At 66.0% G+C, this 56,196-nt stretch carries 56 protein-coding genes and 2 tRNA genes (2 of these 58 cut by a window edge); 20 read left to right on the top strand and 38 right to left on the bottom strand.

All coding sequences use genetic code 11. From position 1 onward, the window contains the following. The 18 genes from GQY20_RS13360 to GQY20_RS13275 form a co-directional block, all read right to left on the bottom strand. A protein-coding gene (locus tag GQY20_RS13360) for an NADH-quinone oxidoreductase subunit M (protein WP_157217589.1) crosses the window boundary here: on the bottom strand, positions 1-222 show its 5' portion. 1,308 nt of this gene lie to the left of the window's left edge; the window shows 222 of its 1,530 coding nt (coding positions 1-222); the start codon lies at positions 220-222; its stop codon lies beyond the left edge, outside the window. A gap of 2 nt (positions 223-224) precedes the next feature. Continuing rightward, the gene (gene nuoL / locus GQY20_RS13355; RefSeq protein ID WP_157217588.1) at positions 225-2,327 is read right to left on the bottom strand and encodes an NADH-quinone oxidoreductase subunit L; all 2,103 of its coding nucleotides are present in this window, start codon (positions 2,325-2,327) and stop codon (positions 225-227) included. 7 nt (positions 2,328-2,334) lie between these two features. Then, a complete protein-coding gene (gene nuoK / locus GQY20_RS13350; protein WP_157217587.1) occupies positions 2,335-2,640 on the bottom strand; it encodes an NADH-quinone oxidoreductase subunit NuoK in 306 nt (101 codons plus the stop codon). After that, positions 2,637-3,248, bottom strand: coding sequence for an NADH-quinone oxidoreductase subunit J (locus tag GQY20_RS13345; protein ID WP_157217586.1), 612 nt, complete (start codon positions 3,246-3,248; stop codon positions 2,637-2,639). The genes nuoK and GQY20_RS13345 overlap by 4 nt, the downstream gene beginning before the upstream one ends. Positions 3,249-3,283: 35 nt before the next feature. Next, positions 3,284-3,769, bottom strand: a complete 486-nt coding sequence (gene nuoI, locus GQY20_RS13340; RefSeq protein ID WP_157217585.1) for an NADH-quinone oxidoreductase subunit NuoI — start codon at positions 3,767-3,769, stop codon at positions 3,284-3,286. Then, complete coding sequence (gene nuoH / locus GQY20_RS13335) at positions 3,766-4,815, bottom strand: NADH-quinone oxidoreductase subunit NuoH (RefSeq protein WP_157217584.1); 1,050 nt, start codon at positions 4,813-4,815, stop codon at positions 3,766-3,768. The genes nuoI and nuoH overlap by 4 nt, the downstream gene beginning before the upstream one ends. Continuing rightward, positions 4,812-6,824 carry an NADH-quinone oxidoreductase subunit NuoG gene (nuoG, locus tag GQY20_RS13330; protein ID WP_157217583.1) on the bottom strand — a complete coding sequence of 671 codons (2,013 nt, stop codon included), beginning with the start codon at positions 6,822-6,824 and terminating at the stop codon, positions 4,812-4,814. Before nuoG ends, nuoH begins: the two co-directional genes overlap by 4 nt. Before the next feature lie 4 nt (positions 6,825-6,828). Continuing rightward, positions 6,829-8,127 carry an NADH-quinone oxidoreductase subunit NuoF gene (gene nuoF, locus GQY20_RS13325; RefSeq protein ID WP_157217582.1) on the bottom strand — a complete coding sequence of 433 codons (1,299 nt, stop codon included), beginning with the start codon at positions 8,125-8,127 and terminating at the stop codon, positions 6,829-6,831. A gap of 51 nt (positions 8,128-8,178) precedes the next feature. Beyond that, entirely contained in the window at positions 8,179-8,847 is a 669-nt protein-coding gene (gene nuoE / locus GQY20_RS13320) for an NADH-quinone oxidoreductase subunit NuoE (protein ID WP_157217581.1), read from the bottom strand. Continuing rightward, positions 8,840-9,103 (bottom strand): hypothetical protein, encoded by a 264-nt coding sequence (locus tag GQY20_RS13315; protein ID WP_157217580.1) that lies wholly within the window; start codon positions 9,101-9,103, stop codon positions 8,840-8,842. Before GQY20_RS13315 ends, nuoE begins: the two co-directional genes overlap by 8 nt. Continuing rightward, on the bottom strand, positions 9,100-10,365 hold the full coding sequence (locus GQY20_RS13310) for an NADH-quinone oxidoreductase subunit D (protein WP_232476036.1): 1,266 nt from the start codon (positions 10,363-10,365) through the stop codon (positions 9,100-9,102). Before GQY20_RS13310 ends, GQY20_RS13315 begins: the two co-directional genes overlap by 4 nt. Beyond that, positions 10,365-11,135 carry an NADH-quinone oxidoreductase subunit C gene (locus tag GQY20_RS13305; protein WP_157217579.1) on the bottom strand — a complete coding sequence of 257 codons (771 nt, stop codon included), beginning with the start codon at positions 11,133-11,135 and terminating at the stop codon, positions 10,365-10,367. The genes GQY20_RS13310 and GQY20_RS13305 overlap by 1 nt, the downstream gene beginning before the upstream one ends. Further along, complete coding sequence (locus GQY20_RS13300; protein WP_157217578.1) at positions 11,132-11,668, bottom strand: NuoB/complex I 20 kDa subunit family protein; 537 nt, start codon at positions 11,666-11,668, stop codon at positions 11,132-11,134. Before GQY20_RS13300 ends, GQY20_RS13305 begins: the two co-directional genes overlap by 4 nt. Then, positions 11,659-12,033: an NADH-quinone oxidoreductase subunit A gene (locus tag GQY20_RS13295; RefSeq protein WP_157217577.1), complete on the bottom strand. Its 375-nt coding sequence runs from the start codon at positions 12,031-12,033 to the stop codon at positions 11,659-11,661. Before GQY20_RS13295 ends, GQY20_RS13300 begins: the two co-directional genes overlap by 10 nt. Positions 12,034-12,308: 275 nt before the next feature. Beyond that, positions 12,309-13,121, bottom strand: coding sequence for an inositol monophosphatase family protein (locus GQY20_RS13290; RefSeq protein ID WP_157217576.1), 813 nt, complete (start codon positions 13,119-13,121; stop codon positions 12,309-12,311). 135 nt (positions 13,122-13,256) lie between these two features. Then, entirely contained in the window at positions 13,257-13,820 is a 564-nt protein-coding gene (gene efp / locus GQY20_RS13285; RefSeq protein WP_157217575.1) for an elongation factor P, read from the bottom strand. Positions 13,821-13,855: 35 nt separating this feature from the next. Continuing rightward, positions 13,856-14,491 carry a M23 family metallopeptidase gene (locus GQY20_RS13280; RefSeq protein ID WP_232476035.1) on the bottom strand — a complete coding sequence of 212 codons (636 nt, stop codon included), beginning with the start codon at positions 14,489-14,491 and terminating at the stop codon, positions 13,856-13,858. Then, on the bottom strand, positions 14,488-15,519 hold the full coding sequence (locus GQY20_RS13275; protein WP_157217847.1) for a L,D-transpeptidase family protein: 1,032 nt from the start codon (positions 15,517-15,519) through the stop codon (positions 14,488-14,490). The genes GQY20_RS13280 and GQY20_RS13275 overlap by 4 nt, the downstream gene beginning before the upstream one ends. A gap of 66 nt (positions 15,520-15,585) precedes the next feature. On the opposite strand from GQY20_RS13275, the gene GQY20_RS13270 reads away from it, so the two are divergent. The 5 genes from GQY20_RS13270 to GQY20_RS13250 all read left to right on the top strand — a co-directional run bounded on the left by GQY20_RS13270 (position 15,586) and on the right by GQY20_RS13250 (position 19,215). Continuing rightward, positions 15,586-16,143: a DUF882 domain-containing protein gene (locus GQY20_RS13270; RefSeq protein ID WP_157217574.1), complete on the top strand. Its 558-nt coding sequence runs from the start codon at positions 15,586-15,588 to the stop codon at positions 16,141-16,143. 100 nt (positions 16,144-16,243) lie between these two features. Next, complete coding sequence (locus GQY20_RS13265; protein ID WP_157217573.1) at positions 16,244-17,434, top strand: AI-2E family transporter; 1,191 nt, start codon at positions 16,244-16,246, stop codon at positions 17,432-17,434. 92 nt (positions 17,435-17,526) lie between these two features. Beyond that, positions 17,527-17,603, top strand: a tRNA-Asp gene (locus GQY20_RS13260). Between the two features lie 106 nt (positions 17,604-17,709). Next, the gene (locus tag GQY20_RS13255) at positions 17,710-18,234 is read left to right on the top strand and encodes a DUF2939 domain-containing protein (protein WP_157217572.1); all 525 of its coding nucleotides are present in this window, start codon (positions 17,710-17,712) and stop codon (positions 18,232-18,234) included. A 69-nt stretch (positions 18,235-18,303) separates the two neighbouring features. Further along, a complete protein-coding gene (locus GQY20_RS13250) occupies positions 18,304-19,215 on the top strand; it encodes an SDR family NAD(P)-dependent oxidoreductase (protein WP_157217571.1) in 912 nt (303 codons plus the stop codon). Between the two features lie 93 nt (positions 19,216-19,308). On the opposite strand, the gene GQY20_RS13245 is transcribed toward GQY20_RS13250, so the two are convergent. From GQY20_RS13245 to GQY20_RS13230, 4 genes are all read right to left on the bottom strand, one after another. Beyond that, the gene (locus GQY20_RS13245) at positions 19,309-19,518 is read right to left on the bottom strand and encodes a DUF2842 domain-containing protein (protein ID WP_157217570.1); all 210 of its coding nucleotides are present in this window, start codon (positions 19,516-19,518) and stop codon (positions 19,309-19,311) included. Continuing rightward, entirely contained in the window at positions 19,515-20,075 is a 561-nt protein-coding gene (locus GQY20_RS13240; protein ID WP_157217569.1) for a 5-formyltetrahydrofolate cyclo-ligase, read from the bottom strand. The genes GQY20_RS13245 and GQY20_RS13240 overlap by 4 nt, the downstream gene beginning before the upstream one ends. Before the next feature lie 177 nt (positions 20,076-20,252). Beyond that, complete coding sequence (gene zapA / locus GQY20_RS13235; protein WP_157217568.1) at positions 20,253-20,618, bottom strand: cell division protein ZapA; 366 nt, start codon at positions 20,616-20,618, stop codon at positions 20,253-20,255. Further along, a complete protein-coding gene (locus GQY20_RS13230) occupies positions 20,618-20,827 on the bottom strand; it encodes a hypothetical protein (RefSeq protein WP_157217567.1) in 210 nt (69 codons plus the stop codon). The genes zapA and GQY20_RS13230 overlap by 1 nt, the downstream gene beginning before the upstream one ends. A gap of 168 nt (positions 20,828-20,995) precedes the next feature. Here GQY20_RS13230 and tkt point away from each other — a divergent pair, with 168 nt between their 5' ends. From tkt to GQY20_RS13210, 4 genes are read left to right on the top strand one after another with little or no spacing between them, the layout of a single operon-like run. Beyond that, positions 20,996-22,960 carry a transketolase gene (gene tkt / locus GQY20_RS13225; RefSeq protein ID WP_157217566.1) on the top strand — a complete coding sequence of 655 codons (1,965 nt, stop codon included), beginning with the start codon at positions 20,996-20,998 and terminating at the stop codon, positions 22,958-22,960. A 14-nt stretch (positions 22,961-22,974) separates the two neighbouring features. After that, positions 22,975-23,985, top strand: a complete 1,011-nt coding sequence (gene gap, locus GQY20_RS13220; protein WP_157217565.1) for a type I glyceraldehyde-3-phosphate dehydrogenase — start codon at positions 22,975-22,977, stop codon at positions 23,983-23,985. Between the two features lie 3 nt (positions 23,986-23,988). Continuing rightward, a complete protein-coding gene (locus GQY20_RS13215) occupies positions 23,989-24,450 on the top strand; it encodes an MOSC domain-containing protein (protein ID WP_198350949.1) in 462 nt (153 codons plus the stop codon). Beyond that, complete coding sequence (locus GQY20_RS13210; protein WP_157217564.1) at positions 24,447-25,643, top strand: phosphoglycerate kinase; 1,197 nt, start codon at positions 24,447-24,449, stop codon at positions 25,641-25,643. Before GQY20_RS13215 ends, GQY20_RS13210 begins: the two co-directional genes overlap by 4 nt. A gap of 219 nt (positions 25,644-25,862) precedes the next feature. On the opposite strand, the gene GQY20_RS13205 is transcribed toward GQY20_RS13210, so the two are convergent. Beyond that, positions 25,863-26,369: a TlpA family protein disulfide reductase gene (locus tag GQY20_RS13205; protein ID WP_157217563.1), complete on the bottom strand. Its 507-nt coding sequence runs from the start codon at positions 26,367-26,369 to the stop codon at positions 25,863-25,865. 279 nt (positions 26,370-26,648) lie between these two features. On the opposite strand from GQY20_RS13205, the gene GQY20_RS13200 reads away from it, so the two are divergent. Both GQY20_RS13200 and GQY20_RS13195 read left to right on the top strand, forming a co-directional pair. Beyond that, positions 26,649-27,542, top strand: coding sequence for a fructose bisphosphate aldolase (locus GQY20_RS13200; RefSeq protein WP_157217562.1), 894 nt, complete (start codon positions 26,649-26,651; stop codon positions 27,540-27,542). Positions 27,543-27,640: 98 nt separating this feature from the next. After that, positions 27,641-28,306: an O-methyltransferase gene (locus GQY20_RS13195; RefSeq protein ID WP_157217561.1), complete on the top strand. Its 666-nt coding sequence runs from the start codon at positions 27,641-27,643 to the stop codon at positions 28,304-28,306. Between the two features lie 20 nt (positions 28,307-28,326). Here the strand turns inward: GQY20_RS13195 and GQY20_RS13190 are convergent, their stop codons facing one another. Next, on the bottom strand, positions 28,327-29,046 hold the full coding sequence (locus tag GQY20_RS13190) for a DUF72 domain-containing protein (protein WP_157217560.1): 720 nt from the start codon (positions 29,044-29,046) through the stop codon (positions 28,327-28,329). A gap of 4 nt (positions 29,047-29,050) precedes the next feature. Here GQY20_RS13190 and thiE point away from each other — a divergent pair, with 4 nt between their 5' ends. Next, a complete protein-coding gene (thiE, locus tag GQY20_RS13185) occupies positions 29,051-29,713 on the top strand; it encodes a thiamine phosphate synthase (RefSeq protein WP_232476034.1) in 663 nt (220 codons plus the stop codon). Positions 29,714-29,926: 213 nt separating this feature from the next. On the opposite strand, the gene GQY20_RS13180 is transcribed toward thiE, so the two are convergent. Both GQY20_RS13180 and GQY20_RS13175 read right to left on the bottom strand, forming a co-directional pair. Beyond that, entirely contained in the window at positions 29,927-31,108 is a 1,182-nt protein-coding gene (locus GQY20_RS13180) for an MFS transporter (protein ID WP_157217558.1), read from the bottom strand. Between the two features lie 147 nt (positions 31,109-31,255). Then, positions 31,256-32,479 (bottom strand): Rieske 2Fe-2S domain-containing protein, encoded by a 1,224-nt coding sequence (locus GQY20_RS13175; RefSeq protein ID WP_157217557.1) that lies wholly within the window; start codon positions 32,477-32,479, stop codon positions 31,256-31,258. A gap of 133 nt (positions 32,480-32,612) precedes the next feature. On the opposite strand from GQY20_RS13175, the gene GQY20_RS13170 reads away from it, so the two are divergent. Beyond that, positions 32,613-34,898, top strand: a complete 2,286-nt coding sequence (locus GQY20_RS13170) for an ATP-dependent helicase (RefSeq protein ID WP_157217556.1) — start codon at positions 32,613-32,615, stop codon at positions 34,896-34,898. A gap of 192 nt (positions 34,899-35,090) precedes the next feature. On the opposite strand, the gene GQY20_RS13165 is transcribed toward GQY20_RS13170, so the two are convergent. The 5 genes from GQY20_RS13165 to GQY20_RS13145 form a co-directional block, all read right to left on the bottom strand. Then, the gene (locus GQY20_RS13165; protein ID WP_157217555.1) at positions 35,091-35,543 is read right to left on the bottom strand and encodes a hypothetical protein; all 453 of its coding nucleotides are present in this window, start codon (positions 35,541-35,543) and stop codon (positions 35,091-35,093) included. Between the two features lie 10 nt (positions 35,544-35,553). Next, on the bottom strand, positions 35,554-35,877 hold the full coding sequence (locus GQY20_RS13160; protein WP_157217554.1) for a YbaB/EbfC family nucleoid-associated protein: 324 nt from the start codon (positions 35,875-35,877) through the stop codon (positions 35,554-35,556). Next, positions 35,874-37,487, bottom strand: coding sequence for a DNA polymerase III subunit gamma/tau (locus GQY20_RS13155; protein ID WP_157217553.1), 1,614 nt, complete (start codon positions 37,485-37,487; stop codon positions 35,874-35,876). Before GQY20_RS13155 ends, GQY20_RS13160 begins: the two co-directional genes overlap by 4 nt. A gap of 101 nt (positions 37,488-37,588) precedes the next feature. Further along, positions 37,589-37,771, bottom strand: coding sequence for a hypothetical protein (locus GQY20_RS13150; RefSeq protein WP_157217552.1), 183 nt, complete (start codon positions 37,769-37,771; stop codon positions 37,589-37,591). 380 nt (positions 37,772-38,151) lie between these two features. Then, positions 38,152-38,931: an SDR family NAD(P)-dependent oxidoreductase gene (locus GQY20_RS13145; protein ID WP_157217551.1), complete on the bottom strand. Its 780-nt coding sequence runs from the start codon at positions 38,929-38,931 to the stop codon at positions 38,152-38,154. Positions 38,932-39,086: 155 nt separating this feature from the next. On the opposite strand from GQY20_RS13145, the gene GQY20_RS13140 reads away from it, so the two are divergent. The 4 genes from GQY20_RS13140 (at position 39,087) to proC (ending at position 44,617) form a co-directional block, all read left to right on the top strand. Beyond that, positions 39,087-39,353, top strand: a complete 267-nt coding sequence (locus tag GQY20_RS13140) for a hypothetical protein (protein WP_157217550.1) — start codon at positions 39,087-39,089, stop codon at positions 39,351-39,353. Positions 39,354-39,399: 46 nt separating this feature from the next. Further along, a complete protein-coding gene (locus tag GQY20_RS13135; protein WP_198350948.1) occupies positions 39,400-41,436 on the top strand; it encodes a hydantoinase/oxoprolinase family protein in 2,037 nt (678 codons plus the stop codon). A 190-nt stretch (positions 41,437-41,626) separates the two neighbouring features. Beyond that, entirely contained in the window at positions 41,627-43,645 is a 2,019-nt protein-coding gene (locus GQY20_RS13130; RefSeq protein WP_157217549.1) for a hydantoinase B/oxoprolinase family protein, read from the top strand. A gap of 186 nt (positions 43,646-43,831) precedes the next feature. Beyond that, a complete protein-coding gene (proC, locus tag GQY20_RS13125; RefSeq protein WP_157217548.1) occupies positions 43,832-44,617 on the top strand; it encodes a pyrroline-5-carboxylate reductase in 786 nt (261 codons plus the stop codon). A gap of 117 nt (positions 44,618-44,734) precedes the next feature. On the opposite strand, the gene GQY20_RS13120 is transcribed toward proC, so the two are convergent. From GQY20_RS13120 to GQY20_RS13100, 5 genes are all read right to left on the bottom strand, one after another. After that, positions 44,735-46,204 (bottom strand): MATE family efflux transporter, encoded by a 1,470-nt coding sequence (locus tag GQY20_RS13120; protein WP_157217547.1) that lies wholly within the window; start codon positions 46,202-46,204, stop codon positions 44,735-44,737. Positions 46,205-46,309: 105 nt separating this feature from the next. Continuing rightward, positions 46,310-48,958, bottom strand: coding sequence for a valine--tRNA ligase (locus GQY20_RS13115; RefSeq protein ID WP_157217546.1), 2,649 nt, complete (start codon positions 48,956-48,958; stop codon positions 46,310-46,312). 40 nt (positions 48,959-48,998) lie between these two features. Then, positions 48,999-49,229 carry a hypothetical protein gene (locus GQY20_RS13110; RefSeq protein ID WP_157217545.1) on the bottom strand — a complete coding sequence of 77 codons (231 nt, stop codon included), beginning with the start codon at positions 49,227-49,229 and terminating at the stop codon, positions 48,999-49,001. Between the two features lie 211 nt (positions 49,230-49,440). After that, positions 49,441-51,483: a S9 family peptidase gene (locus GQY20_RS13105; protein WP_157217544.1), complete on the bottom strand. Its 2,043-nt coding sequence runs from the start codon at positions 51,481-51,483 to the stop codon at positions 49,441-49,443. A gap of 309 nt (positions 51,484-51,792) precedes the next feature. Continuing rightward, the gene (locus GQY20_RS13100) at positions 51,793-52,215 is read right to left on the bottom strand and encodes a DUF2497 domain-containing protein (RefSeq protein ID WP_157217844.1); all 423 of its coding nucleotides are present in this window, start codon (positions 52,213-52,215) and stop codon (positions 51,793-51,795) included. On the opposite strand from GQY20_RS13100, the gene GQY20_RS32140 reads away from it, so the two are divergent. Beyond that, the gene (locus tag GQY20_RS32140; protein WP_198350969.1) at positions 52,198-52,353 is read left to right on the top strand and encodes a hypothetical protein; all 156 of its coding nucleotides are present in this window, start codon (positions 52,198-52,200) and stop codon (positions 52,351-52,353) included. The genes GQY20_RS13100 and GQY20_RS32140 overlap by 18 nt on opposite strands. A 6-nt stretch (positions 52,354-52,359) precedes the next feature. Here the strand turns inward: GQY20_RS32140 and GQY20_RS13095 are convergent, their stop codons facing one another. Continuing rightward, positions 52,360-53,811: a TolC family outer membrane protein gene (locus GQY20_RS13095; RefSeq protein ID WP_157217543.1), complete on the bottom strand. Its 1,452-nt coding sequence runs from the start codon at positions 53,809-53,811 to the stop codon at positions 52,360-52,362. Beyond that, positions 53,811-54,464 (bottom strand): protein-L-isoaspartate O-methyltransferase family protein, encoded by a 654-nt coding sequence (locus GQY20_RS13090; RefSeq protein WP_157217542.1) that lies wholly within the window; start codon positions 54,462-54,464, stop codon positions 53,811-53,813. Before GQY20_RS13090 ends, GQY20_RS13095 begins: the two co-directional genes overlap by 1 nt. A gap of 162 nt (positions 54,465-54,626) precedes the next feature. On the opposite strand from GQY20_RS13090, the gene GQY20_RS13085 reads away from it, so the two are divergent. After that, positions 54,627-54,700 (top strand) — tRNA-Cys (locus GQY20_RS13085). Positions 54,701-54,886: 186 nt separating this feature from the next. Next, on the top strand, positions 54,887-56,196 hold the 5' portion of the coding sequence (locus GQY20_RS13080) for an ATP-binding protein (protein WP_157217541.1). 946 nt of this gene lie beyond the right edge of the window; only the first 1,310 of its 2,256 coding nucleotides appear in the window; its start codon is at positions 54,887-54,889; its stop codon lies beyond the right edge, outside the window.

Below are 56,196 nucleotides of genomic sequence, written 5' to 3'. Positions count from 1 at the left end.
CCAGGCAAAGCGACCGAACAGATCGACATGCTCGGTGAACTGCCACTGGGGACCCGCCAGATCGTAATTGATCCACAGCAGGATGCCGAGCAGCAGATCGACCAGCGTCGCCGCCAGGGCGAGCCAGCGCGCCGTCTGCGCCGAGGAGAAGAGACAGGCGATCGCAGCCGCGAACGGCACCGCGAGCATGAGCGAAAGAACAGGAAAGCCGAGCTGGTTCATGATTAGCTTGCCATCGCCCAGGTCGCGGCACCGGCGAGGCCGAGCAGCATCACCAATGCATAAGTGTAGACATAGCCGGACTGGAGCTTGCGGGTCAGCACGCCGCCGGCCGAGACCAGGGCGGCAGCGCCGTCCGGACCGAACCGGTCGATCGTACCCTGATCGCCGCGCTTCCAGAGGAAACGGCCTATCGCGAAAGCGGGAACGACGAACACCGCATGATAGAGCTCGTCGAAATACCACTTGTTGAGGAGGAACTTGTACAGGAGCTGGAAGGTGCTCGTGAAGCGAGCCGGCATGCCCGTGTCGGCGATATATCCCCACCAGGCGATCGCGAGACCGGTCAGCATCACGGCAGCCGGAGCCAACTTCACCCACAGCGGCACGCCATGCATCGCATGCATGAGATGCTCGTTGAACGCGATGCTGCCTTTCCAGAAGGCCCCGCCGGTTTCCGCGCCGACGAAGTAAGGCGAGAAGATATAGCCGGCGAAGATCGCGCCGAGGGTGAGCACGCCGAGCGGCACGAGCATCGTCCACGGGCTTTCGTGCGGATGATAGCCGGCGGTGCCATGCTTCACCTGCTCGACGCCCGGATCATGCGCATGCGGCTCGCTGCCCGCTCCTTCCGCGTCCGGATGCGCATCATGATGAGCATCGTGCGCATGGGCATGATCATGCCCATGATCGTGACCATGGCCGTGCGCATCGTGCACTGCATGCTGGATATGCTCGGATCCCGCCCACCGCGCCTTGCCGAAGAAAGTCAGGAACACGAGGCGCCAGGAATAGAAGCTGGTCAGCAGAGCGACGAAGATACCGACGATGAATGCGATGCGCCCGCCGCCGCCGGAGGCATAGGCCGCCTCGAGAATCGCGTCCTTCGAATAGAAGCCTGCGAAGCCGAACACGTCGATGATACCCACCCCGGTGATCGCCAGCGTGCCAGCGGTCATCGCCCAGAAGGTGATAGGGATGTGTTTCCTGAGCGCGCCATAATAGCGCATGTCCTGCTCATGGTGCATCGCGTGGATCACGCTGCCCGCGCCGAGGAACAGCAGCGCCTTGAAGAAGGCGTGGGTAAACAGGTGGAACATCGCCGCGCCATAAGCGCCGACGCCTGCCGCGAAGAACATGTAGCCGAGCTGCGAGCAGGTCGAATAGGCAATCACGCGCTTGATGTCGTTCTGCACGGTGCCAACGGTCGCGGCGAACAGGCAGGTCGCGGCGCCGATGAAGGTGACGACGCCGAGCGCGACGTGGCTGGTCTCGAACAGAGGCGACAGGCGGCAGACCATGAACACGCCCGCGGTGACCATGGTCGCGGCGTGGATCAGCGCGGACACCGGAGTCGGGCCTTCCATCGCGTCGGGAAGCCAGGTGTGCAGGCCGAGCTGGGCCGACTTGCCCATCGCGCCGATGAACAGCAGCAGGCAGAGCAAGGTCATCGTGTCGACGCGGTGGCCGAGGAAGCCGATCGTCGATCCGGCCATGCCCGGCGCCGCCGCCAGGATCGCCGGGATCGAGACGGTGCCGAACACCAGGAAGACGCCGAAGATGCCGAGCGAGAAGCCGAAATCGCCGACGCGGTTCACCACGAAGGCCTTGATCGCGGCGGCGTTGGCGCTCGGCTTATAATACCAGAAGCCGATGAGCAGATAGGAGGCGAGACCCACGCCTTCCCAGCCGAAGAACATCTGGACGAGATTGTCCGACGTCACCAGCATCAGCATCGCGAAGGTGAACAGCGACAGATAGGCGAAGAAGCGCGGCTGGCTGTCGTCCTCCGCCATATAGCCCCAGCTATACAGGTGGACGAGCGCCGATACCGTCGTCACCACGACGAGCATCACTGCCGTCAGCGCGTCGACGCGCAATGCCCAGTCCACATTGAGGTCGCCCGAACGGATGAAGGTGAGCACCGGCTCGACGAACGCCTCGCGCGAGCCCGTCAGGAAACCGACGAAGATCGGCCAGGAAAGGGCGCAGGCGACGAACAGCGCGCCTGTGGTGACGAGCTTCGCCGCGGTGTTGCCGATCGAGCGATTGCCGAGCCCGGCTACGATCGCCGCGAGCAGCGGCAGGAATACGATGAGTTTGATCACCGAATGATCACCCCTTCATCCGGTTGATGTCGTCGACGGCGATAGTGCCGCGGCCACGGAAGTAGATCACGAGGATCGCGAGACCGATCGCCGCCTCGCCGGCGGCCACGGTCAGCACGAACATTGCGAACACCTGCCCCACCAGATCGTGCAGGAAAGCCGAGAAGGCGACGAGGTTGATGTTCACGCTCAGCAGGATCAGCTCGATCGCCATCAGGATGATGATGACGTTCTTCCGGTTCAGGAAGATGCCGAGCACGCCCAGCACGAAGAGAATGGCGGAGACCGTGACGTAATGCTGCAGGCCGATCATAGCTCCACCCCCTGCCCGACGGGCTGGTTGACCTTGCGGATCGCATCTTCCGGACGGCGGCGGTTCTGCGCGGCGACATTCTGCGGCCGCACGCCGCTGCGGGCGCGGTGGGTGAGCACGATGGCGCCGATCATGGCGACCAGCAGGACGAGACCCGCACCTTCGAAGATGTAGAGATAGCGCGTGTAGAGAAGCGTACCGATCGCTTCGATATTGGGCACATCAGCCGGCGTCGCGCCGAGACGATGGCCGAGATCGACGCCGCCCGCCCGCCAGGCGCCGACGGCGAACACCATCTCGCACAGCAGCACCAGCGCCAGCACCATGCCGAACGGCAGGTAGCGGGCAAGCCCGGCGCGCAGCTCGGCGAAGTCGATGTCCAGCATCATGACGACGAACAGGAACAACACCGCGACGGCGCCTACATAGACGATGACCAGCAGCATCGCGATGAATTCGGCGCCGACCAAGACCATGAGCCCTGCGGCGTTGAAAAAGGCCAGGATCAGCCACAGGACGCTGTGCACGGGGTTGCGCGCCAGGATGGTCAGCGCGCCCGACGCGATCAACAGCGTGGCGAACAGATAGAAGGCGATCGTCTGGATCACGATGTCAACGTGCCCCTCGGGATTCGTGCGGCGGATTAACGGTAGGGCGCATCGGCGGCAAGGTTTGCGGCAATCGCGCGCTCCCACCGGTCGCCATTTTCGAGAAGCTTGGCCTTGTCATAGATAAGCTCCTCGCGCGTTTCCGTAGCGAATTCGAAATTCGGACCCTCGACGATGGCGTCCACCGGGCAGGCTTCCTGGCAGAAGCCGCAATAGATGCACTTCGTCATGTCGATGTCGTAGCGGGTGGTGCGACGCGACCCGTCGTCGCGCGGCTCCGCCTCGATCGTGATCGCCTGCGCCGGGCAGATCGCCTCGCACAGCTTGCAGGCGATGCAGCGCTCCTCGCCGCTGGGATAGCGGCGCAGCACATGCTCGCCGCGGAAGCGCGGGGAGATCGGGTTCTTCTCGAACGGATAGTTGATCGTCGCCTTCGGCTTGAAGAAATATTTCAAGGTCAGAAGATGCGCCTTCACGAACTCCCAGAGGGTGAAGGATTTGACGTAGTAGCCGAGGCTCATGCGCCCGCTCCATATCTCGTGAGCATCAGGAAGCCCGACACCAGGAACACCCAGAACAGCGACACCGGCAGGAATATCTTCCAACCGAGCCGCATGAGCTGGTCGTAGCGATACCTCGGCACCGTCGCCTTCACCCAGGAGAAGACGAAGAAGAAGGCGCTGATCTTGATGAACAGCCAGATGATGCCCGGCACATAATAAAGCGGCGCCCAATCGATCGGCGGCAGCCAGCCACCCCAGAAAAGCGTCGCGTTGAGCGCGCACATCAGCAGCACGTTGCCATATTCGCCAAGCCAAAAAAGGGCGAAGGCCATCGACGAATATTCGGTCTGATAACCGGCGACGAGCTCGCTCTCCGCCTCGGTCAGGTCGAACGGCGCACGGGCGGTTTCCGCCATCGCCGAGATCAGGAACATCACCGCCATCGGGAAGAGCAGCGGATTGAAGCCGAAGCCGTTGATGATCCCGAAGATCTCGCCCTTCTGCGCGAGCACGATCGTGCCGAGATTGAAGCTGCCCGCCCACAGCACGACGGAGATCAGGATGAAGCCGATCGAGACTTCATAGGAGACCATCTGCGCGGCGGCGCGGATCGCGGAGTAGAAGGGATATTTGGAGTTGGACGCCCAGCCCGCGAGGATCACGCCGTAGACGCCGAGCGACGAGGCCGCGAGCGTGTAGAGCAGGCCGACATTGATGTCGGCAAGCGCCATGTCCGGCCCGAAAGGGATCACCGCCCAGCCGATCAGCGCGATCGTGAAGGTGATGATCGGCGCGAGCAGGAAGAGGCCGCGATTGGCCGACGACGGAATGATGGTTTCCTGCAGGAAGACCTTGAGGCCATCGGCGAAGGACTGGAGCAGGCCAAAAGGACCGACCACGTTCGGGCCGCGGCGCAGCGCCATCGCAGCCCAGATCTTGCGATCGGCATAGATGGCCATAGCCACCGCCAACATCAGCGGCAGCGCGATGATCAGGATCAGGATCAGCGTGGCGAGGAACCAGCCGAAGCCGTAGCCCAGATGAGTCTGGAAGAAGGCGGTCATTCCGCTGCCTCCGCATAGCTTTGACCATGCAGCAGCTCGGCGGAGCAACGCACCATCGTCGGGCTCGCGCGACAGATCGCGTTGGTCAGGTAGAAGTCCTGGATCGGATAGCCGAATTCGCCAGACGGCGCGATCGAGGGAAGCGACGGCGCCGACCAGCCATAATCAGCCAGGCCCTCGACGCCGAGAGCCGGCACCTCCGCGATCATCGCGGCGCGCAGGGCCTCATAGCTATCGAACGGCAGCGTGCAGCCGAGCACCGCGGACAATGCCCGGAAGATCGACCAGTCCTCGCGGGCATCGCCCGGCGGGAAGACTGCGCGCCCGCCGCGCTGCACCCGGCCCTCGAGGTTCACATAGGTGCCGGGCTTCTCGGTATAGGCCGCGCCCGGCAGCACGACGTCCGCCGCGGCGGCGCCGGCATCGCCATGATGGCCGACATAGACTTTGAAGCTGCTTGCGAAGCGGCCATAATCCACCTCGTCCGCACCCAGGAAGAAAGCCAGCTTCGGCGCCTTCGCAGCGAGCGCGGCGATGCCGCCCTCCTGTGCATAGCCTAGCATCAGGCCGGCCATGCGTGCCGCCGAGAAGTGCAGGACGTTATAGCCGTTCCAACCATCCTTGATCAGGCCAAGCGTCTCGATCAGCGCGAGGCTCGCCGCCTGCACGCCGTCCAGCTTGAGCGCGCCGCCGCCGACGATCAGCACCGGCCGTTCGGCACCCTTGAAGGCATCCAGCACCGCCTGCGGCAAGCCGGCAAGCAGCGCCGCGTCGTTGCCGAGCCATTCCACCTTGTAGGTGAGATCGACCTCGGGCCCGATCGCAAAGACCTTCGCATTGCCCTTGCGCAGCGCCTTGCGGATGCGCGTGTTGACCAGCGGCGCTTCCCAGCGGAGGTTGGTCCCGACCAGGAGGACGACGTCCGCCCTCTCGACCGCTGCGATGGTGGTGTTGAAATTCAGCGCCGCGAGGCTCGACACGTCATAGGAGAGGCCGGTCTGGCGGCCTTCGAGCAGATCCGAGCCCATCGCGCGGACCAGCGACTTGGCGGCATACATGGTCTCCGCGTCGAGCAGGTCTCCGGCGATCGCCGCCACGCTGCTGCCTGCGTTCACCGCCTTGATCGCTTCGAATGCCCGTTCCCACGTCGCCTCGACGAGGCGGCCATCGACCCGCACGAACGGCCGGTCGAGACGGCGACGCACAAGGCCGTCTACGGCGTGGCGCGTCTTGTCCGACGCCCATTCCTCGTTCACATCCTCGTTGATGCGCGGCAGCGCGCGCAGCACCTGGCGGCCACGGCTGTCGAGCCGGATGTTGGTGCCGACCGCATCCATCACGTCGATCGCCGGCGTCTTCTTCAGCTCCCAGGGCCGTGCCTCGAAGGCATAAGGCTTGGAGGTGAGCGCACCGACCGGGCAGAGATCGACGACGTTGCCCGAAAGCTCGGACGTGATCGCATGCTCCAGATAGGAGGTGATCTGCATGTTCTCGCCGCGATAGAGCGCGCCGATCTCCTCGACGCCGGCCACTTCCTCGGCGAAGCGCACGCAGCGGGTGCATTGGATGCAGCGGGTCATGACCGTCTTGACGATCGGACCCATATATTTCTCGGTCACCGCCCGCTTGTTCTCGGCAAAGCGGCTGTGGCCCTTGCCATAGGCGATCGACTGATCCTGCAGGTCGCACTCGCCGCCCTGATCGCAGATCGGGCAATCCAGCGGATGATTGATCAGCAGGAATTCCATCACGCCTTCGCGGGCCTTCTTCACCATCGGCGAGGTGGTGAAAATTTCCTGCTTGTCGGCGGCCGGCAAGGCGCAGGAGGCCTGCGGCTTGGGCGGCCCCGGCTTCACCTCGACCAGGCACATCCGGCAATTGCCGGCGATCGAGAGCCGCTCATGATAGCAGAAGCGCGGGATTTCCTTGCCCGCGGCTTCGCAGGCCTGCAGCACGGTGGCGCCTGCGGGGACTTCGACCTCGATCCCGTCGACTGTCAGCTTGGGCATCGATTTACTCCGCCGCGACCGCGAGGGGCGCGGCTCCGTTGCGTTCGTTGATCCGCCGCTCGATTTCGGGGCGGAAATGGCGGATCAGGCCCTGGATCGGCCATGCGGCGGCATCGCCCAACGCACAGATGGTGTGGCCTTCGACCTGCTTGGTCACTTCCTGCAGCATGTCGATCTCATGCAGCTCGGCATTGCCCTCGCGCAGCCGCTCCATCACGCGCCACATCCAGCCGGTGCCCTCGCGGCACGGCGTGCACTGGCCGCAGCTCTCATGCTTGTAGAAATAGCTGATCCGGCTGATCGCGCGCACGATATCGGTGGACTTGTCCATGACGATCACCGCCGCGGTGCCGAGGCCGGAGCCCAGCGCCTTCAGCCCGTCGAAATCCATCGGCGCGTCCATGATCTGCGCGGCCGGCACCAGCGGCACCGAGGAGCCGCCCGGGATCACGGCGAGCAGATTGTCCCAGCCGCCGCGGATGCCGCCGGCATGCTTCTCGATCAGTTCCCGGAATGGGACGCCCATCGTCTCCTCGACCACGCAGGGCTTGTTCACATGCCCACTGATCTGGAAGAGTTTGGTGCCCTTGTTGTTGTCATTGCCGAACGAGCTGAACCAGGCCGCGCCGCGGCGCAGGATGGTCGGCGCAACCGCGATGGATTCGACGTTGTTCACCGTCGTCGGGCAGCCATAGAGGCCCGCGCCGGCGGGAAAAGGCGGCTTCAGGCGCGGCTGGCCCTTCTTGCCCTCGAGGCTCTCGATCTGGGCGGTTTCCTCACCGCAGATATAGGCACCGGCGCCGCGGTGGACGAAGACGTCGAAATCGTAGCCCGATCCGCAGGCATTCTTGCCGAGGAAGCCCTTGGCATAAGCCTCGGCCACCGCCGCGAACAGCGTCTCGGCCTCGCGGATGAACTCGCCGCGAATGTAGATATAGGCGGCGCGAGCCCGCATCGCATAGCCGGCGATCAGCGCGCCCTCGATCAGCTTGTGCGGATCGTGGCGGATGATCTCCCGGTCCTTGCACGAGCCCGGCTCGGATTCGTCGGCGTTGATCACGAGAAAGCTGGGGCGGCCGTCCTTGGATTCCTTGGGCATGAAGCTCCACTTCATACCCGTCGGGAAGCCGGCCCCGCCTCGACCGCGCAGACCCGAGGCCTTGATCTCCTCGATGATCGCGTCCTGGCCGCGGGCCATCAGATCCTTGGTGTTGTCCCAATCGCCCCGCTTCATCGCGGCGTCGATCGACCACGGCTGGAAGCCGTAGACATTGGTGAAGATGCGATCCTTGTCTTCAAGCACGGGCCACGCCCTCTTCCTTCGCCGGTGCACGTATGGCGGGTGCCGCCCGGCTCATGCCCAGGCTCCGCGATAATCGTGATTCTCGCTCACCATTTCCTTCAGCACGCTCGGCCCGCCCTCGGGGCAACTGGTCTGGCGATCGATCTGCGGGCCCGGCTTCGGCGTCTCGCCGCGGGCCAGCGCCTCAAGCACGGCAGTCATGCTCTCGAAGGTCAGATCCTCGTAATTGTCGTCGTTGATCTGGACCATCGGCGCATTGGCGCAAGCGCCGAGGCATTCCACCTCGGAGAGGGTGAAGAGGCCGTCCGCGGTGGTGCCGCCCTTGACCAGCCCCTTGCCTTTGCAGGCGCGCATCACGTCGTCCGAGCCGCGCAGCATGCACGGCGTCGTGCCGCACACCTGGACGTGGAAACGGCCGACCGGCGCCATATTGTACATGGTGTAGAAGCTGACCACCTCGAGCGCGCGGATATACGGCATCTCGACCTGCGCGGCGACATATTCGATCACCGGCACGGGGAGCCAACCCTGCGTCTGCGTCTCGGCGCCGACCTGACGCTGGGCGAGATCGAGCAGCGGCATGATCGCCGAATGCTGCCGGCCCGGCGGATAGCGGGCGATGATCTCCTTCACCTTTTCGGCATTTTCGGCCGTCCAGGCGAAAGCGCCCCAGCGCGCGCGGGTCTCGGCCTCGTCGGGGATATGGGCTGCGTCAGACATTGCTCGTCCCCTTCTGCGCCCGCTGACGGCGAGCCTCTTCGATGACCCTCGGCATCAACAGGAAGGTGAGCACGAAACTGGACCAGAGCAGCAAGACAAGCCCCATCAACACCATGACGGCAATGGCGACGCCCCGATCAACCGTACCATGCGGCAGCCGGGAGACAGCAAGAAGGATGGCGGCGCAGCCAGCGAGAAGCAGATAGGTCACCCACCGGATCGAACGGGGGTTCTGCGACAACAGCCAGTTTATCACCGGTCACACTCCCCGAACACCACGTCGATCGCGGAGAGGATCGCGGTCGTATCGGCCAGCATGTGGCCCTTCATCATGAAGTCCATCGCCTGCAGATGGCTGAAGGCGGTCGGGCGGATCTTGCAGCGATAGGGCTTGTTGGTGCCGTCCGAGACCAGATAGACGCCGAACTCACCCTTGGGGCTCTCGGTCGCGACGTAGACCGAGCCGGCGGGCACGTGGAAGCCCTCGGTGTAGAGCTTGAAATGGTGGATCAGCGCTTCCATCGACTGCTTCATCTCGCCCCGCTTGGGCGGGACGACCTTGCGGTCGAGGCTGGCGATCGGGCCTTCCGGCATCTGCGCCAGGCACTGCTTCATGATCCGGGCCGACTGGCGGACCTCCTCGACGCGTACCATGAAGCGATCGTAGCAATCGCCCTTAGTGCCTACGGGAATGTCGAACTCCATCCGGTCGTAGACGTCGTAGGGCTGGCTTTTGCGCAGGTCCCACGGGATGCCGGACGCACGGATCATCGGGCCGGAGAAGCCCCAGGCCAGCGCATCCTCCTTGGAGACGACGGCGATGTCGACATTGCGCTGCTTGAAGATGCGATTGTCGGCGACCAGGCTGATCGCGTCCTCGAACAGCCGCGGCAGGCGATTATCGAGCCAGTCGGCAATGTCGGTCAGCAGCTTCAGCGGCGCGTCCTGATGGACCCCGCCCGGCCGGAACCAGGCGCTGTGCATGCGCGCGCCGGACACGCGCTCGAAGAAATTCATGCAATCTTCGCGGATCTCGAACAGCCACAGGTTCGGCGTCATCGCGCCGACGTCCATGATATGCGAACCGAGGTTCAGCATGTGGTTGCAGATACGGGTCAGCTCCGCGAACAGCACGCGCAGATATTGCGCGCGCAGCGGCACTTCGAGGCCGAGCAGCTTCTCGATCGCCAGCACATAGCTGTGCTCCATGCCGAGCGGCGAGCAATAGTCCAGCCGGTCGAAATAGGGCAGCGCCTGCAGATAGGTCTTATATTCGATCAGCTTCTCGGTGCCGCGATGGAGCAGGCCGACATGCGGATCGACGCGCTCGACGATCTCGCCGTCCAGCTCCAGCACGAGCCGGAGCACGCCGTGCGCGGCCGGATGCTGCGGGCCGAAATTGATCGTGTAATTCTGGATCTCGACATCGCCGACGGACGGCGCCACCGGCGTCTCGAACGCGGCAGGATCGAGCGGTGGCGCGTGCGGCTCGGCGAGCTCGACTGCGGGATCGGACATTATTTCTTCCCTCCGTCACCGTCGGGCTCGGCCTTGCCGGCTCCGGTCTGCGCGGGGCTGTCGGTCGTCTTGGGCGTGGCCGGCGGTGCCTCGCCCTTCACCTCGGGCTTGGAATGGGGCGCCGGCACCGGCGTCGGTGCGCCGGGCTGCTGCCCCTGCGCCTTCTCGTCGCCGGGCAGAATATATTCGGCGCCCTCCCACGGGCTCAGGAAATCGAAGGTGCGGAAATCCTGGGCAAGGCGCACCGGCTCATAGACGACGCGCTTGCGCTCCTCGGAATAGCGCAGCTCGACGAACCCGGTGAGCGGGAAATCCTTGCGCTGCGGATGGCCCCTGAAGCCATAATCGGTGAGGATACGCCGCAGGTCCGGATTGCCCTCGAAGAGCACGCCGTACATGTCGTACACCTCGCGCTCCAGCCAGCCGGCGACCGGCCAGACGCCGGTGATCGATGGAACCGGCTTCACCTCGTCGGTATCGACATGCACGCGCAGCCGATGGTTGCGCGTCACGGAGAGCAGGCAATAGACCACCTCGAAGCGCTCCTCGCGCTCCGGCCAGTCGACGCCGGCAATCTCCATCAGCTGCTGATATTCGAGCCCCTTGGTATCGCGCAGCAGCGTCATCGCCTCGACGAGCGCGGTCCGTTCGATGGTCAGCGCAACCTCGCCGACATCCTCCTCCGCCGCGATCAGGCGATCGCCGAGGATCGAACGGGCGAGATCGATCACACCCTCGTTCGACGCATATTTGGGATGCGGGCTGCTCACCGTTCCACCGTCCCGATCCGGCGGATCTTCCGCTGGAGCTGCATCACGCCGTAGAGCAGAGCCTCGGCGGTCGGCGGGCAGCCGGGGACGTAGATGTCCACGGGCACGATCCGGTCGCAGCCGCGCACGACGCTGTAGCTGTAATGATAATAGCCGCCGCCATTGGCGCAGCTGCCCATCGAGATGACATATTTGGGCTCCGACATCTGGTCGTAGACCTTGCGGAGCGCCGGGGCCATCTTGTTGCAGAGCGTGCCGGCGACGATCATCACGTCGGACTGGCGTGGAGACGCGCGCGGTGCGACGCCGAACCGCTCCATGTCATAACGCGGCATGTTCACATGGATCATTTCGACCGCGCAGCAGGCGAGGCCGAAGGTCATCCACCACAGCGAGCCGGTGCGGGCCCACTGGAACAGCTCTTCGGTCGAGGTGACGAGGAAGCCCTTATCGTTCACCTCAGAGGTGAGATCGTTGAAGAAGGCCGCATCGGGCGGCGTCGCGGCCTCGCGCGCCGAGAGTTCTACTCCCATTCCAGCGCTCCCTTCTTCCACGCATAGACAAAGCCGAGCACCAGCTCGGCGAGGAAGGTCATCATCGCAAGCCAGCCAGTCCAGCCGATCTCCTTGAGGGAGACCGCCCAGGGGTAGAGGAAGGCCGCCTCGAGATCGAAGATGATGAACAGGATCGCCACCAGATAGAAGCGCACGTCGAATTGCGCGCGGCTGTCCTCGAACGCCGGGAAGCCGCACTCATATTCGGCCAGCTTGTCCGGATTGGGCTTGTTGGCGCCGGTAAACTGCGCTGCCACCATCGGCAGGACGACAAAGGCGGTCGAGAGCACGATTGCGACGCCCAGAAAGAGCAGGATCGGCAGATATTGCGACAGATCGACCAAGGGTTTTTCTCGCAACTGCGAAAGGGGATTCCCGGGGCTTTTAGGAGCCTCTCAAGCCCGCCGCAAGGCTCGGTAGGTATGAGAATGATTCGCAATTGGACGACTGTTTGAACCACCGATTTACCGGCCTCGCGCCCTGCCGAAAAGCCGCTGCGGCAGGGCCGGGATTGGGTTGCCCTGTCCGTTTCACATCGCCGCATCACAGCCGTCATCCCGACGCAAGTCGGGAGGATGGCACGGAGGTGACGGCGTCGGGACCGAGCGACCGGCCGCGCTCAGCGCAGCGCGCTCGCCACCAGCTTGTGAAGGCGCGAATGGAGCGCTTCGCTGGCAGCCAGGAACTCGTTCCGATCCAACGGACGATCGCCGCCGCGATAATCCGTCACGAAGCCGCCAGCTTCGCGGACGAGCAACATGCCGGCCGCCACGTCCCAGGGCTGCAGGCTATCTTCCCAGAATCCGTCGAACCGGCCGGCAGCGACCCAGGCGAGATCGAGCGCAGCCGATCCGAAGCGCCGGATGCCTGCGACTTCAGGCGCGACGGCCGCGAAGATTGACGTCCATTTGGCGAAATTGCCGTGCCCCTTGAAAGGGATGCCGGTCGCGATCAGCGCCTCGCTGAGATCGCGCCGCGCCGACACGCGCAGGCGCCGATCCTGCAGCCACGCGCCCCTGCCCTTCTCGGCCCAGAAGCTCTCGTCGGTGAGTGGTTGATAGATGAGGCCCTGCGTGATCTCGCCCCGCCCGCCGGGACGCGGCTCCTCGACCGCGATCGAGATCGAGAAGTGCGGAACCCCGTGCAGGAAGTTGGACGTGCCGTCGAGCGGATCGATGATCCAGCGCGGCTTCGCCGGATCGCCGGGCACCTCGCCGCCTTCCTCCATGAGGAAGCCCCAGTCGGGCCGTGCCTTCTTGAGCTCCTCGAAGAGCGTCTGCTCGGCGCGCTTATCCGCCATGGACACGAAATCGGCCGGCCCCTTGCGGCTGACCTGAAGCTGCTGGACCTCGTTGAAGTCCCGTCGCAGACGCGGGGCCGCCTTGCGCGCCGCGCGCTCCATGACGGTGATGAGGCCTGAATGGGCTACCATTGACTACTCCCCCCTCCCTGCCAAGGGAGGGGTCGGGGGTGGGTGAATCCGCCAGAGAGTGACGGGAGATCGCCGGAACGCTCCGGCGCTGCCCGTCCCTCGATCCCCTCCCTTGGCAGGAAGGGGAAGCGGGACTCAGTCCGCGCGGCGGACATATTCCTGATTGTACACGTCGACGACGATACGCGTACCCGCCGAGATGTGCGGCGGCACCATGACGCGCACGCCATTGTCGAGAATCGCCGGCTTGTAGCTGGACGAGGCCGTCTGCCCCTTCACCACCGCATCGGCCTCGACGATCGTCGCTTCGATCTGGTCGGGCAGCTGCACCGAGATCGGGCGCTCGTCATAAAGCTCCATCACCACGTCCATGCCGTCCTGCAGGAACGCCGCGGCGTCGCCGAGCAGGTCGCGCGGCAGGGTGATCTGGTCGTAGGTGTCCTTGTCCATGAAGGTCAGGTCCTCGCCCTCGGCGAACAGGAACTGGAAGTCCTTGGTGTCAAGGCGGACGCGCTCCACCGTCTCGGCGGAGCGGAAGCGAACGTTGTTCTTGCGGCCGTCGATGAGGTTCTTCATCTCGACCTGCATATAGGCGCCGCCCTTGCCGGGCTGGGTGTGCTGGATCTTCACGGCGCGCCAAATGCCGCCTTCATATTCGATGATATTGCCGGGACGGATGTCCACGCCGCTGATCTTCATGATTCACCTGGGTGTTAAAAGAGCCGGCGGCGCCTTTAGCGGGCGACGGCTTTTCCGGCAAGCAGGGGATAAGGGTCGACATCCGTTCCCTGCCACCAGCCCTCCCCCGCCGCCAGACGCTTGACACCGAAATGAAGGTGCGGGGCGCCCGGATCGGCATCGCCGGTCGCGCCGACGAAGCCGATCGGCGTGCCGGTGCGGATCGACAGCCCCTCGGCCAGATCCGGCGCATAGCCCGCGAGATGGCCATAATAATGGACGGTGTCGGGCGCGGCGCGGACATAGACCATCTTGCCGCCCAGTTCGCTGTCGAACAGCTTCTCCACCCGGCCCGGCGCCGCTGCGATCACGGGCGTGCCGATCGGCGCGGCGATATCGATGGCATGGTGCGGCCGCGTGCCGCCGCCGCGCGCATCGTCGAAACTGTCGACCAGCGCGTCGGGGCTCACTCCGGCAACCGGGATCGCAAGCGATGCCAGGCCGCGCCGATCGACCGCTGCCGGAGGCACCGCCGGCAGGGCCGAGGCCGGTACGGGCATCGAGGCGGACGGCGCCGCCGGACCGACGGCGGCCGGATCGACGGATGCGGGCCGATCGAACCGGACCATCAGCGCAAGCGCCGCCGCCGAGACCAGGAAGAGGCACAGCAGCAGCTTGCCGAAACCGGTCATCGCTGGAAGATCGCCGGGGTTCCGGGTTTCACCATCAGGGCGAGGCGGGCGACATCCCAGTTGGTCAGCCGGATACAGCCATGGCTCTCGGTCCGGCCGATCTTCGCGGGCTCAGGCGTGCCGTGAATGCCATAATGGGGCTTGTTGAGATCCAGCCAGGCCACGCCCACCGGGCCATTCGGTCCCGGCGGCAGCGTCTGTTTGCGCTCTTTCTTCGAGGCGTCCCAGAACAGTTTGGGATTATAGTGGAATTCCGGCAGCGTGCTCTCGCCCTGGATCTTCCATTTGCCTATCGGCAGAGGATCGTGGCTGGAGCCCATGGTGGCCGGAAATTGGGCGATCAGCTTACCTTCTCCGTCATAGGCGCGCAGCACGCCTTCCGATTTGTCGACCACCACTTTGGCCGCTTGCCGCTGCGGCGCACCGACATTGAGGTCGGCCAGAGTGGCCTTCCAGTCCGGCTTCAGATCCGCGGGATAGTCTCTGGAAGCCGGCACGACATTGGGCACCTTCAATTTCGCGCCGGCGGCGAGCTTGGCATCGCCCCCGTTGAGCGCGATCAACGTCTCCGGAGTCGTATGATAGCGTTCGGACAGGCGTTCGCTGAGCGTGCTGTAGCCAAGCGCCGGCAGTTTGGCCTGAGCCGCCTCGCTTTTCGGGATCGGCCCTTGATAGGGGCCTGCCATGTCCGCCTGGGTGAGGCTGATCTCGATCGTGCCGGGCGTGTCGCGAAATTGCTGGAGATAGGCGGTGGTCTTTTCGTCAAGCGTGCCGCTCGCTGGCAGGCCGCGCGCCAGCTGAAGGCCGCGGACGGCACGGGTCAGCATGGCGCCGGTCTTGCCGTCGATCACCCCGGGGCTGAAGCCTAGCCGGTCGAGTATGACCTGCAGATGCAGGACACGCGCATCCACCGGTGCAGGCGACGCCGCCGCAGCAGGCTTCGGAGCCGCCGCCGGCTGGGCACCGGCGGCGGAAACGAGACAAGCCGTGGCGAGGCCGAGACACAGTCTTGGAACATAAGGTTTAATCACGCCGCACTCCCATTAGACTGCAGGATGAACGCGACGGGGGAACTTTCTTTCCAAGGGAGCGGGATGAACGCAACTTCGCTCGACCGGCGAACGCTGGTCAAAGCCATGCTGGCAACGGGCACCGGGCTGCTTGTCGCACCTGGAAGCCTGCTCGCGGCGATGCCCGAACGGCGCCTCGCCTTCCGCAACGTGCACACCAACGAGAAGATCGACGCGCGCTATTTCGGCGCGGGCGGCTTCGATCCGCAGGGGCTGGCCGAGATCAATCATGGCCTGCGCGATTGGCGCAACGGCGAAACGACGCCGATCGATCGCGACCTGCTGGACCTGCTCGTGCGCGTGCGCCAGCGCCTCGGCGTCGCGCCGCGGCGCTCGTTCGACCTGATCTCCGGATACCGGTCGCCCGAAACCAATGCGGCCCTGCGCGAAGCCGGCGGCGCGACGACCGGAGTAGCCACCAAGAGCCAGCACATGCTCGGCAAGGCGACCGACGTCGCGCTTCCCGGCGTACCGCTCGAACGGCTGCGTCTCGCCGCGCTGAGCACGCAAGGCGGCGGCGTCGGCTTTTATCCCAGGGACGGCTTCGTCCACATCGATACCGGCCGGGTGCGGAGCTGGTAGGTCCGGCACCTGCTGCCCGGGTCGAAACGGCACCCAAATTGACCGGCGCCCTGCCGCTATGCCATTGAAGGATCCACAGGATCCCGGGACGAACAAAGGCATGGATGCGCGCACGGAGGCACCCAGCGCCGAAAAAGGCGGGGCGGCCGCACAGATAGAAGAATTGGCGCACGAGAATGCCGAGATCGCCTATCGGCGCGATCGGCTGCTTTCCTCGCTCGTGCTGATGGCCGGCATCGGCCTCGTGCTGGCATTGCCGTTCGCGCTTCAGGCCGGGGCGGAATTCTTCCTGCCGGTCACCGCTGCGCTGGTCATCGCCATCGCGCTGGTGCCCCTGCTGGAATGGCTCGAGCGGCAGCGCGTGCCCTCCTCGCTCGCGGCACTCGCCTGCATCGCCGTGTTCCTCGGCATCGCCAATGCCGCCATCGCCGCTATCGTGGTGCCGGCCACCGCCTGGATCGAATTGCTGCCGCAGCGGATCAGCCGGATCCGCACGACGCTGAAGCCACTGGTCGAGCTCTATACGAGCCTCGATCGCTTCATCAACGAGACCATGCGCACGGTGGAGCGCGCGCCGCGCGTACCAGGAACGCGGGCGGTGACCGTGGAAACGCCCAACTCGCTGCTGGAGCTGGTCGCGACGTCGGCTCCGCACGCGCTGCTGCAGATGTTCTTCGCGCTGCTGGTGATCTATTTCTTCCTTTCCGGCTGGACGCGCATGCGCACCCAGACGATCACCAGCCGCGCCAGCTTCTCCAGTGCGATGGCGACGGCGCGCACGATCCAGAAGATGGTCGATTCGACCTCCGCCTATCTGTCGACGATCACTCTGGTGAACATCTCGCTGGGCCTGATGCTCGCGATGTTCCTGTGGCTGGTGGAGATGCCGACGCCGCTGATGTGGGGAGGGCTCGTCGCCCTGCTCAACTATATCCCCTATCTCGGTCCGATCGCCTCGATCCTGCTGCTGGCGGCGGGGGGCCTGATGACCTTCACCGATACCTTCCATGCCCTGCTGCCCGCGGCGATCTTCTTCGGCATGCACCTCATCGAATCAAATCTGGTGACGCCGACGCTGGTCGGTCGGCGGTTGACGATCAATCCGCTGCTGATCCTGATCGCCCTCAGCTTCTTCGGCTGGGTGTGGGGAACGACCGGCGCGCTGCTCGCAGTGCCGCTGCTGATCATCCTGAAGACGATCCTGGAAGCGGCGGGAAAGCCGGATATCGCGGGCTTCCTGTTCGAGGAAGGCACGCTGACCGGGCAGCATCACGAGGATTTCACCGGCTGAGCCAAACAATCCACAGCCAATTCGAAAGGGCCTGCAAGACGGTTGTTGACAGCCCCGGCCCCCTCCCTTAGTTGGCGCGCCTCACCCAGAGCGCGGGTGTAGCTCAGTTGGTTAGAGCGCCGGCCTGTCACGCCGGAGGTCGCGGGTTCGAGCCCCGTCACTCGCGCCACTTTCCCCATCGATAGTCGTGAAGCTCCTCCTCTGGAGGAAGCGCAGGCCATGGGATAAGCTGGCGCTGCCACGACGCGGAGCTGCCGCGTGGCGGAGACGGGCCGATGCGGAAATTCCTGGCGATCGCCGCACTGTTTCTTGCCTTCCTGGCCGGCTGGTACCTGTTCTCGCCGCGCTGGACGCTGCGCGAGATGAAGATTGCCGCCAATGCCGGCGACGCACAGGCGCTCTCGACCTACATCGATTTCCCGGCCCTGCGCGCGGACCTCAAGGCCAAGCTCGATACGCGGCTGTCCGAAGGGCTGGAGGGGCCGGCGGAGGAGGATCGGCCGCTCAGGCCGCTCGGCGCGGCGATCGGCCTCCTCTTCGCCGGACCGCTGATCGATCGGCTGCTGACCCCCGAGGGGCTGGCAGCGATCTTCGCGACTCGCGCGGCAACGGGCGAAAAGCCGGCCGGCGGATTCAAGGCGAAGGATATGACGATCCGACGGCGCGGTATCGACGAGTTCCTGCTGCACGATCCCGCGGAGCCGCCGGAGGCCGGCAACCTGATCTTTCGCCGCCACGGCCTCGAATGGCGGCTGAGTGGAATAGATCTGCCGGCCAGGGACCCGCCGCCGCGCGCCTGACGCGGGGAGATTGTCCACCGGCATATGGCCGGGCTATCCTGCAGTGAAACCGGATCAGAGAGGAAGCGGATGGCGCCACAACGACGCTTCGGCAAACGCAGCACCGCCGATGAGGTGCTGGACGGGCTCGATCTCGGCGGCAAGACCATACTCGTCACCGGCTGCGCGGCCGGCATCGGCCTGGAGACGGCGCGCGCGCTGGCAGCCCGTGGCGCCCATGTGATCGGTACGGGCCGCTCCGAAGCGCGGGTGAGCGGCGTTGCGCGCCACATCGCAGGCCAGTTCACTCCCATCGTCTGTGACCAGGAGGATTTCGCCTCCGTGGTCTCCGCTGCCGAACGGGTCACCGCATTGGGCGTAAGCCTGGATGCGATCATCGCCAATGCCGGCATCGTGGGGCCGGACGAACCGACCATCCGCTACGGCGTGGAGGACATGTTCCGCGTCAACCACCTTTCCCACATGCTGCTGATCGACAGAGTGTGCGAATTGCTGCGCGAGGATGGCGGCCGGGTGGTGATCGTCAGCAGCGCCGCAGCGCAAGCGCTGGCGCCCCGCGAGGGCATTTTGTTCGACGATCTGGACGGTCAGCGGACTTATGGACGGTTCCGCTTCTACGGCCAGTCCAAGCTCGCCAACCTAACCTACGCCAAGGCGCTCGCCAAGCGGCTGAGACCGCGCGGCATCACCGTCAACGCGCTCCATCCCGGCTTCATCGCCTCGACCGATCTGATGCGCGAGCCCGGCCTGCTGCTGCGGTTGCTGATGCCGCTCTCCCTCGCCATTTCCAAGACGATCCCGCAGGGGGCGGCCACACAATGCTATCTCGCCGTCCATCCTGACTGCGAGGGCATCACAGGCCGCTTCTATGCCGATTGCCGCCCGGCGAAGGCAAATCCCCTGGCCGACGAACCCGGCTTCCAGGAACGGCTGTGGACGGTGTCCGAACGGATATTGGCGCAATATGCGCCGTGCCGGTGACCGTCGCACCAGGGCTCGATCAGCCTCGCGTCAGCCTGTGCGGCGCTTGAGCGAAATCAGTCCCGAACGGGTCGGCACCTTCGGAACTGCCTATCACGCGCGCCAGCGGCCGAGTTCCATCCAGCGCAGCAGCGGCTTCAGCGGCAGGATCCAGACGATTCCGGCGAACAGATAGAATGGCGCCTGCGCCAGAGCCGGCCAATGCGCGACATAGGTGGAAAGCTTGCCCACCAGCCCCGCCCAGAAGACGATCAGCAGCAGGATCATGGCCATGCCGAAGGGCTTGCGCCAGGTGGGGTTCATCGCGTGATCCATTCCTTCTCGGTCGCCACGGCGTGCAACGGCACGTCCCATGGCTCGACAGGAAGCGCATCCACTTCCTGGACCGACCATGCAAGCCCGATCCTGCGCGCATGCGGCAGGGCCGCGAAGGCGCGGTCGTAAAAGGCCTTGCCCTGCCCCAGCCGCGCCAGATTGCGGTCGAAGCCGACCAGCGGCGCCAATATCACCTCCGGCGCGAGCTCCGCAGCGGCTTCCGGATCGGGCTGGAGCAGGCCGAGCGGCCCGGGCAGCAACGGCTCGCCCGGCTGCCAGGCGAGGAAGCGCATCGGCGCGGCGGCAGAGCCGATGTGGGGCAGCGCGGTGCGCATTCCGGCGCCAGCGGCGGCATCCAGGATCGCGGACGGATCGATCTCCGGCCCGACCGGCAGATAGGCGGCGACGCACGACGCGCCCTCGATCTCGCGCAGCACCCGCGCCGTTAGCGCGGCGAGATGGGCGCACAGCTCGGCAAGGTCCATCGCGTCCACGAACGCCTTGCGCCTCTGGCGCAGATCGAGGCGAATATCCTGCTTGGTCATGGTGTTTCGGGTGGCGGGACCGCCATGGCCGTTTGCCGGAATATCCTCTGACGCCTGAACGTCAGGTGGGGATCATGTAAGACAGACCGGAATCTGCTCAGGGACAACCCCCTAGGATGATGAATAGCCTCAGGGATATGCAAGGCTCGTACCGGGCAGTGCCCGCCACCTCCCTATCTAGGGGTTCGCGACGCCGCTCTCAAGCCTTACCGCAACCGCTTCTATGCGATCGGCCAGCCGCTCCATCGCTTCGGTGACCGCAGGATCGATCGGCGGCTCCGGCGCGGGGGAGCGGACCGGCTCGGCGACGGGCTCGGGCGCCGGCACTTCCACGGGCCGGGCGCGAAGATCGTTGACCTCGTCCGCGAGCAGCAACGCCGCGAACAGCAGTGCCCGGACGTCCTGCAATCCGCCTACCGCCGCGGTCGCCTCGCGCACCTTCCCGTCGACGATCGAGGCAAGCATGTGCAGATGCGTCTCCTCCCCATCCTTGCAGGCGACGTCATAGCGCCGCCCGCCAATCTCGATATCGACCATCGCCATCAGCGCGCCTCGCCTTCGGACAGCAGCCGGTCGATGCGCCGCACCGCGCTTTCCACCTGGCGGCGAAGCACCGTGTTGCGATCATGGAGGCGCCGGTGCACGGCGGCGGATACCTGATCCTCGCCAAGGCCGAGCGGCAGCGCAGGCAAATTTTGCTGCAGGGTTTCGATGCGGGAAAGCGCCCGCTCAAGACGGCCAATAGCCGTCATAAGGCGATCGTCTGACATGTTGAAGGCATAGCACGCACAGTCCGCCGAACAAGGCACTAGCGGCCACGCGGTTGACGCTGGGGTCGGTCCGCGACAAATGGGCGCGCGCCGGGTCCGCTGCGACTCGCGTGCGTCACCGAAATCACTTCCCCGTCAAGAAGGTTCCGAATGTCCGTCTCTCCCAAGCAGCTTGCGAACGCGGTCCGCGCGCTGGCGATGGATGCCGTGCAGGCAGCGAACAGCGGACATCCGGGCATGCCGATGGGCATGGCCGATGCCGCGACGGTGCTTTTCACCCGTTATCTGAAGTTCGACCCGTCGGCGCCGCGCTGGGCAGACCGCGATCGTTTCGTCCTTTCGGCGGGTCACGGATCGATGCTGATCTATGCCCTTCTACACCTCACGGGGTATGCGCGTCCCTCTATCGAGGATATTCGTAATTTCCGTCAGCTCGGCAGCCCCTGCGCCGGCCATCCGGAGAATTTCGAGCTCGCCGGGATCGAAGCGACGACGGGACCGCTCGGCTCGGGCCTGGCCACCGCGGTCGGCATGGCAATCGCCGAACGCCACCTCAACGCCGCGTTCGGCGATCTGGTCGACCATCGCACCTGGGTGATCGCCGGTGACGGCTGCCTGATGGAAGGTATCAACCATGAGGCGATCGGCCTAGCCGGGCATTTGGAGCTCGGCCGGCTGAACGTGCTGTGGGACGACAACAAGATCACGATCGACGGCGCTGTCGAGCTTTCGTCCAGCGAAGACGTGCCCGCGCGCTACCGTGCCGCCGGCTGGCACGTCGAAAGCTGCGACGGCCACGATCCGGAAGACGTCGCGCGTGCGATCGATGCGGCGATCGCCGATCCCCGCCCCTCGCTGATCGCCTGCCGCACGATCATCGGCTATGGCGCGCCCAACAAGCAGGGCAGCTCGGCGACGCACGGCTCGGCGCTCGGCGCCGACGAAGTGGCGGCCGCCCGCGAATTCCTGGGATGGACGGCCGCGCCGTTCGAGATTCCGACGGATATACGCGAGGCCTGGCTCGAACTGGGCGGCCGCGGCACGGTGGTGCGCGGCGCTTGGGAAGCGAAGCTCCAGGCGCATCCCGAGCGCGCGGAGTTCGAGCGCCGCATGGCGGGCGACCTACCCGAGGATTTCTCGCTGCAGGCCTATATCGACGGCCTGCTCGCCGCTCCGCAGAAGGTGGCGACGCGCAAGGCTTCCGAGATGGTGCTGGAGTCGATCAACGCCGCCCTGCCCGAGACGCTCGGCGGATCGGCCGATCTCACCGGCTCGAACAACACCAAAACAAAGGGCCAGAAGCCGCTGACCGCGGCCGATTATTCTGGCCGCTACGTCTATTACGGCATCCGCGAGTTCGGCATGGCCGCCGCGATGAACGGCATGGCGCTGCACGGCGGCGTGATCCCCTATGGCGGCACCTTCCTGGTCTTCTCCGATTATTGCCGTCCGGCGATCCGCCTGTCCGCGCTGCAGCAGATCCGCGTCGTCTATGTGATGACGCACGATTCGATCGGCCTCGGTGAGGACGGCCCGACCCACCAGCCGATCGAACATGTCATGTCGCTGCGCCTGATGCCCAATCTCGATGTGTACCGCCCGGCGGACACGATCGAGACGGCGGAATGCTGGGCACTGTCGCTGGCGAGGAAGGACGGGCCGTCGCTGCTCGCTCTCAGCCGCCAGAACCTGCCGCAACTACGTGATTCGGCTACTGAAAATCTTTCCGCAAAGGGCGCCTATCGACTGCGTGCCGCCACCGCCGCGCGCAAGGTGGTGCTGATCGCCAGCGGATCGGAAGTATCGATCGCGATGGGCGTCGCCGACCGGCTGGAGGCCGAAGGCATCGGTGCCGACGTGATCTCGATGCCCTGCTGGTCGCGCTTCGACGCGCAGCCTGCGGAGTATCGTGCCGACATCCTGCCGGACGACGCGCTGCGCGTGTCGATCGAGGCGGGGACGACGATGGGGTGGGAACGCTACGTGCCCGCTTCGGGCCTGCGCTTCGGAATCGACGGCTTCGGCGCCTCTGCGCCCGCCGAAGTCCTCTATGCGCATTTCGGGCTGACTCCGGAGGCCATCGCGCCGAAGGTGCTGGCCGCACTGGAAAACTGACGGGAGACTAGGACATGGCGGTGAAGGTTGCGATCAACGGATTCGGGCGTATCGGGCGCCTCGTCGCGCGGGCGATCCTGGCGCGTCCCGACAGCGGGCTCGAGCTGGTGGCGATCAACGACCTCGCCGACGCCAAGTCGAACGCGCTGCTGTTCAAGCGCGATTCGGTGCACGGTCCCTATCCAGGCACCGTGGAGGTCGACGGCAACGATCTGATCATCGACGGCAAGCGCATCGCGGTCTCGGCCGAGCGCGATCCGGCGAACCTGCCGCACGCCGCCAACGGCGTCGACATCGCGCTGGAGTGCACCGGCTTCTTCACCGACAAGACCTCATGCGAGAAGCATCTCGCCGCCGGCGCCAAGAAGGTCCTGATCTCGGCGCCGGGCAAGAATGTCGACCTGACCGTCGTGTACGGCGTCAACCACGACAAGCTGACCGCGGAGCACACCATCGTCTCCAACGCGAGCTGCACCACCAACTGCCTCGCGCCGGTCGCCAAGGTGCTCAACGATGCGATCGGCATCGAGCGCGGCCTGATGACCACCATCCACGCCTATACCAACGACCAGAAGATCCTCGACCAGATCCACCCCGATCTGCGCCGCGCCCGTGCCGCCGCGATGTCGATGATCCCGACCACGACGGGCGCCGCCCGCGCGGTGGGCGAGGTGCTGCCGGAGCTTAAGGGCAAGCTGGACGGCTCCGCGATCCGCGTGCCGACGCCGGACGTCAGCCTGGTCGACCTCACCTTCACGCCGAAGCGCGACACGACGAAGGAAGAGGTCAACGCGCTGCTGAAGGCGGCGTCCGAGAGCGGCCCGCTCGTCGGCATCCTGGAATATACCGACGAGCCGCTCGTCTCGATCGATTTCCAGCACACCCCGGCCTCGTCGACTGTCGACAGCCTGGAAACCGCCGTGCTCGAAGGCAAGCTCGTCCGCGTCGTCTCCTGGTACGACAATGAGTGGGGCTTCTCCAACCGCATGGTCGACACTGCCAGCGCGATGGCGAAGCTGCTCTAAGGCATGGTGTCAGGCCGCCTGATCGGCATTGCCCGCAAGGTGCGTCCGCGCGCCGCGGTGGAATCGGTCGATCGGGTGGCTGTGAGCCTGGACGCGGGAATCGCGGGCGATTTCCGCGGACGGATCAAGCCCGGCGGACGAGGGCGTCGCCAGATCACCATCCTCGCGATGGAGGACTGGCGGGCCGCTCTCGACACGCTGGGCTTTTCCGTCGCCTGGCAGGAGCGGCGCGCCAATCTGCTGGTGGAGGGCATCGCCCTGCCCCGCCGGAAAGGCGCGCGGCTTCGCATCGGCGAGATAATGGTGGAAATCACCGGGGAATGCGATCCATGCAGCCGCATGGACGCGGTGGCGCCCGGCCTGATGGCGGCGCTGGCGCCCGACTGGCGCGGTGGCCGCACGGCACGGGTGTTGGCAGGCGGAGTCCTCGCCATCGGGGACGATATGAGGGTGGAGACGGCATGAGCAGCTTTCGGACGCTGGACGATCTGGGTGACGTGCGCGGCAAGCGCATATTGGTGCGCGAGGACCTGAACGTGCCGATGGCCGATGGCCGGGTGACCGACGATACGCGGCTGCGTGCCGCCGCTCCGACGCTCGCCGAACTTGCCGACAAGGGTGCCAAGGTGCTCGTCCTCGCGCATTTCGGCCGGCCCAAGGGCGAGCGCAAGCCGGACATGAGCCTGGCGATGGTGACGGGTCCGCTCGGCGGGGTGCTGGGCCGCGAAGTGACTTTCGTCGACGATTGCGCGGGCGACGAGGCCGCTGCCGCGGTAGCCAAGCTTGCCGATGGCAGCATCGCCGTGCTGGAGAATACGCGCTTCCACAAGGGCGAGGAAAAGAACGATCCCGCGCTGGTGGCCGAGATGGCCAAGCTCGGCGACATCTATGTGAACGACGCCTTCTCCGCCGCGCACCGCGCCCATGCCTCGACCGAAGGCCTCGCCCATGCGCTGCCCGCCTATGCCGGCCGCTCGATGCAGGCCGAGTTGGAGGCGCTGGAGAAGGCGCTCGGCAAGCCGGAGCATCCGGTGGCCGCCGTGGTCGGCGGTGCCAAGGTCTCGACGAAGCTCGACGTGCTCAAGCATCTGGTGAGCCGCGTCGATCATCTGATCATCGGCGGCGGCATGGCCAACACCTTCCTCGCCGCCCGCGGCGTCGATGTCGGCAAGTCGCTGTGCGAGCACGATCTCACCGGCACCGCGCTCGAGATCCTCGACGCAGCCGATAAGGCGAACTGCACCGTCCACCTGCCCTATGACGTGGTGGTATCGAAGGAATTCAAGGCGAACCCGCCGACGCGCACCGTGAATGTGCACGAGGTGGCCGCCGACGAGATGATCCTCGACGTCGGTCCCGCGGCGGTGGAAGCGCTCGGCGATGCGCTGAAGACCTGCCGCACGCTGGTGTGGAACGGACCGATGGGTGCGTTCGAAATCGCGCCCTTCGACGCGGCGACGGTCGCCCTCGCCAAGACCGCGGCGGCCCTCACCAAGAGCGGCTCGCTGACCTCGGTCGCCGGCGGCGGCGATACGGTGGCGGCGCTCAATCACGCCGGCGTGGCAGACGACTTCACCTTCGTCTCGACCGCGGGCGGCGCCTTCCTGGAATGGATGGAGGGCCGCGAGCTACCGGGCGTCAAGGCGCTGGAAGGCTGACGGGCAACATTCCTCCCTTCCGGGAATCGTTGCGAAGCGGGACGAAGCCCCAAAACGCGTCATCCCAGCGAAAGCTGGGATGACTCCCGCCACGCAGCATCTGCTTGTCGAGGGCGATGCCAGCTTCCGCCGGAGGCGAAGTTCATCCCGAGCGAAGCCGAAGGGCTGGCATGACGCGATTTTGCAGCGCCTCTATGAACGACACGAATAACCCGGTCCTCAACCCGCGGGCGCCGGCTCCTTGAGCAGCGGCACGAGGATCGCATTCAGCTCATCCAGATCGAAGGCGCCGGCCCTGGCGTAACGGACGCGGCCGGCGCGATCGATCACATAGTTGGTCGGCACCCCGCCGAGCGGCGCATAGGGCCCCTTGATGCCGCGCGCCGGCGTAATGTGCAGCGCCTCGAATAGCTTGCGCATCTTGTAGAGCGGGAGCGAATCTTCGGTCGTGACCGCGAATACCTTCAGCCCATAGCCCTTCTGCAGCTCATAATAGGTGTCGAGCAGCGGCAGCTCTTGCCGACACGGCCCGCACCATGTCGCCCAGAAATTGAGCACGACCACCTGACCGCGCAGATCCGCAAGCGAGACTTTGCCGCGGTCCATCAGCGTGACCTGGAAATCCGGCGCCGCATCCCCGACCCGTGGCGGCTGGGCTGCCCACGCCGGTTCGGCGAGCAGCAATGCCGAGGCCAACAGGCCCGCAGCAATTTCCCGGAAGATCATGACGCAAGCCCCCAAAAGCCATGAGACGGATTAATGCGGACGGACATGGCGATGCCGCCCTTTTGTGCACTGCCGCGAGGTTGCCCTTGCCAACGCCTTGGCCTAACAGCGCCGACAGGGACAGCAACAGAGCAATAAGCAGAGCCAGCATATTGCCATCGATCGCGCAATCCGCACCGGCGGGAGTGTCCGTTCCGGACGAAAATGGTGCAGGCGGCGCGGCGGGATTTGGATGTGACGGTCGCCGGATGGGCCGGCGCCACGGGGATGGGTGACTCTATGCAAGATCAGGAAATGACGTCGAAGATCGCCGAAGGAAAAGGCTTCATCGCCGCGCTCGACCAGAGCGGCGGTTCGACCCCCAAGGCCCTCAAGGGCTATGGGATCGAGGAAGGGGCCTGGTCGACCGAGGAGGAGATGTACGGGCTCATCCATCAGATGCGCAGCCGCATCATCACCTCCCCCGCCTTCACCGGCGACAAGGTGATCGGCGCGATCCTGTTCGAGCGGACGATGGACGGCCTGATCGACGGCAAGCCGGTGCCACAGGTGCTGAAGGAGCGCGGCGTCGTTCCCTTCATCAAGATCGACAAGGGTCTTGAGGACGAAGCCAATGGCGTCCAGCTGATGAAGCCGATGCCGACCCTCGACGCGCTGCTCAGCCGCTCGAAGGCGCTCGGCGTGTTCGGCACCAAGGAGCGTTCGGTGATCAATCTCGCCAATCGCGAGGGCATCGCCGCGATCGTGAAGCAGCAGTTCGAGGTGGGCCAGCAGGTGCTCGCCGCCGGCCTGATGCCGATCATCGAGCCGGAAGTGAACATCAAGAGCCCGGAACGCGCCGCCGCCGACCAGATCCTGCTCGAAGAGCTGACCAAGGCGCTCGACGCGCTGACCGGCGATGACAAGGTGATGCTGAAGCTCAGCCTGCCGGCCAATCCCGGCCTGTTCGATCCGCTGGTCGATCATCCGCGCGTGCTGCGCGTGGTGGCGCTCTCCGGCGGCTACAGCCGGCCCGACGCCTGCACGGAGCTCGCCAAGAATCGCGGCGTGATCGCCAGCTTCAGCCGCGCACTGCTCGAGGATCTGCGCCATCAGATGACCGACGCGGAATTCGACGCTTCGCTCGGCGCGGCGATCGACGAAATCTACACGGCCTCGACCCAGAAGGCCTGAATGCCCTCGGCGGCGGGGCCCTGCGCTCCCGCCGCCGCACTGGCACCCCGACGCCTCGCCGGCCTATAGGCGTGCGCAACCGGTAAGGAGCGGAGGCCATGGCCGAACGCGATTGGTACGGCGTCGACGACTATATCAGCCGCAAGCTTGCGAGCGGAGACGAGGCGCTCGATGCCGCGTTGGCCGCCAATGCCGCGGCCGGCCTGCCCGCGATCGACGTCTCCGCGCCGCAGGGCAAGCTTCTCGGCCTCTATGCGCGGATGATCGGCGCGCGGCATATTCTCGAAATCGGCACGCTCGGCGGCTATTCGACCATCTGCCTGGCGCGCGCCCTGCCCGCAGACGGCCGGCTCGTCACGCTGGAAATCGATCCGCATCATGCCGAGGTCGCGCGATCCAACATCGCGCATGCCGGCCTCGCGGATCGCGTCGACATTCGCGTCGGCCCGGCACGCCGGACGCTGGACGCGATGCGGGTGGCCGGCGAAGGACCGTTCGATCTCGTCTTCATCGACGCCGACAAGCCCAGCAATCCCGACTATTTCGCCGCCGCGCTCGCCATGGCGCGCAGCGGTACGGTGATCATCTGCGACAATGTGGTGCGCGACGGCCGGGTGATCGATGCGCAGAGCACCGAGCCCGCAATCGTCGGCACGCGCGCCCTGTTCGATATATTGGCGAGCGATGCACGCGTGGACGCCACCGCGATCCAGACCGTCGGATCGAAAGGCTGGGACGGTTTTGCGATCGCGATCGTGAAATAGCCCGTCGATCCGAAGAACGTCTAATCCCGCAGAAGGCGCAGCAGCGCCCTGGCATCCGCAATCGCATGCGCATCGCCATCATTGTTGAAGAAGCCCCAGACCTCGCGCCCGATCTTCTCCTGCCCGGCCATCCAGTCGCTCCAGCCGCGCAGCTTCGCCGCGCTGTAGCGGCCCCAATATTTGCCCTTCCCGCCGTGAAAACGAACATAGGCCACACGACCCACAGCCCAGCGCGGCGTCTCCAGGCCGGGAAAATCATGCGCGCAGAAAGAGGCTCCGTGGCGATCGAGCATGGCGCACGCCTCTTCCACCATCCAGCTCGGGTCGCGAAATTCGAAAACATGGGAGAGATCGGGAGGCAGAAGCTCGAGAAAGGCCGCCAGCCGCTCCGCATTGAAATGCCAGTTGGGCGGAAGCTGGTAGAGAATGGGGCCGAGGGCGGGGCCGAGATTGCGCGCATGATCGAGAAAGCGCGCCACCGACTCGCCCGCATCCTTGAGCTTGCGCATATGGGTTATGAAACGCGGCGCCTTCACGGCGAAGCGGAAACCCTTGGGCGCTGCGTCTCGCCAGTTCGCGAAGGTTTCCGGTTTCGGCAGGCGATAGAAGCTGTTGTTGAGCTCGACCGCGTCGAATACGAATGCGTAATATTCGAACCAGCGCTTGACCGGCAGCTCTTCCGGGTAGAAGCGGCCCCGCCAGTGCCGATAATTCCATCCTGAACAGCCAATCCGGATCATGATGATGCCCAACGAAGATTTCGCCGATCTGTTCGAGCAGGAAGAACGTCCGGGCTGTCAGCTCTATCTCATATCTCCGTCGGCTGTTGATGCCGGCTTTGCCGGGCGGCTGGCCGCGGCGCTCGATGCAGGGCCGGTAGCCGCCTTCCAGCTGCGGGTGAAGGGCATAGACGATCACGCCATCGCGCGGGCTGCGGAGCCGCTGCAACGCCTCTGCGCCGATCGCGACGTCGCGTTCATCGTCAACGATTCGATCGGGCTCGCCAAGCGGCTGGGCGCGGACGGCGTGCATCTCGGCCAGGAAGACGGCGATCCGCGGGAGGCCCGCAAAGTGTTGGGCCGAGAGGCGCAGATCGGCGTGACCTGCCACGACAGCCGCCACCTCGCGATGGAAGCGGGCGAGGCCGGCGCCGATTATGTCGCCTTCGGCGCCTTCTTCCCGACCACGACCAAGGAAACCCGCCATCGCCCCGATCCCACCATCCTGAGCTGGTGGGCGACGATCAGCGGCATACCGACGGTGGCGATCGGCGGGATCACGCCCGACAATGCGGGCGTGCTGGTAAAGGCAGGCGCCGACTTCCTCGCCGTCTCGGGTGCCGTCTGGAACGATCCCGAAGGCGAAGCGGCCGCGATCGCGAAATTCCTGAAGCTGCTGGCTCCTTGAAGCTTTCTCTGGCTTGCGGGAGAAGGATTTTAGAGCATCGAGCGTAAAATCTGAACCGTCATGCCAGCGGAAGCTGGCATCACTCTCGACAGGCAGCCGGGTGACTGCGGAGAGCGCCCCCAGCTTCCGCCGAAGGCGGAGTTTATCCTGAGCGAAGTCGAAGGGCTGGGGTGACGCAGGTGGCGTGAATGAGCCAGATTGAACGCACTGCGCTCAACGCCGCCGATCCATACCCAGCGAAATCGCCCAGATCGCCAAACCGCCGAGCGCGAGGCCGCAACCGACCCAGCCGGTCGACGTCCAGCCATGGCCCGCGGCGATGGCCAGGCCGCCGAGGAACGGCCCGAGGGCATTGGCGGTGTTGAAGGCGGAATGGTTGAGCGCGGCCGCCAACGCCTGGGCATCACCCGCGACATCCATCAGCCGGGTCTGCAGGACCGTGCCGAGCGAGCCGCCGATGCCGATCACGAGGATATCGGCAAGGACCAGCGGAAAGCTCGATGCGGCGAACGGGTAGACGGCCAGCGCCGCGGCCGAAAGCAGCAGCAGCGCCCCCGCCGTCGGCATCAACGCCCGATCGGCGAACTTGGGGACGATGAGATTGCCCGCGGTCATGCCGATGCCGAATACCGCGAGCGCGACCGGCACGAGATGGGGGCCGACCCCGGTTACGTCCATCAGCGTCGAGGCCATGTAGGTGTAGACGCAGAATAGTCCGCCGAAGCCGATCGCACCCGTGGCGAGGGTCAGCCACACCTGCCCCCGCGCCAGCGCCCCCAGTTCGCGCAGCGGGCTCGCGCCCTGTTCCGGGCGATCGTGCGGCGCGAACAGCGCAACCAGCATGGTCGTGAGAAGCGCCAGCGCGGCGACGACCGCGAAGCCCCAGCGCCAGCCGATCGCCTGGCCGAGGAAATTGGCGAAGGGCACGCCGAGGATCGTCGCGACGGTGAGGCCGAGCATCACCCGCCCCACCGCTGCGGTGCGCCGGTCGGGCGGGACGACCGATACCGCCACCAGCGCGGCGATGCCGAAATAGGCGCCATGCGGCAGGCCGCTCAGGAAACGGAACAGCAGCATCCAGTGGTAGGTCGGCGCGAGCGCGGACAGGCCGTTGGCGAAGGCGAACACGCCCATCAGCAGCATCAGCAGCGTGCGCCGCGCCATGCGGGCCGACAGCACCGCGATCAGCGGCGCGCCAACGACGACGCCGAGCGCATAGGCGCTGATCACATGGCCCGCCGTCGGCTCGTCGATATGCAGGCCGGGCGCGAAATAGGGCAGCAGGCTCATCGTCGCGAATTCGGTGGTCCCGATCGCAAAGCCGCCCATGGCGAGCGCGAAATGCACGAGGCCGGGATGGTGGACGCCCTCCGCCCGTTTCTGCAGTCCACTCATCTTTCGTCTCCCAACCGAATCAAAGGCGATCGCGGCCCGGCGGCGCGAACCTGATCACTCCTCTCTCGTGTCGCTTTGGCGGAGGTTCGGGGCTGCGCTCAGCCGGGGCTCAGCGCGAACAGGTTTTTCTCCGCAACCGATTACTGCCTATGCCGTCTGGCCATAGGCTCCTTCAAGCGGAATTATCGGGCAGGTCGTCCACTGCTTGGTCGGCCGCCCCTCGGCCAGCGCCTGGAGCTCGCGCGCCATGATCCGGCGGAGCATCACCACGCCGGCGTCGGTGCGGCCGAGATGTTCGGCATGACGATCGGCGATGGTGCCCTGCCCGCCCTGCGCCAGCGAATCCTCTATCTCCACCAGCATCGGATGGTCGCGTACGTCCTCGATGGTGGTGATGCCGTTGCGCAGGATCGGCCCGGCGATGTCCGCCGGCCTGGGCAGCGTCCGGTTGAGCGCCTCCTGCGCCTCATATTCGCGCGCATAGCTTTCGACCTCGTCGGCCGATACCGGCACGAGCTGCGAGATATAGGCCCAGTGGCTGTGATCGTCGATCGGCACATGGGTGAGGTAGGTGCGGCGGAAGCTGGGTCCCGCGCTGCGTTTATTGTAACCGTTGAAGGTCGGGATCAGCAGCTGCACCGTGGCCGGGAACATCAGGATCGCCGTGTTGATCGCCCCGCCGCCAATCTCCATCGTGCGGCGGACGCCATAGTCGAGCTCCTCGTTCTTCTCGGTCTCCAGCGCCAGATCATAGTCGATTTCGTGCAGCTCGCCGGTCTGGTGCGTCCAGCGGGCATGATAGGGATCCCAGTCATTCTCCCAGCTCTGGAAGAAATTGACCGGCAGCATCGTCGCATAATTTTCGACGACGCCCTCCCCGCCGAAATCCGGAAAGGGCGGAAAGGCGGGCGGCTCGCCCTCGCCGAAATAGACGTAGATCAGCCCGAAAAATTCTCGCGTGGGATAAGCGCCGATGCGAATGCCCGCGCCGGATTTGCCGCGCTCGCCCGGCCGCTCGACGCAGGCGCCGTCGCCCGCGAACTTCCAGCCATGATAGAGGCAGCGTATCTCCTCGCCCTGCACCCAGCCCACCGACAGCTGCGTGCCGCGATGCGGGCAGTGATGATCGACCACATAGGCCGTGCCCGATTCGCCGCGGTAGAGGGTGAAGCGCTCGTTCATCACGGTGATCGGCTTGGCCTTGCCCGCCGGAAGATCGATCGAGCGCGCCACCGGCTGCCAGAACAGCCGCATGTAGCGGCCCATCAGCGTGCCGGGCCCGGTGTAGGCAAATTCGTCGATGAAGGCTCTGTCGCGGGCGATGCTGCTCGGGGAACGACGGGCTGTGGGATCGAGCTGGCTCACGGTCATCGGGCGCTCCATCGGGTGAGGATGACGGAGAAGAGCAGCACGGGCCCCTACGGGTCTTGTGCTGCACCGCACGATAAATTGATGGCGACTCCCGGAACTTGCCCTCGCCGCCGCTGTTCCCTAACTGTTCGCCGTGACCCAGCCGATGCCCTCTTCCGATCCGCCTTATCTGAGCGGTCTCAACGCCCCCCAACGCGAGGCGGTGCTGACCACGGAAGGGCCGGTGCTGGTGCTCGCCGGGGCCGGCACCGGCAAGACGGCGGCGCTCACTGCGCGGCTGGCGCACCTCATCTACACGCGCAAGGCCTGGCCGTCCGAGATTCTGGCCGTCACCTTCACCAACAAGGCTGCGCGCGAAATGAAGGATCGCGTCGGCCGGCTGCTCGGCGAGGTGGCGGAAGGCATGCCCTGGCTCGGCACTTTCCACTCGATCGCCGCGCGCATGCTGCGCCGCCATGCCGAGCTGGTGGGCCTGCAGAGCAACTTCACCATCCTCGACACCGACGATCAGCTCCGCCTCCTGAAGCAGCTGATCGCCGCTGCCGATCTGGACGAGAAGCGCTGGCCCGCTCGCCAGCTCGCCGGGCTGATCGATCGGTGGAAGAATCGCGGCTGGACGCCGGCCGAAATCGACGCGGCCGAGAGCGAGACATTCGCGAACGGGCGCGGTCGCGAGCTCTATTCCGCCTATCAGGCCCGGCTGCGCGCCGTGAACGCCTGCGATTTCGGCGATCTGCTTCTCCACACCCTCACCATCCTGAAGACGCATCGCGACGTGCTGGAGCAATATCAGCAGCGCTTCCGCTACATCATGGTGGACGAGTATCAGGATACCAATTCGAGCCAGTATCTCTGGCTCCGCCTGCTCGCCCAGAGCCGCAAGAACATCTGCTGCGTGGGGGACGACGATCAGTCCATCTACAGCTGGCGTGGCGCCGAGGTGGCCAACATCCTGCGCTTCGAGAAGGACTTTCCGGGCGCCGTGATCATCCGGCTGGAGCAGAATTACCGATCGACCCCGCATATCCTCGCCGCCGCATCGGGCGTGATCGCCAACAATGGCGGCCGGCTGGGCAAGACGCTGTGGACCGAACAGCGCGAGGCGGACGGCAGCGACGGCGAGAAGGTGCGCGTGATCGGCGTGTGGGACGGCCCGGAGGAGGCCCGCCGCATCGGCGAAGAGATCGAGGCGATCCAGCGCCGCGGCGGCCGGCTCGACGACGTCGCCATCCTGGTGCGTGCCCAGTTCCAGACCCGCGAGCTGGAGGACCGCTTCATCGCGATCGGCATGCCCTATCGCATCGTCGGCGGCTTCCGTTTCTACGAACGCGCCGAAATTCGCGACGCCCTCGCCTATCTGCGCGTCGTCAACCAGCCGGCCGACGACCTCGCCTTCGAGCGGATCGTGAACGTGCCCAAGCGCGGCCTCGGCGACAAGGCGGTGGCCAAGATCCACCTCGCCGCCCGTGCCGACGGCCTGCCGCTGACGCTCGCCGCGGCGCGCCTCCTCGACACGGACGAGCTCACCGGCCAGGCGCGCCGCTCGCTCGGCAATCTGATCGGCGACATCGCGCGCTGGCGCGACATGGCGGGCGCGCTGCCCCATGCCGAGCTCGCGCGGCAGATCCTCGACGAATCCGGCTACACCGCGATGCTCCAGGCCGAACGCTCGGCCGAGGCCGCGGGGCGGCTGGACAATCTCACCGAGCTCGCCCGCGCCATGGAGGAATATGAGACGCTCGGCGCCTTTCTCGAGCATGTCAGCCTCGTCATGGACAATGATGCGGCGGCCGAGCGCGACAAGGTGACGATCATGACGATCCACGCCGCCAAGGGGCTGGAGTTCGACACCGTGTTCCTGGCCGGCTGGGAAGAAGGCGTCTTCCCCTCGCAGCGCGCGCTGGACGAAGGCGGCCTCGCCAGCCTCGAGGAGGAGCGCCGCCTTGCTTATGTGGCGATCACCCGCGCGCGCCGCCGCGCGATCATCCTCCACGCCGCCAACCGCCGCATCTACGGCCAATGGACCTCGTCCATCCCCTCGCGCTTCGTCGGCGAGCTGCCCGATCCGCATATCGAGAGCGAGACGACGATGACCGGCGGCGAATCGCTGTGGCGCGCCCAGTGGAGCGAGCATAGCGACCCCTTCGCCCATGTCGGCCGCGGCACCGGCCGCGGACCCGGCTGGCAGCGCGCCTCCGCCAGCGGCATCGACACCCGCCCGACGCGGCTGACCGAAGCGCGAACCTCCGCCGCCAGCTTCGCCGCCAAGCCGCGCAGCGACATCGCCATCGGCACGCGCATCTTCCACACCAAGTTCGGCTACGGCACCGTCGCCGAGATCGAAGGCAACAAGCTGGAGATCGATTTCGAGCATGCCGGCCGCAAACGCGTGCTCGACAGCTTCGTCAGCCTGGCGTGAAGAGGCGTGTTTCGAACGCAGTGGGAATGACCACTTTGCCGTTCGTCCCGAGCGCAGTCGAGGGAACCCTTCGAGCGTAGTCGAGAAGGCGACGTTGGCTGCCTCGGCTTCGCTCGGCATGGTCCCTCGGCTTCGCTCGGGACGAACGAAACGAACGTCGGTCGAATAGGCCGGAGGCTAAAATCTGAACGGTCATGCCGACAGAAGCTGGCATGACGCCTCCCCACCGACCCTACTCCGCCCCATATTCCGCGTCGTCCGATCGAACATGTCGATGATCCGTGCCACCGGCACGGAATAGACGCCGCCTTTACCCTGCTGCCATTGGACGATGCCTGGCACCGCATCCGGAAAGGTCGGACGAAGCGGCGACAAGCGTGTCACGCTGGCATCGAGCGCAGCTTTTGTGAGCGGAGCATGACTCAGCACCGCCGGCACGCGCGGATTGGCGAGCCGAAAGCCGATCACCGAGACATGATAGACCGGCCCACCAATTCCCTTCGGCCCGTCCGGATCGATCTTCTGGATCTTGAGCAACGAACCCTGATCGCTCGCCCTAGTGCGATATTCCCAGACCTGTCCCGTCGCGTAACGGCCCGGCGGCAGCGCAGGCGCCGCCGCGAGCAGGGCCGCGGCCAGCAGCATCGGCGGGCGCTCAGAACGGCAGCTTGAAACCCGGCGGCAGCGGCAGGCCCGCAGTCATCTTGCTCATCTCCGAATTGGAGGCCGCATCCGCCTTGGCACGCGCATCGTTGAGCGCGGCGGCGATGAGATCCTCCAGCATCTGCTTCTCGGACGGATTGAGCAGCGATTCGTCGATATCGACGCCGATGATGCGCCCCTTGGCGCTGGCCTTCACCTTCACCAGCCCGCCGCCGGACACGCCCTCCACCTCGATCGTATCGAGATTGGCCTGCGCCTTCTGCAGTTCGTCCTGCACATTGGCAGCCATTTTGAGAATGTCGTCGAGACTCTTCACGCGTGGTTACTCCTTAGCCATCCGTCAGGCTTCGGCGGATACTCTTCCACATGGGCGTTGGGAAAGGCCTCAAACGCGGCCTTCACGACCGGCAATGTTTCGACATGCGTCTCCCAGTCGCGCTGGGCATCGTCTTCCTGCTCGACGATGCTTTTCTGGCGGATTCCATCGCTGAGCGCGACCGTCCAGGCCTGCCCGGTCAAAGAGCGCAGGATGGGAGCGAGTTGCGAGACGAACGCCGAGTCGAAATCCTTGAGGCGGCAGAGCACGATCTCCGGCGGTTCGTAACGCACGAGGCCGACCTTGATGCGCAGATCCTCGGCGAGCAGCGGCTGGCGATTCTGGCGCAGCCCCTCGATCAACGCGGGAAAATCGGGCGGGATCGCCAGCAGCGGGCGCTGCTCCTCGGCCGGCGCAGGCGTGTTGGCCGACGGCGGGGCAGCGGCGATGCCTTCGCCATTCGCCAGACGGCGGGCCAGTTCGCCCGGATCGGGCAGCTGGCTGGCGTGGACGACCCGCAGCAGCCCCATCTCGGCCGCCTGCAACGGCACCGGCGCGGTCTGCACCTCCTCCAGCCCCTTGAGCAGGAGCTGCCACAGGCGATGGAGCGTCGCGTAGGACAGGCGGCTCGCCCATTCGGCATAGGCTTCCCGCTCCTCGACGGACTGGGCGGGATCGCCAGCGCCGCTCGCCTTGGCGCGGGTGATGCCATGCGCGGCCTCGAGCAGGCCCCGGAACAGGGCGGCGGGCTCGACGCCCAGGTCGTGCTGGTCTGCCACGGCTGCCAGAACGCCCGGCGCGTCCCCCTGGAGCAGCATGCCGAACAACCGCCGGACGGCACCGCGATCGGACAGGCCCAGCATCTCGCGCACATGCTGGGCGCTCACCCCGCCCGCGCCATGCGCGATCGCCTGGTCGAGGATCGAAAGGCCGTCACGTGCCGAGCCCTCCGCCGCACGCGCGATCAGCGCCAGCGCCTCCGGCTCGGCCTCGACGCTCTCCGCCTCGGCGACATGCGCGAAATGCGCAGCCAGCGTCTCCGCCGGGATGCGCCGCAGATCGAAGCGCTGGCAGCGCGAGAGCACCGTGATCGGCACCTTGTTCACCTCCGTCGTGGCGAACAGGAACTTCACATGGGGCGGCGGTTCCTCGAGCGTCTTCAGGAGCGCGTTGAACGCGTTCTTGGAGAGCATGTGGACTTCGTCGATGATGTAGACCTTGTATCGCGCCGAGACCGCCGCATAGCGCACCGCCTCGATGATCTCGCGTACGTCGTCGACGCCGGTATGGCTCGCCGCGTCCATCTCGACGACGTCGATATGCCGCCCCTCGGCGATCGCGACGCAGGGCTCGCAAACCCCGCACGGATCGATCGTCGGCCCGCCCTTGCCGTCCGGTCCGATGCAGTTCAGCGCCTTGGCGATGAGCCGCGCCGTCGAGGTCTTGCCGACGCCGCGCACCCCGGTGAGCAGGAAGGCATGGGCCAGCCGGTCGCGCCGGATCGCATTGCCCAGCGTCTGCACCATTGCATCCTGGCCGATGAGTTCGGAAAACCGTTGCGGTCGATATTTGCGCGCGAGCACGCGATAGGGCTGCTGGGATTCGGACATGTCCCAAGGTTAGCACAGCGCAGGTAGGCAGGCGAAGCCCGTGGAAGGCACGGGCTGGTGCCGCCTCGAAACGCGCTCTGCCGCGAATCCGGGACAGTGACTCAGCCCGAGGAGGGCCGCTCCGTCACCGAATGGGGATGGCGCTCGGCGGAATCGTCCTGGTCGGCAAAGACTCGCCAGCCGTCATTGTCGCGGACCAGGGCAATGCCGCAGCGCTTGCAGGATGCACGCCAGTCGAGACCGTCATGCCAGGCACGATGGCGGTTGGGCTTGTGCCCGGTCAATATGCAAAGGCCCCGGCTTACCAGATCCACCACAGCATGAGGCCTGCCACCGCTGCCAAGACCAACTCCAGCTCAACTTGACGTGTCGGGCTGATGGAGAATTTTTTCATAGGCCCCTTCCCTTTTCATCGCGACCTTGCAGCCACGTATCCTCGAGGCGACCATGTTTTCACTGCTGTCAGTAAGATGACGCAGCGCAGGATAGAATGCGAGTGAAAACTTCTTAACTGCCGGGCGATCGGCAGGTACAAAATCGGGATCAGCCGATTCAGCGCCGTTTTTCAACCTGTTACCGGAACCGATCGCCGCCTGTCACATCCGTTTGCAGTGTGATGCGGTGCGAAAGTGGGAATTGCTTTCGCACCGACTCGTGCCCGCGCTCAGGACTTCACATAGGCCCAGCCGCCATCGAGATTGAGCGTCTGCCCGAGCACCAGCGCGCCATCCTCCGACGCCAGATAAAGTGTGCCCCGGGCGATCTCATGGGCGGTGCAGGGCCGCCCGAGCGGCAGGCTCTCGGACATGGTCGCGCGCGCCTTGGGATCGGCGGCGAAGAAACGGTCGAGCATCGCGGTATCCACCAGGCCGGGGCTGACCGAGGCGACGCGCACCCCGGTACGTGCCAGTTCCAGCGCGGCGGACTTGGTCATCGCCAGCACCGCGGCCTTGGAGGCGGTGTAGACGGTCAGGCCGGCAAAGCCAACATGTGCGGCAATCGATGCGAAGTTGATGATCACGCCGGCGCCACGCGGCTTCATCAGCTTCACCTCCTCGCGCATGCACTGGAAGGTGCCGAAGATGTTGACGCCTACCACCCGCTCGAAATTGGCATCCGGCTGATCCTCGAGCAGCGCCACCGTTCCCTCGATGCCGGCATTGTTGATCGCGATGTCCAGCGGCGCCGGCCGGGCGGCGATGGTGGCGAACAGGTCGGCGACGTCCGCCGGGATGGATACGTCCGCGCTGATGAAGCTGACATCGGCGCCGCCGGCCCGGATGCTTGCGGCCACCGCCTCGCCGTTCGCTGCATCGCGATCCACCAGGATCAGGATCGCGCCCTCCTTGGCGAACTCCTCGGCGATCGCCTTGCCGATGCCGGCACCCGCGCCCGTCACCAGCACCGTCTTGCCCACGAACCGCCGCATCGCCTGATCCGTCATGCTTCGCTCTCCTCCGTTTTTCCGTCGTTCCAATACGCAAAGGTCATTGCACCGGCGCTTCCGATCGCATTTTGCGCAAGACTCCGCGTTAGAGCAGGCTATAATGCCGCAAAAGCCGGGACGCTACCGGCACGATCGAGGACGAGGAAAGACGGATGGATCTGGGATCATCGACCTTCGCACCGGAGGTCCGTCAGGAACGCAAGCCCGTCACCGAGGCGGCGTTGCGCGAAGCCGGCGTCGATCTCGCCCGCGATTTCCCCGGCGCCACGATCGACGAGTTTCGCGAATATCCCGTTCTCTCGGAAGGCGGCTGGTTCATCGTGATCAAGCATCAGCCGACCTTGCGCACCGTCAGCCGCAAGCCCTGGCGCCTGCTCGGCCCGGTCACGCTGCTGACCGAGGGCCTCGATTTCGACTGAGCCGCCCTCCGCTGGGCAACGGAATTGATTTCAAGGAGAGCATGGCGTGCTGATCGGTGTCGACGTGGGCGGAACCTTCACGGATGTCGTGGCGATCGCGGACGGAAAGATATCCACCGTCAAGGTCTCCACCGACGTGCGCAACACCGAGCGGGGCGTGCTGCAGGGCGCGAAGGAGATCGGCGTCGAGCGCGCCCGCGTGTTCAGCCACGCCAGCACCCACGGCCTCAACGCGGTGCTCACCCGGCGCCTGCCCAAGGTCGGCTTCCTCACCACCGAGGGCCACCGCGACATGCTCGACGGCGGCCGCGTCTGGCGCCCTCCGGAAGCGCTCACCGATCCGCACTGGCGGCGCAGCTATGGCGACGTCGCCCGCCCGCTGATCCCGCGCTACCTGCGCCGCGGCATCAACGAGCGCGTGCTGACCGACGGCAGCGTGCTGATCCCGCTCGACGAGGAGCAGGCCCGTCATCAGCTGCGCGTGCTGCGCGAGTGCGAGGTGGAAGGCGTCGCCATCTGCCTGATCAACGCCTATGTGAACCCGTCACATGAGCGCCGCCTGCGCGAGCTGGTGCGCGAGGAGCTGGGCGAGGTTCATTGCTCCATCTCCAGCGAGGTCTCGCCGCTCGCCAAGGAGTTCGCCCGCGCGTCGACCACCGTGATCGACGTGTGCATGAAGAAGATCTACGGCGCTTATACCGAGCGGCTGGATCGCGGCCTGCGCGACCTGGGCTTCGGCGGCGATCTCAACTATGCCAATTGCGCGGCGCATCTGCTCGCGGCGGACGTCGCGATGCAGCGGCCGTTCGAGATCGTGTTCGCCGGCCCCGCCGCGGGCACGGTGGCCAGCGCGCATTTCGGCCGGCTGATCGATCGCGGTAACCTGCTCTGCGCCGATATCGGCGGCACGACCTGCGACATCAGCATGGTGTCGAACGGCAAGCCCTTCGTGAACACCACCTTCGAGCTGGAGCATGACCTGATCGTCAACGCCCTCTCGAACGAGGTGGTGAGCATCGCGGCCGGCGGCGGCAGCCTCGTCACGATCAATCAGGCGGGCGAGTTGATGGTCGGCCCCGGCAGCGCGGGCGCGGATCCCGGCCCGGCCTGCTACGGCAAGGGCGGCGCCGTGCCGACCACCACCGACACCTTCCTGCTGATCGGCATCATCGATCCGGACGGCTTCGCCGGCGGGCGCATGAAGCTCGACAAGCAGCTCTCCATCCAGGCGTTCGAGGGGCTGGACACCCGCCTCTCGCTGCAGGACCGGGTACGCTATGCCTTCAACGTCAGCGTCAACAACATCGCCGAGGGCATGGCGAACGTCGCCGTGCGCCACGGCATCGACCTGCGCGACTACAGCCTCGTCGCCTTCGGCGCGGCCGGGCCGATGACGGTGCCGGCGACGCTGGAGCTGCTCAACGCGCGCGAGGTGATCGTGCCGCCCCACCCCGGCCTGTTCTCGGCCCTTGGCCTGGTCAGCTCCGAGCAGACCTACAGCGACAGCCGCAGCGCCTACACTATCCTGACGCCCGACGTCGCCGCCGAGATCGATGCCGTCTATCGCGAGATGGAGGCGGCGATGCGCGCGAGGTTCAAGGGCCGCGAGGACGAGCTCGTCTTCGTGCGCGCCTTCGACGGGCGGCTGCTCGGCCAGAGCTGGGAGACGCCGTTCGTCCCCGTCCCGGCCGGGACCATCGACGCCGCCGGCGTCGAGGCGATGATCGAGAATTTCCACCAGGTCTATCAGAGCCGCTCGGGCAACCGCTTTCCCGCGCTGCCGGTGCAGGGCGTCACCTATCGAGTCGAGGTGGTGCTGCCGACCTCCAAGGTCGATTACCCGATCCTGCCGCCGCGGGGCGACGAGCCGTTGCAGCCGATCCGCGAGATCATGCTGGACTATCTCTACGAAACGCCCGTGAAGGCATATGAATATGATCGTGAGGCGTTGCGCGCGGGCGACGTGATCCACGGGCCGGCGATCATCCGCGAGGCCTTGTCGACCACCTTCATGCTGCCCGGCCAGACGATGCGCGTCGGCGAGCGCGGCGAGCTGCACATCATGCGGGCGCAGAGAGGATGATCGATTCGAACCTCATCGTCATCCCGACGAAAGTCGGGATCCATTCAGCGCTCCGCAGCAGGACGGACGTGACGTTGCGTCCTGCTTTCGTCGGAGTGTTCATGGATCCCGACTTCCGTCGGGATGACGGCGATTTGCACAGCGGCCGTGCCCTTATAGGAATGACGGGTAACGGCGAAGGAGCCACACGATGAGCGCCACTGCCCTGATCGATCGCGACGACGACCGCATCGCCGACGCCCCCGCCGGCCGCTTCGGCCGCAGCGCCAAGCCGCTTCGCGATCTCACCGAGGCCGAATTCCGCGGGCGCTACGGCTCGGACCAGTTCACCATGACGATGCTGGCGAGCCGCTTCCGCTACGTCATGAAGCATATGAGCACCGGGCTGCTCAACACCGCCTTCTCGATGATCCTGCGCGACTGGTATGATTTCGCCGCCACCCTCTCCGGACCGCCGGAGATGGACTATGCGATGAGCACCGGATCGGATTCGATGCTCATGTTCATGGGCACCATGCCCGACGGCGTGCGCAACACGATCGAGGAGTTCGGCCCGGAGAATCTCCAGCCGGGCGACATGATCCTCGCCAACGATCCCTATCGCGTCGGCCTGCACGTCAATGACGTCGCCTTCATCCGGCCGCTGTTCCACCAGGGAAAGCTGGTCTCCTTCCTCGCCTTCCGCGCGCACCAGCTCGACATTGGCGGGATCGTGCCGGCCGGGTTCAGCGCCACCAAGCAGAATGTCTACGAGACCGGCCTCGTCATCTCGCCGACCCTCATCTACCGCGACAACAAGCCGGTGAAATCGGCGTTCAACCTGATCTTCGACAATGCGCGCTACTGCGCGATGCTGCTGCCGGATATCAAGTCGATCAACCAGGCGCTGAAGCTGGGCGAGCAGCTGCTGGCGGAAACGATCGAGCGCTACGGCATCGAGGCCTATCTCGGCGCGATCCGCTACAGCTGCGACGTCGCCGCCGATGCGATGCGCGAGGCGATCCGCACGCGCATCCCGGACGGCGTCTATGAAGGCGAGGACGTGATCGATGCCGACGGCATGGACGATCGTTTCGCCTATAAGGTGAAGGTGGCGATCACCAAGGCCGGCGAGAATCTGGAGATCGACTTCAGCGGCACCTCGGCGCAGGCGCGCACCAGCGTGAATTGCAGCCCGCTCGACGTGAAGGCGACGGTGGGCGTCGCGCTGAAGATGCTGATCGAGCAGGATACGCCCTTCGCCTCGGGCGCCTATCGCAACATCGACATCGTCATGCCGCCCGCGACCATCTGCAGCGCGACGCCGCCCGACGGGCCGGTGTTCATCTATTGGGAGGCGCTGTCCGCGGTCTTCGCCTCGGTCTATCGCGCGCTCGCGCCGGTGCTTGGCGAGGATGCGGTGGCGGGCGACTTCGGCTCGCTGATGGTCCACAATGCCAACGGCCTGCGCAAGGATGGCACGCCCTGGGTGACGGCGGCGCAGTGCGGCGGCGAGCATGGCCCCTGGGGGGCGAGCAAGGCCGGCGACGGCGACAGCTACAACGTCCTCCAGATCCTCAACAATATCGATCCGGCGATCGAGGCGATCGAATCCGACACGCCCGTCGTCGTGCTGCGCCGCGACTATGTCGCCGACAGCGCGGGCGCCGGCTTCAACCGCGGCGGCGCGGCGGTGGTGAAGGACACGCTGTGGCTTTCGGATGCCGAGCATTCGACGATCGGCCCGATGCATGCGCGCCTGCCCGCCGGCAGCGGCGTCAATGGCGGCACCGACGGCAGCGGCCAGGCAAGCTGGGTCTTCCCTCCCGAGGCGTTCGATGTCGCCGCCGAACGCGCGCTGCTGCCGGTGGATCCCGCCATCTACGCCCGCTCGGAGCCGATGGGCGGCATGTTCGATCCCGAGACCAAACAGGCCGATCCGAACGGCGACTATGTCTATTTCGCCAAGGAGAAGACGCTGCGCACCAGCCCCGGCACCTTCCTGCGCTACACCACCGGCGGGGGCGGCGGCTGGGGTGATCCGCTGACCCGCGATCCCGAGCGGGTGAAGAACGACGTGCGCGACGAATATGTCAGCATCGAAGGCGCGTATCGCGACTATGGCGTGATCGTACGGGGCGATCCGGCGAACCATCCCGAGAAGCTGGTCGTCGACATGGAAGCCACGAAGCAGCGCCGCGAGGAGTTGATTGCCGCCCGCGCCGCTTGATCGAAGCGCCCAAGCCTCTTACCCCCTTCATCCTCCCCGCAGGGGGAGGGGGACCATGCGCAGCATGGTGGAGGGGTTCCCGCGTGCAACGGACGTAGCGCCTGCCGTCAACGGGCCCCCTCCACCGCGCTGCGCGCGGTCCCCTCCCCGTTTCGGGGAGGATGAGATTTCGCAGGGAGTTAGGACATGAGCGGAAGCGTGCTGCTGATCGGAAGCGGCCGGATGGGCGGCGCGCTGGCGCGAGGATGGATCGCGACGGAATCGGTCGCCGTGTTCGATCCGATGGCGCCTGCGATCGACGGGACACGCAAGCTCGACACGCTGGACGACGCCCGGCATCTCCCCCAGCCGCTCACCGTCGTCATCGCCGTGAAGCCGCAGATGCTGGATCAGGTGCTGCCCTCGCTCATTCCCCTGGCCGAGCAGGACGCCCTGTTCGTCTCGGTCGCCGCGGGCGCGACCGTCGCGCGCTACACCGCCATCCTCGGCGACAAGGCACGTGTCGTACGCACCATGCCCAACACGCCGGCCGCGATCGGCAAGGGCATCACCGCGCTGGTCGCCGGCCCCAATGTCGACGGCGCGGCACGCGCCTATGCCGAGATGCTGCTGAAGGCGGTCGGCGAGACGGTATGGGTCGAGACCGAGGCGCAGATCGATGCCGTCACCGCCGTCTCGGGCAGCGGACCTGCCTATTTCTTCCGCTTCACCGAGGCTCTGGCCCGCGCCGGCGAACGCGAGGGCCTGCCGCCCGAACTGGCGATGAAGCTGGCCCGCGCCACTTTCTCCGGTGCCGGCGCCCTCGCCGACTCCCGCTCCGACCCGATCGCGGACCTGCGCGTGGAAGTCACCAGCCCCGGCGGCACCACCGCCGCGGCGCTGGCCCGCTTCGACGCCGACGACGCGCTCGACAAGCTGGTCGCCGACGCAGCCGACGCCTGCGCGAAACGCTCGCGCGAGCTTGCGGGTTGAACGGGCTTTTCCGCCCGCCACTGTTGGAAAAGTGATGGTTTGAGATCGATGCCTCACCCCGGATCAAGTCCGGGATGACGAAGAACAAACGGGTCGCTTTGACCGGTAGCGCCGCCCTCACCCCGCCGGGTACATCCGTCCCGCCGGCTCGCAATCGCTGAGCGCCTGCTCTTCCGCTTCCATCGGGCTCGGCGGCACCGCCATACGCAGCGTCTTCCAGCGGCCGCTGCGATAATAGAGCGCCTGCAGGATCAACGAGGCGATCGAACCGGCCGGAAAGCTCCACCACAGCGCCTCGGCGCCCCAATGCGGCAAGCCGGTAAGCGCGATCATGAAGCGCACCGGAAAGACGCTGACGATCAGGATGATCAGCGGCGCGACCACCGCACCGTTGGCGCGCACGACGGCGGTCAGCACCATGCCGATCCCGAACAGCGCGAAGCTCCAGGAAACGACCAGGTTGATGTGCCGCGCGATCGCGATCGCATGGTCGTCATTGCCGAGAAACAGCCACAGCACGTGGCGATCGGCCAGGCCGATGATCAGGATCAGGGCGCCGGTCACCACGAGGTTCATCATGATGCCGGCACGCGCGACCAGGCCGACGCGATCCCAGCGACCGGCGCCGATATTCTGCGCCGCCATAGCACTGACCGCCGCGCCCACCGCCATCGCCGGCATCTGGATGTAGGTCCAAAGCTGGCTGGACGCGCCATAGGCCGCAGTGGTCGCGGTGCCCTGCCGATTGACGAGACCGATCATCGCGAGCGCCGACGTCGAGAAGACCAGCACCTGCAAGCCCATCGGCAGGCCCTTGGCGAAGATCATGCGCAGCAGCGCGCCCTGCGGCAGGATATAGCGCAGTTCCGGGCCGCGCAGCCGGATCAGCAGGTCGCGCGCATAGATATAGGCGACGAGGCTGACGAAGCTCACATAATTGGCGATCAGCGTCGCCGTCGCCGATCCGGCTATGCCCATGGCGGGTATCGGCCCCAGCCCGCGGATCAGCACCGGATTGAGCGCGACGTCGATCACGGCGGAAAGCGCCATGAACCACAGCGGCGTCAGCGAATCGCCGGTCCCGCGCAGCGACATGATGAGCAGCGTCGACAGGAAGGTCGGCGGCATCGAGAGGAAGATCACGCGCAGATAGGCGAGCGCCAGCGGATAGACGTCGGCCGGAGTCGCCAGCAGACGCAACAAGGCAGGCGCCAAAAACCAGCCCGCCGTCATCGTCACCAGCGAGGCGAGCACGAATATGCCGAAGGCGGTGCCGATCACGCGGCGCGCGGCATCGACGTCGCGCCGGCCGATGCTCTGGCCGATCAGGATCGTCGCCGCCATGCCGAAGCCGAACACCGCGGAGAACATCAGGAACATCACGATATTGGCGTTGGTGGTCGCCGCGATCGCCTTTTCACCGAGAAACTGCCCGATCCAGACTGCGTTGATCGAACCGTTGAGCGACTGGAGGATCGAGGACGCAAGCGTCGGCAGCGCGAACACCAGCAGGGTTCGCGTGATCGGGCCGCTCGTCAGATCCTTCTGACCAGGCCGGACATTGGGAATCGGGGCGTCAGCTTCCATGCCCCGCCCTATGGCCGCGGAGGTCCTATGGGAAGGCCGGAAGCGGCCATGTCGCTTTTTAACAACGCGTCATGCCGGCGGAAACCGGCATAACGAAATACGGCTTCATCCCAGCCGAGCCAGCGCGGCCCGCAGGCGATCCGCCTCCGCAGACTTGGCGGCATGATCCTCCCGTGCCTTCGCGACCGCCTCGGGCTTGGCCTTTTCGACGAAGGACGGATTGGACAACCGGCCGCCCAGCGAGTCCCGCTCCTTCTCGGCAGCGGCGGCGGCCTTGTCGAGGCGGCTGCGCTCCGCGGCAAGATCGATCACGCCCTCCAGCGGCAGCACGAAGGTCGCCTCGTCGACCACGATCTGCGCGGCGCCGCCCGTCGCAGCGCCGCCGATCGTGACGCTCTCGATCCGCGCCAGGCGAGCGAGCGCCGCCTGCTGGGCGCCGAGGCGCGCCTCGGTGCGCGGCTGTGCGTCGCGCACGATCATCGGCAGGCGCGCGCCCGGCGGCACGTTGAGCTCGGCCCGCGCGGTGCGAATCTCGCCGACCAGCCGGATCAGCCAGTCGATCTCCGCCTGCGCCGCAGGATCGATCGCCCGCGCGTCGGCCATCGGCCATTTCGCCAGGATAAGGTCGTAGGACCGCTCGCCCAGCGCATGCCACAGTTCCTCGGTGATGAACGGCATGAAGGGATGCAGCATCACCAATATCTGGTCGAGCACCCAGCCCGCCACCGCGCGCGTCTCGGCCGCCTCCGCTGCGGCGGATTCGGGGCCGAGCAGCGGCTTGATCAGCTCCAGATACCAGTCGCAGAAGGTCGCCCAGACGAACTGGTAGATGCTGTTGGCGCTTTCGTCGAAACGCAGGTCGGCGAGCGCGAGATCGAGCGCCTGCACGGTCTTGACCGTCTCGGCGACGATCCAGCGGTTGACCGGCAGTTGGGCCGCCGGCGGCTCGATCGTCGCGGAGGCGCCGATGCCGTTGGACTGGGCGAAGCGCGCGGCATTCCACAGCTTGGTCGCGAAGTTGCGATAGCCCTCGACCCGCTTTTCATCGAGCTTGATGTCGCGGCCCTGGCTCTCCATCGCGGTCAGCGTGAAGCGCAGCGCATCTGCGCCATATCTGTCGATGAGGCCCAGCGGATCGACCGTGTTGCCCTTCGACTTCGACATTTTCGAACCGTCGGCCGCCCTGACGAGGCCGTGCAGATACAGCGTCTTCCACGGCACTTCCTTCATGAAGTGCAGCCCCTGCATCGCCATGCGCGCATCCCAGAAGAACAGGATGTCGAAGCCGGAGATCAGCACGTCGTTGGGATAGTGGCGGGAGAGCGCCGTCGTCTGATCCGGCCAGCCGAGCGTGCCGAACGGCCACAAGGCGGACGAGAACCAGGTGTCGAGCACGTCGGGATCGCGCGTCAGCTTCTTGTTGCCGGCCAGCGCCTGCGCTACCGCCTCGTCCTCGGCGACATAGGGCGTGCCGTCCTCGTCATACCAGGCCGGGATCTGGTGGCCCCACCAGAGCTGGCGCGAGACGCACCAGGGCTGGATATTCTCCAGCCAGTTGAACCAGGTCTTCTTCCACGTCTCGGGCACGACGCGGATGGCGCCATCACGCACGGCCGCGATGGCCGGGCCGGCGAGCGTCGCGGCATCGACATACCATTGATCGGTCAACCACGGTTCGATCACCGCGCCCGAACGATCGCCATAAGGCGTCTGGATCGCCCGATCCTCGACCTTTTCGAGCAGACCGAGCGCTTCCATCCGCTCGACGACGCTCGCGCGCGCAACGGAGCCCGGCAGGCCGAGCAGATCGTCGGGGATCAGGCCGTCGGCGGTCTGGATCAGGTTCGCGTCGGCATCGAGCATGTTGAGCATGTCGGCCGGCTTGAACCCGGCGCGCTTGCCCACCTCGAAATCGTTGAAGTCATGCCCCGGCGTGATCTTCACCGCGCCCGAGCCGAGCTCGGGATCGGCATGCTCGTCCGCCACGATCGGGATCAACCGGCCGGTGATCGGCAGCCGTACCTGCTTGCCGATCAGCGCCTTGTAGCGCTCATCCTCGGGATTCACCGCGACGGCCATGTCCGCCAGCATCGTCTCCGGCCGCGTCGTCGCGACCGAGATCGCGCCGGAGCCGTCGGCGAGCGGATAGGAGAAGTGCCAGAACTTGCCCTGCACCTCCTTGGTCTCGACCTCGAGATCCGAGATCGCGGTGCGCAGGCCCGGATCCCAGTTCACCAGCCGCTTGTCGCGATAGATCAGGCCTTCGCGGTGGAGATCGACGAACACCTTGATGACCGCGCGGCTGAAGCCCTCGTCCATCGTGAAGCGCTCGTTCGCCCAGTCGCAAGAGGCGCCGAGACGGCGGAGCTGGCGCGTGATCGTGCCGCCGCTCTCCTCCTTCCACTCCCACACCTTGGCGATGAAGGCCTCGCGGCTGAAATCGGTGCGCTTCTGCTGGCGCTCGTTGAGCTGCCGCTCGACCACCATCTGCGTCGCGATGCCGGCATGATCGGTGCCGACCACCCACAGCGCGTCCTTGCCCTGCAGGCGGGCATGGCGGATCAATATGTCCTGCAGCGTATTGTCGAGCGCATGGCCGATGTGCAGCGACCCCGTCACATTGGGCGGCGGGATCACGATAGTGAAGGGCTGCGCGTCCGGGCGCTCGGGACGGAACCGCCCCGCGCTTTCCCAATGGGCGTACCAGCGCGCCTCGATGGCGCCGGGGTCGAAGGTCTTGGGCAGATCGGTCATGATGCCCGCGGCTTTAGCGGGCGGAACGGGCCGCGCAAACCTATGAATCGCGAGATGAGGATGCCATCTGCTCCGCCTCCGCTACCCGCCGCTCCCTACGCACGCGACGGACATTGGCCCTGAACGCAGCCAGAAAATCTGCTGCAAAGGTCGGGCTATCCGCATCAACGACACGAACACGGACCCATTCGCCGTTTTCACGACGCATCCGATATCTGGGTTTGCTCGGTTTCCCGATATCAAGCGGCCCATTGACGATTTCGACCTTCATCACGGTCTCCTGCCAACTCTAGCATCGAGCGCTTGATCGGGTTCCTTCCACCACGCCTGCGTCACCCCAGCGGAAGCTGGGGTCGCTCTCAACAGTCACCCGCCCCCCTGTCGAAAGTGATGCCAGCTTCCGCTGGCATGACCAGGAAAGAATAGAGCGAACTTCTGGTTCACCTCGTTAGAATAGTAGATTACCTACCTGTATCGAAAGCCTATTTCTTCGTCCACTGCGCCAGCCAGCCCAGCACCTCGTGATGCCATTGCAGGCTGTTCTTCGGCTTCAGCACCCAGTGATTCTCGTCGGGGAAGACGAGCAGGCGCGACGGGATGCTGCGCTGCTGGAGCGCGGTGAAGGCGCCCAGCCCCTGCGTCACTGGGATGCGGAAGTCTTTCTCGCTGTGGATGATCAGCATCGGCGTCTTCCACGCGGTGACGTGGTTCACCGGGTTCCATTTCTCATACTCTTCCGGCTTCTCATAATAGGGGCCGCCATGCTCCCATTCGTCGAACCAGAGCTCCTCGGTCTCATAGGCCATGCCGCGCGCGTCGAACACGCCGTCATGGTTGACGATGCAGCGGAATCGGTCCGGCCAGTTGCCGGCGATCCAGTTCATCATGAAGCCGCCATAGGAGGCGCCGAGTGCGCAAGCGTCATCCGCATTCAGCCAGGGGAATTTCGCGGTCGCCGCGGCAAGGCCGAATTTCAGGTCCTGGAACGGCTTGCCGCCCCAATCGCGGTTGATGCTGTCGGTGAAGGCCTGGCCGTAGCCGACCGACCCGTGGAAATCGATCATCACCGCGCCATAGCCAGCGCCGGTGAACACCGCCGGGTTCCAGCGATAGGACCAGCCATTGCCGAAGCTGCCCTGGGGGCCGCCATGGACGAGGAAGGCGATCGGCGCCTTGGCGTCCTTGGCGAGCGCCGGCGGCTTCACCGCATAGCCCCACACCGTGTCGCCATTGGCACCGGCGAAGCTGAAGCGGGTCGCCTCGGGCATGTCGATGCCGGCGAGCTTGTCGGCGTTGACGACGGTCAGGCGGGCGGGCTTGCCATATTCGTCGAGCCGGTAGAGATCGCCGGGCTCGGTCAGGCTGTTGAGCGTGTAGAGCACGCCGTTGCCGCTTGGCACCGCGGCGGCGACGCTGCCTTCGCCGGTCATCCGCCGCACCTTGCCGTCGGCCAGGTCGACCTGGAACAGCGGCTCGTCGAGATGGTCGAGCGCGGTGACGTACAGGCTGCGCGAATTGGGCGCCCAGGCAATCGATGCGACCGATCGGTCCCAGCCCTCGGTGAGGGCGCGCGTCTCGCCGGTCTTGAGATCGCGGATCTGCACGACCATCCGGTCGCTCTCATAGGTCGGCCGCTTCATCGCCGCCCAGGCGAGATAGCGTCCGTCGGGCGAGACGACGGGCCAATTGTCGGTCGCCTGGTTGGCGGCGGTCAGATTCTTCGGCGCGGCTGACCCGTCGGCGGGCGCGGCGAAGATGTCGAGATTGGTCGAGCGCGCCTCGATCCGGCCCGCCTCGCGCAGCGCGAAATAGAGCGTCGCGCCGTCCGGGCTCCAGCCGATCTCCTCGCCGCCGCCGAACGGCTTGGAGGGTACGTCACCTTCCAATCCCTTCGAGATCAGCACGCCATTGCCCTGCGCCGCGCCATTGGCGATCGGCAAGGTGAACAGGCGCGAGCGCTGGTGGTCGGACCATGTATCCCAATGCCGCACGAACAGCTTGTCATAGACGCGCCCGCTGCCGGCAGTGGCCGCGGGCTCCGGCTGCTTGCAGGCGAGGTCGGCGCAATCGAGCGGACGGTCCGCCCACACGGCGACGCGGCCGTCGCCGGGCGCGACCTTGAAGCCTGAAATGTCGAAGGCGGGCGCCGTCACCTGGTGCGCCTCGCCGCCGCCCAGCGGCTTGCTCCACACCGCGCCGCCGCCCTTGTCGGACAGATAATAGAGGGTCCGGCCGTCGCTCGAAAATTGCGGGCTGCTCTCGCTCGCGGCAGGATCGGCGGCGAAGGCGATCGGCTTCGCGCCCTTCTTCGTCAGATCGAGCAGCCAGATGTCGGTGCGGCCCTTGTTCGCGGCGAGATCGGTCTCGCGCAGCGAAAAGGCGGCCCAATGGCCGTCGGACGAAACGGCGGGATCGCCGATGCGGCGGAGGTTGACGAGATCGTCCGGCGTGAAGGGTCGGGCGATGGCGGTGGAGGTGCTGATAATGGCGAGCGCACCCAGGCCCGCGATCATAACGGCTTTCATCGCCCGCAATTAGCAGCACTTTCCCTTTACGGAAAGCCGCCGGACAGGGTCTGGCAGGGCAATCGCATGAAACGAAGAGCGCGTATTAATCCTCCCCGCAGGGGGCTGTGGCATTCACACATCGTTGATTGGGAGCTTTCCCCTCTTCGTCACCCCAGCGAAAGCTGGGGTCGCTCTGCGCAGTCATCCGGCTGCCTGTCGAGAGTGATGCCAGCTTCCGCTGGCATGACGGGAAAAAAGCGACACAAACCGATGCGTGAATCCGGTAGCCCCGTTCCGGGGAGGATGAGGACGCCGTTCTCTAAAGGCTCAGAGGCTGGTGCCGGTGATACGGGCTATCTCGCGCGTCACGAGCGTTTCCACGAGTTCGGGAAGATTGGCGTCGAGCCATTCCTTGAGCAATGGCTTCAACAACTCGCGCACCAGCCCTTCCAGCGTGTTGTCGAGGCCGGGTTCGGACTTGATCGACATCGTGGCAAGACGGGCAAGGGCCGCGCGGCTGGCCTCCGCGGCATCGCCGGACACGAGAGGCCCGTCCTGATCGACGTCGACCGTCTGGGTCAGCTCCAGCACGCTGTCCTGCGAATCGGCGCTCGGCTCAGGATCGGGGACCACGCGCGGCCGCGGTCGCGCGGCGGGAGAAGGCGCCGGCCCGGCGCCATCCTCTGCGATGATACGCTTGATGGAAGCGAGTATGTCTTCCATCGACGGTTCGTGGCGAACATCCCCCATAGCGGGCCCGATATTAATCACATTTCCAGCCATGTCACGGGCTTCCTCACCGATCCGTTAACCGCCGACCCCATGTTGCGCGTGCATCACAGCTTCACCGCCTGTTTCGTCGTCGCCGCCCGTGCCGGGGAAGGTTGAAACGGCTTATTTCTCCGTCGGCCCGTAGGTCGGAGTCGCAACCGCTCTCGGCGGCCCGTCGCCGTGCCAGTCGGACCAGTCGTTCGCGGCCTTGCGATAATGGATCGAGGGATCGTAGAGCGTGCCGCCATCCAGGCCGAGATCCGCCGCCCCCGCCCTGCCCATCGCCGCGAGCAACGCGAAGCCGGCGACATAGGCGTCGCGACGGGCGCTGACGAGCTGCACCCGCGAGTTGAGCAACTCCTGCTCGGCGTTCAGCACGTCGAGCACGTTGCGCGTGCCCACCGTATTCTCCGCCCGGGTGCCTTCGAGCGCCAGTTCGTTGGCGGAGACAGCGGTTTCGGAGGATTTGATCACCGCCAGCGCCGCCTGATAATTGGCGAAGGTCGATCGTGCCTGGGCGACGACGTTGCGTTCCACCGCCACCACCTGCTCCAGCGCCTGGCGCGCCTCGGCCTCGGCCCTGCGCACCTGGGCACTCGGCAGGCCGCCCTGATAGAGCGGGATGGTCAGCGACAGGCCGGCCGAGGTGGTGGCGCCATGCTGGGTGAAGGTGCCGATGCTCTCGCCTCCGAGCGAGGAAGAAGCCGGCAGCGAATTGAAATAATTCAGATAGTTGGCGCCGCCGACCGCTGAGAGACGCGGCATCCGCGCCGCCTTCGCTACCTTGATGTCGTAGCCGAACGCCTCGGCATTCTTGCGCGCCGCTAGCAGATCCGGATTGTTGGCGACGGCCACCTCGACCGCGTCCTGCGTATCCTGCGGCAGATTGGGCAAAGGCGGTGGCGGATCCAGCATGTCGGCGACCAGGCCGATCACCCGCAAATATGTCTCGCGGCTCGCGGTCAGCGTCGCCTCGGCGGCGTCCAGCTGGCTCCGCGCGCCGGCGAGGCGCGCTTCGGACTGGGCAACGTCCGTCTTGGTGACGTCGCCGACCTCGAACCGGTCGTTGGTCGCGCGCAAATTGGTGTCGAGCACGCTGACATTCTTCTGATTGAGCTCGACGATCGCGGTATCGCGGATCACGTCCATATAGGCGGCGACGACCTGCGTGAACACATCCGCCTCGCTGGACCGGAGCGTCGAGAGGCCGGCGGTATTGCGCAGCTTCGCCGCCTTGATGCCGTTGGACACCGCCCCGCCCTGGTAGATCGGGATCGAGGCATTGATGCCCGCGGTGAGCTGCCGGTTCGGCGAGGTGAGGTTCAGGCCGGAGCGGCGCAGATTCTCGGTATAGTCGGCCGTCGCGCCGACATTGGGCCGCGCTCCGGCCTTGGCGATGCCCACATCGGCGTCGCGCGCATCCTGCGCGGCGCGCGCGCCGGTCATCTCCGGATTGCTGTTATAAGCCGAAATCAGCGCCTCGCGCAGCGACGCCGCCTCAGCCCCGCCGCCGGCCAGGGCGACGGACACCAGCCCGCCAAGCCACAGGCGGCGCACGGATCGAGGCGCACCCATCAGAAGCTGAATGCCCTGGGCCTCGCGAATCCCGGCAGCGCGGCCGCATCCGCATCGACGAAGGCGCGAGAGCCGAAGCCGCTTCCCGAACGCCGGCCGATGGTCAGGCGGCTCACGCCCTTCTCGATCACCGCGGCAGCCAGGCGGCCGCCATCGGCAAGCTGGGCGACGAGCGCGTCGGGCAACGTCTCGATCGCGCCATCGACCAGGATCAGATCATAGGGGCCGCCCTCAGCCCAGCCGTCCGCGAGCGGGCCGGACACGACGGTGACATCGGACACGCCCGCAAAGGTCTTCTCGAGGGCGGCGACGAGCGAGGGCTCCTCCTCCAGCGCGACGACCGACGCGGTGAGCCGCGCCAGCAGCGCCGCGGCATAGCCAGTGGCCGCGCCGACGACGAGCGTGCGATCCCCCGGCATGGGATGGGCCTCGGTCAGCAGCCGGCCGGTCACCAGCGGCGGGTTGAGCGCGCGGCCATTGCCCAGCGGCACCGTTATATCGAGATAGGCCAGCGACTCGCGCTCGGCCGGCACGAACCGCTCGCGCGGCACCGCGGCCATCGCGGCGACGACCGCCGCGTCGTTGACTGCCGCCGTCCGGAGCTGGTTCGACACCATCGCCCGACGCATCGCCTCGAAATCCTGCTTGCTCATGGCCCCGCCTTCGTCGCACAACTGTCTTATCGGCACAATACAGTAAAGCCCGATCTGAGGCTTCTATAGCGTTGATCAGGCAAGGCCAAGCGGCTTGCTGTTGCGATGCGGCAACTGTTGGCTGTTGACAGATGCAGCCGCTGTCCTCATTGCGCCCGCTCCGGCCCGATGGCGGAGTGGTGACGCAGCGGACTGCAAATCCGTATACGCCGGTTCGATTCCGGCTCGGGCCTCCATCTATTCCAACCCGTCGCACGATGTCGCGTGCGGCGGGCTTTTTCGGGGTTCGCACGGCCTCGACGGACGGAAGCTCCGGAACGACGATCCGGGCTGGTCTAAATATGAGTCGGAAGTTATTGAAGCTTCTGCTCGGATCTCTCGACAAGCCATTGAAATTCTTGTCGCATAGTTGGGAGAAACGGATGACGGTCGACGGCCCAACCGACCAGCAGCCCAGCCGGACCGCGGGTCTGGACGATTGCGCGCGCGAGCCCATCCATGTTCCGGGCAGCATCCAGCCGCAGGGCTGCCTGTTCGTGCTCTCCCCCGATACGCTGACGATCGAGCAGGCCGCGATCGGCCCGACATCCGGTCTCGGCGAGGCAGCACATTATCTGGGCAGTCCGGTCCAGCATGTCCTGCCGCGCGGGTTCGAGCGCGTCGTTGCGCAGCTCGTCTCCGGCATTTCCAGGGACGGACAATCCTATCTCGGCCGCATTGCCCGCGCAGGCGGTTCGCTGCATGCGTTCGCGCACCATGCGCCCGATGCGCTGATCCTGGAACTGGAAGAGGCGCCAGCCGAGGATTCGGAGACGTTCGGCGACGTCTATCCCTTCATGCGCACCTTTCTCGACGCCTTCCAGGAGACCGATTCGATCGAGACGCTGGGCGCTATCGCGGCCCGCGAAGTGTGCCGCATCACCGGCTTCGATCGCGCGCTGGTCTATCGTTTCGACAAGGATATGAACGGCACGGTGATCGCCGAGCATCGCAACGATGTGCTGCCCTCCTATCTCGATCTGCGCTTTCCCGCATCCGACATCCCCGCGCAGGCGCGCGAGCTCTACCGGCTGAACCGCCTGCGCCTGATCGCGGATGCGCACTATCAGCCGGTGCCGATCGTGCCGGCCATCAATCCGCGCACCGGCCGGCCGATCGATCTCAGCCATGCCACCTTGCGCAGCGTCTCGCCCGTGCACCTCGAATATATGCGCAACATGGGCACCGGCGCCTCCATGTCCGTGTCGCTGCTGCGCGAGGGCGCGCTATGGGGGCTGCTCTCCTGCCACAATCAGGCGCCGCGGCGCGTGCCCCATCAGGTGCGCAATGCCTGCGATTTCGTCGGTAAGATCCTCTCGCTGCAGATCGCCGCGCGTGAGCAGACCGCGCTGGCCGAGCGACGCATCGCGCTGCGCGCCGTGCAGGGGCGGCTGCTGGCCAGCATGGCCACGGAGGATCATTTCGTCGACGGGCTGATGGCACGGCCGCAGGACCTGCTCGATCTCACCCATTCGCAGGGCGCGGCGGTGATCTTCGGCGAACGATGCCGGTTGACCGGCGAAACCCCCGGCGAAGAAGCGGTGCGCGCCATCGTGAGCTGGCTCGAAGAACGCGCGATCGACGATCTCTTCGCCACCGAGAGCCTGGCCCAGCACATTCCCGGGGCCGAAGCGTTCAAGGATCAGGCCAGCGGCCTCGTCGCCGTGCCGATCTCGCAGATCCATGCCAGCTA

This window comes from Flavisphingomonas formosensis, assembly GCF_009755815.1.
GTDB classification, from domain to species: domain Bacteria; phylum Pseudomonadota; class Alphaproteobacteria; order Sphingomonadales; family Sphingomonadaceae; genus Flavisphingomonas; species Flavisphingomonas formosensis.
Note: the sequence above shows the minus strand (reverse complement) of the source record. Positions and strands in the feature narration are given on the sequence as shown.

Coding starts and splice junctions, on each gene's coding strand:
- nuoK (WP_157217587.1), bottom strand. CDS start 2,640: ATGATCGGCCTGCAGCATTACGTCACGGTCTCCGCCATTCTCTTCGTG.
- nuoI (WP_157217585.1), bottom strand. CDS start 3,769: ATGAGCCTCGGCTACTACGTCAAATCCTTCACCCTCTGGGAGTTCGTG.
- nuoH (WP_157217584.1), bottom strand. CDS start 4,815: ATGACCGCCTTCTTCCAGACTCATCTGGGCTACGGCTTCGGCTGGTTC.
- nuoG (WP_157217583.1), bottom strand. CDS start 6,824: ATGCCCAAGCTGACAGTCGACGGGATCGAGGTCGAAGTCCCCGCAGGC.
- nuoE (WP_157217581.1), bottom strand. CDS start 8,847: ATGTCTGACGCAGCCCATATCCCCGACGAGGCCGAGACCCGCGCGCGC.
- GQY20_RS13310 (WP_232476036.1), bottom strand. CDS start 10,365: ATGTCCGATCCCGCAGTCGAGCTCGCCGAGCCGCACGCGCCACCGCTC.
- GQY20_RS13300 (WP_157217578.1), bottom strand. CDS start 11,668: ATGGGAGTAGAACTCTCGGCGCGCGAGGCCGCGACGCCGCCCGATGCG.
- GQY20_RS13290 (WP_157217576.1), bottom strand. CDS start 13,121: ATGGTAGCCCATTCAGGCCTCATCACCGTCATGGAGCGCGCGGCGCGC.
- efp (WP_157217575.1), bottom strand. CDS start 13,820: ATGAAGATCAGCGGCGTGGACATCCGTCCCGGCAATATCATCGAATAT.
- GQY20_RS13280 (WP_232476035.1), bottom strand. CDS start 14,491: ATGACCGGTTTCGGCAAGCTGCTGCTGTGCCTCTTCCTGGTCTCGGCG.
- GQY20_RS13270 (WP_157217574.1), top strand. CDS start 15,586: ATGAACGCAACTTCGCTCGACCGGCGAACGCTGGTCAAAGCCATGCTG.
- GQY20_RS13265 (WP_157217573.1), top strand. CDS start 16,244: ATGGATGCGCGCACGGAGGCACCCAGCGCCGAAAAAGGCGGGGCGGCC.
- GQY20_RS13255 (WP_157217572.1), top strand. CDS start 17,710: ATGCGGAAATTCCTGGCGATCGCCGCACTGTTTCTTGCCTTCCTGGCC.
- GQY20_RS13250 (WP_157217571.1), top strand. CDS start 18,304: ATGGCGCCACAACGACGCTTCGGCAAACGCAGCACCGCCGATGAGGTG.
- GQY20_RS13245 (WP_157217570.1), bottom strand. CDS start 19,518: ATGAACCCCACCTGGCGCAAGCCCTTCGGCATGGCCATGATCCTGCTG.
- GQY20_RS13240 (WP_157217569.1), bottom strand. CDS start 20,075: ATGACCAAGCAGGATATTCGCCTCGATCTGCGCCAGAGGCGCAAGGCG.
- zapA (WP_157217568.1), bottom strand. CDS start 20,618: ATGGCGATGGTCGATATCGAGATTGGCGGGCGGCGCTATGACGTCGCC.
- GQY20_RS13230 (WP_157217567.1), bottom strand. CDS start 20,827: ATGACGGCTATTGGCCGTCTTGAGCGGGCGCTTTCCCGCATCGAAACC.
- tkt (WP_157217566.1), top strand. CDS start 20,996: ATGTCCGTCTCTCCCAAGCAGCTTGCGAACGCGGTCCGCGCGCTGGCG.
- gap (WP_157217565.1), top strand. CDS start 22,975: ATGGCGGTGAAGGTTGCGATCAACGGATTCGGGCGTATCGGGCGCCTC.
- GQY20_RS13215 (WP_198350949.1), top strand. CDS start 23,989: ATGGTGTCAGGCCGCCTGATCGGCATTGCCCGCAAGGTGCGTCCGCGC.
- GQY20_RS13210 (WP_157217564.1), top strand. CDS start 24,447: ATGAGCAGCTTTCGGACGCTGGACGATCTGGGTGACGTGCGCGGCAAG.
- GQY20_RS13205 (WP_157217563.1), bottom strand. CDS start 26,369: ATGATCTTCCGGGAAATTGCTGCGGGCCTGTTGGCCTCGGCATTGCTG.
- GQY20_RS13200 (WP_157217562.1), top strand. CDS start 26,649: ATGCAAGATCAGGAAATGACGTCGAAGATCGCCGAAGGAAAAGGCTTC.
- GQY20_RS13195 (WP_157217561.1), top strand. CDS start 27,641: ATGGCCGAACGCGATTGGTACGGCGTCGACGACTATATCAGCCGCAAG.
- GQY20_RS13190 (WP_157217560.1), bottom strand. CDS start 29,046: ATGATCCGGATTGGCTGTTCAGGATGGAATTATCGGCACTGGCGGGGC.
- thiE (WP_232476034.1), top strand. CDS start 29,051: ATGCCCAACGAAGATTTCGCCGATCTGTTCGAGCAGGAAGAACGTCCG.
- GQY20_RS13180 (WP_157217558.1), bottom strand. CDS start 31,108: ATGAGTGGACTGCAGAAACGGGCGGAGGGCGTCCACCATCCCGGCCTC.
- GQY20_RS13175 (WP_157217557.1), bottom strand. CDS start 32,479: ATGACCGTGAGCCAGCTCGATCCCACAGCCCGTCGTTCCCCGAGCAGC.
- GQY20_RS13165 (WP_157217555.1), bottom strand. CDS start 35,543: ATGCTGCTGGCCGCGGCCCTGCTCGCGGCGGCGCCTGCGCTGCCGCCG.
- GQY20_RS13155 (WP_157217553.1), bottom strand. CDS start 37,487: ATGTCCGAATCCCAGCAGCCCTATCGCGTGCTCGCGCGCAAATATCGA.
- GQY20_RS13145 (WP_157217551.1), bottom strand. CDS start 38,931: ATGACGGATCAGGCGATGCGGCGGTTCGTGGGCAAGACGGTGCTGGTG.
- GQY20_RS13140 (WP_157217550.1), top strand. CDS start 39,087: ATGGATCTGGGATCATCGACCTTCGCACCGGAGGTCCGTCAGGAACGC.
- GQY20_RS13130 (WP_157217549.1), top strand. CDS start 41,627: ATGAGCGCCACTGCCCTGATCGATCGCGACGACGACCGCATCGCCGAC.
- proC (WP_157217548.1), top strand. CDS start 43,832: ATGAGCGGAAGCGTGCTGCTGATCGGAAGCGGCCGGATGGGCGGCGCG.
- GQY20_RS13120 (WP_157217547.1), bottom strand. CDS start 46,204: ATGGAAGCTGACGCCCCGATTCCCAATGTCCGGCCTGGTCAGAAGGAT.
- GQY20_RS13115 (WP_157217546.1), bottom strand. CDS start 48,958: ATGACCGATCTGCCCAAGACCTTCGACCCCGGCGCCATCGAGGCGCGC.
- GQY20_RS13110 (WP_157217545.1), bottom strand. CDS start 49,229: ATGAAGGTCGAAATCGTCAATGGGCCGCTTGATATCGGGAAACCGAGC.
- GQY20_RS13105 (WP_157217544.1), bottom strand. CDS start 51,483: ATGAAAGCCGTTATGATCGCGGGCCTGGGTGCGCTCGCCATTATCAGC.
- GQY20_RS13100 (WP_157217844.1), bottom strand. CDS start 52,215: ATGGGGGATGTTCGCCACGAACCGTCGATGGAAGACATACTCGCTTCC.
- GQY20_RS13095 (WP_157217543.1), bottom strand. CDS start 53,811: ATGGGTGCGCCTCGATCCGTGCGCCGCCTGTGGCTTGGCGGGCTGGTG.
- GQY20_RS13090 (WP_157217542.1), bottom strand. CDS start 54,464: ATGAGCAAGCAGGATTTCGAGGCGATGCGTCGGGCGATGGTGTCGAAC.